The sequence below is a fragment of the Lysinibacillus sp. 10T31 genome (assembly GCF_056394365.1).
The window spans coordinates 57,672-100,070 of record NZ_JBFTHS010000012.1 but is presented as its reverse complement, the minus strand read 5'-3'; the positions used below and the strand labels follow the sequence as shown (position 1 = coordinate 100,070).

Here is a 42,399-nt window from a genome sequence, read left to right as displayed (position 1 = left end):
TTCCCAGTACTAAAGACCATACTTTTAGTGTTTCAAAAAGTTTAGAGCTACGGTCCGCATCATTTACTAGGTATATCAATATTAATAAAAATCCTGCTCCGATGATATATGCAAATAAATGCTGAAAAGACCCTTTCAAAGAATTACGAACATATGCGAAACCAGTCTTTTTTTCAGGTTTTGTTCCCTCTTTTTTTATGTAGTATAAAAACCTTTCATCAGCCCAACGAACGATACTCTTTCCAAAAGCAATCGACACACCTAAATAGATAGCAGCAATTGCGTGAGACGTAGTTGCATTTTATTGCCTTAAATAAGGCTAGTTGATCTGCTTTTCCTAATTCTCCGACTGCTTCATATACATATCGCCACATTATTGAACGCCTCCTGAAAATGCATTATATTCAACCATATTCAGTATTTTCAAGAGAGCAACAATCTATACGAAAACAGCCTTTGAAAAAGAAGAGATTGCTAGAAAAGCAGCACTAGAAAACTGGAGTGATATGGAAGAACGTCTTTATAATTATCTTGTTATTGAGGAAATTAAAGAAGGCATTCATAGTATTGCTGAAGTTGTTCAATGGTATCAATGGGATCGAGAGAATGACCACGGATGGAAAGAAATCGAAACACCTAAGACTGGATTTTGTAATCACGCGATAGGATAAATCTAATTTCAAAGTTTTTGTATGGATAATATACCTTGGGATTAATGAATGAATGTCTAAATAAATGAAAACCAGGTACTTAAATGTACCTGGTTCATCTTGTGGACAATTTTAAATTTCTTTGGGTTTGTCTAACGCATTCTCATAATATCAATCATTCTCATAATATCATCTGATATAACTAATAAAAACACTAAGACACTAGTGACGATTGCATATTTTTTTGCTTTTGTATCAGCATTATTGAAGGTAACAATAATTGTCTGCAAGCTAAAAAAAACAACTAATGACCATAAGAGTGGTTCAATGATTAAACCAAATAAACCTTCTATTGCCACTAAAATAACCTTCTTTCATTAGTTAAGATAATTAAAATGAAGAATCAACCCAGTAAGAGTCTTTGGCTACTCTTAAATATACATAATCTGTGCGTTGATTTGCTCCTTCTTTTGGTCTTATCTTCGCTTTTATTCCACCGTATGCCGAATATTCTAATGTTTCCTTGTCACGATATACACCTGGTGTACCTATATAATCCCATTCATAAGCACTTACAGAATCGCCGTAAACTCTAGTGAGTTCATCATAAGCTCCTTTATAGGTACAAAAATCCGCCTTAAATCTCAGATCTACAGAAGGTATAAGCGTTCCAGCATACACTGTAACCCCTTTTGCGCAACTATATCCTGTACCGTTACTCCAACTCCCACCAGTGGTACCTTCAGAAAAAGGTGTTATTAAATTGGTATCATCATCGATTGGTGGTTCAATTACATTGCCTTCCTCATCGTAAAAAGTAGCTTCACTGAAATCAATTCCAGTTACTGAACCATTTGAATACGTTGTGATTTGAGAATAAGGAGTTGGATGCTCTGTGCTCAAAATTCGTTTGTTAGGGTTGATCAACCCATTCTTTTCATTTTCCAACGAAACGTTTTCTTCTACAACATCTTGATTACTAAGAGAATCTACGCTTTCCGAGGCAAAAGCGGAAGAGCTCATACCAAAAAAAGATAGACCGAGGGACAAACCTGCTGCGTAAATTAGTTTTTTCATCTCCGACTCCTTTGAATGTTAAATATTACAAATCAATTGTAATATTTAACATTTTACACTCATTTTTTACATTGAGTAAAGTTATAATTTATAAATATTGGAAATACCCAAGGGGCCGAAGTTGTGGAAAGCTTATCATCGGTTATAATGATTGATGATTTCTTCAATGTTAAAAACTTTTTTGCATAATTCTTGTCCATAAATAGTAACTTAATGAGCATTGCCATTAAAGAAAAAAACTAGACTACTTTGTAGCCTAGTGAAAAATTATAGAGATGTAAAAAGTGTATGTAACATTGTATGCTGACAGCAAGCGAATTGTGTCTTATATCAACTCCGATAAAGGATCAAGGAAATGCTTGCGTAGAAATGTTGTGGTGTGCTTAACTAATTATTGGACATATATTTATTACTTCCGGGTTGTTTCTTAATTTCATTCCAGGCTTCAATCGCTTCTTCTCGCCTTTTTCCTTGATTTTTCGGGTCAGAAAAAAAGTCGCGAATGAATTGGTTATATTCGAATTGAGGTGCAATGTTTTTCTTGTACGAAGGGTCTTTCTTTCGTTCTTCTTCCTTATGCCAAGCGTCTACGGCATCGCGATAAGTTTTTCCTACGCTGTTTTTAAAATAATTTTGGATATAGGTAGAAAAATGGAACTTAGGGATAATTGTCTTAAAAAACGCCCTTACATTTTGACTGCAACGGTGGTTTTCCGTAATGACTGTATCAAGGCTTAAATTTATTTCCTGTTCTATCTTCTTCGCTATTGATCTTCTGACAAGCTTTTTAATCTCCCCTGTCTGAAGGAATGTTTCAATCCTATCAGAAATCTCTATTTTAGAACCAGAAGAACTTATTCCGTGTCCTCTACAAAAAGATTGCAGTTCTTCCTTTAACCAATAGAAACCTTTAAAATCTTCTACACTTATATCTTTCGTTAAATTAGGTCTCAAAATTATACCTCCTATTCACTTGTTTTTTTATTATAGAATATTAGTTTTTATTCAACAAAAATTATCTTAATCAAAAAACAACAAAGTTTACGAAAATAGCATAATAAATGAACCTTAGCTAGTTCCCTTAAAGGAGAAACGTACGGGAAAGTAACAAGCTTTGAGAAAACAGTCTTTATTAGTTTTGTTTTGGATAACTTTCAAATATAATATTCGTGTTTTAATCAAATGATGAAGTATCCAGCCGATGGACGAATAGCATTTTTAATATTAAAATACGAATAATCTTTATGGATTTGTGTAAAATAGTTCGTTAATTGTTTTTGGAGGATTTTTCGTAAACAATCGTCTTTAACTATATGTAACCCTTTCAATCTCCTTCTTTTTTGAAGACGTTTGATGGATGAGCCTTAAACAAATATCAGCATATGGCCCTCTTTTCAACATAAGCATTAGTTGATTTGTAGCGTCTCCGCTTCATGTGCTGCTATCACAGATTTGTAGAATGTCCCATAGTCCTTACTTTTGTCAATTCTAATTCCTCTACGGTATTTTGGACATCTTCAAGATCATTAACTAATACTTATAGAGGTTTACTACTATCAGGTGAAGAAACAACTCCTAGCTCTCGGAACATTTCAACTAATCTACCAGAGCGTACATCATCAATTCTAAGTTTTCTTTGAAACTTCGAAATAGAAGCTGTTGGTTCTTTAATAACTGGCTAAAACTTGATATAAATTCTTCTAGGATTTATACGGTTCTCTAAATGAATAATGATATAATATAAGAAATAATTTTATTAAAGAAGGTACGTATATGGAGATACGACAGCTTGAATACTTTATAGAACTGTGTAATGAGCTTCATTTTACAAAGGCTGCCGAAAAATTGAATATTTCTCAACCAACGCTTAGTCATCAAATTAAAGTATTGGAAAATGAACTGGGCATTCCACTATTCGATCGTCTAGGAAAAAAAATAGCGATTACAGATGCAGGTAAAATATTGCTTGAACAATGTACCCATATATTTCGAGCAATAGATAATACAAGCAACCAGATAATTGAACTGAAAGAATTAAAAGCAGGGAAATTAGTAATCGGTACTTTACCTGGTGAATTAACAAATTTAGTATCGGACTATTTGTTAGACTTTCATCTTGACTATCCAGATCTACAAATCTGTATCAATAGCTCGGATGATTTATTAAAACAGTTTAAAGACAATAAAATCGATTTTGCGATTTCCTATAAACAAGAGTACTTCAATTATGAGGAAGAGCAGCTTCAAATAATTCCTTTGTTTACTGAAGAACTCCTATTCGTTGCTCATAACGATCACCCGTTACTAGCATCTGAAAAAATAGCCTTGCAAGATGTTTTAGAGCTTCCGCTTATATTATTTCCTACTATTCATCAATGTAGGAAAGTAATTGATAGTGCGGCTCGCAAAGAAAAGCTTCATGTGAAACCTAAAATAGAGACAGCTAGTGTTCAAGCCATTTTTAAACTAGTTGAACAAAATGTCGGGGCTACAATTATTTCGAAAACACTGTGCCACCTGTATAAAACGAATGCTATTTGCGAGCGAACGATCTATAATCCACCGTTAACGCGAGAAATTGTACTTCTATATAGAAAAGATAAATTCATTAATTTTGCGGCGAAAGCTTTTATTCGGTTAATGGTTGAGGGACTTGAAGAAGCTGGCTTTTCAATTTCGGAAAAGAGTCGACAATTGATTCAATCATTAATCAATAATGCCTAGGCATAATTCCGTGACATCCGCCGGAGGCTTTAACTTATTTCAGCGGATGTTTGCCCGCTGGAAGAAGTTAAAATCTCAATAAACAATATGAAATCCACTAATCACAGTATTACTACAGCTGTGATTAGTGGATTCTATTTTTTTTATGACTAAGCACTATGCCTAGTCATCATTTCTCTATTTTTTCATTGTCTTAGCTTTCGCTAGATGAACATGCCAAGACAGCGCCTCTTCTAATAAATGTGGTGTGTGATGATGACCAGTCTTCTCAACCGCAGCATTATAATATGCCCACAATTGCTGACGATAATCAGGATGTGCACAATTATTAATTAATAGAGGCACCCGTTCTTTTGGTGCTAAACCACGTAAATCGGCTACCCCGAACTCTGTAACTATTACGTCCACATCATGCTCTGTATGATCCACATGAGATACCATAGGGACAATACTTGAGATATTACCACCCTTTGCATAGGATTTTGTGACGAATATTCCTAAACGTGCATTACGGGCGAAATCACCGGATCCTCCAATGCCATTCATCATTTTTGAACCAGAAACATGTGTTGAGTTTACATTTCCATAAATATCAACCTCAAGTGCTGTATTGACGGAAATTAATCCTAATCGGCGAATAATTTCAGGATGATTGGATATTTCTTGAGGTCGTAAAATTAAACAATCTCTATAGTTTTCTAGCTGACTATAAACTTGCTCACCACGTTCCTGTGATAGTGTAATGGACGTACCGGAAGCGGATTTCACTTTTCCTGCATCTATTAATTCAAATACGGCGTCCTGTAACACCTCTGAGTAAATTTCTAAATCCTCAAACTCCGATTCTAAAAACCCATTTAAAACCGCATTTGCTACCGAACCTACGCCTGATTGGATAGGTGCTAATGTTTTTGTTAAACGACCAGCCTTAACTTCATCACGTAAAAAGTTGAGTAAATGCTCGGCCATTTTAGCGGTTTCCTCATCTGGCTGTACAATTGTTGATGGAGCATCTGTTTTTTCAGATAGCACTATGCCACGTACCTTAGTAATATCTAATGGGATACCAATAGTTCCTATTCGCTCCCCTGCACTATTTAAAGGAATTGGACTTCTCTGTCCTTGTACATCAGGAATATAAACATCATGGATTCCCTCTAAAGAGTCTGGATGTGAAATATTTAATTCAATAATAATTTCATTAGCCATTTGCATAATAATTGGAGAGTTTCCTACAGATGTTGTAGGTATCAACAAGCCATCCTCCGTAATTGCAGTAGCTTCAATTATGGCAAAGTCAATCGGTCCTACAATTCCTTGACGAATTAACTCAGCATTATGCGAAACATGTGCATCCGTATACAGTACTTCTCCGTTATTTATCATTCGACGAATAGCCGGATCACCTTGATAAGGTGCTCGTTTACGAATAATACCAGCTTCAGCCATCTGTTGATCTACCTCTGGACCAAGTGAAGCTCCTGTATAAACATCAACTTGGAATTTTTCTTTTTTTGCTTTTTCTACCAGCGCTAGTGGTACTATTTTTGCATCGCCTGCCCTTGTAAAGCCACTCATTCCTAATAACATGCCATCTTTTATCCAAGAAGCCGCTTCTTGAGCTGATATAATTTTATCTTGTAAGGCAACATGACGAATTTTCTTATGTGCTAGTTTTAACATACTATATGAATCCCCTTATCTACTATCAATTTTTATTCAGACCAAGGTGAATGCAAAACGCAGTCACAAAAGTTCTTAGATTTATAATTTGGAATGAACAATGCACAAACATCAGATTTAATATTGCCAAATGTCGTTTCGGGTTTATGCTTGAATCCTTCAAAAAAAGCTGGCAAAATATTTTGTTTAAATTGATTACGTGGGAAAGCGTTTATAATTTCATTTCGCTCTTCATTCGTCAAATCATGATAACCGTCTCCCATTACATCAAGACCTACTCCGGCATATAGCAATGCGACTTCATTTTCTTTATGCTCCGCTACACCGATTGTAGTATGTAGTGCGATGGCATCCCATACAAGTTGTATTGAAGCATCATCAATATGATGGTGTGCTAAAAATTGACGTGCTGCATTTGCACCATCCACCTCAAAGCGTTTATCTAAACTACTAAATTGTTTTGTTAAACCTAAATCATGAAACAGAGCACTTACATATAGGAGTTCTTCATCATATTTTCTCTGAGCTTTTTTACCTTGTAGAGCCCCAAACAAATAAACACGATTTGAATGATTCCAAAGCAATTCAGAACCATACTCTTTTAAAATATCCTGAGCTTCTAATGCCAAACGGCTGTCAGGAATTTGAATACCAGCAATATTTGTCATCAGTATTACCTCCCTTATTTAAAATAACTATTGCTTATTAAGAATTATAAGAATCGCATTTCCATATAGCAATTCTATAATTTCTATAATAACCATAGATTTCTTCTATGATTCTCCCTTCAATTTGTAGTCACCTCCTCAGTAAGTAACACTGTGAGATAAATTAGATTGTCTTAAAATGAAAATAAAAAGATTCTTTTGATGCACACTTTCGGAGTACCGAACGCCATCAAAAGAATTCTTATAAAGAGAGAGTATCCTTTTTTATATAAGGATGCTTTCTTTTATATATTTTTTATATCACTTTAAAAATCATAATTAGATAATCTCTTTACTTCTTTTTTTCATATTGCCACGTGCAGTAAAACATTTTTTTCTTCGCCAACTGAAATAGCACTAGAAACGCTACTTGACTATCAATTCATATCTGATCAATAACTATCTGGTAAGGTTGCCGTTAACACAATCAACCGTTCTTCCCATTTAACCAAACCCACTCAGATAGTAAATTACTAAGACTTTCTGTAAGAAATAACTCACAACAAGAAACCACCTACCTTTTAAATAGTAGATGGTTACTGTTTATTGATATTAAATCTAATCGTTCTTACTTCGTTATTTTCTCACTGTTATCTTGAAAGAACTTCTTCAAATCGTCATCTGTAAATTCAGCTAATGTTTTATAGGTATACCGTGGATTTCGATCCTTATCAATGACGACAGAGCGTACACCTTCAAAGAAATCCTCATGTTTTAAAAAGTTTTTAGCCAAGATTAAATCCGTCGCAAAGCATTCTTCTAATGTTTTATGTTGCGCATCTATAAGCTGCTTTAACGTAATTTTTAACGAAGATGGAGATTTAGACAGCAGTAAATGCTTTGTTTCATGTGAAAATTTACTTGGATCATTGTCTAAAGACTCTACGATTTCTTCCACTGTATAGTTTGAGAAATGCTGATCTATTTTATTTTGAAGGCTGGCGAGTTTACTGTTTCCAAATGTTTTACTTGAATAGGTCTCTATTAATTGCTTTAAAGCTGTGTTTGTTTCCTGTGCATGCCAGTCAGTCTGCTCAACGCGTGCAAGGAATTTGTGTAGATTATCGCTCGTCATATAGCTATCCGCTCCATTGGCAAAGAGTACGTCCGCTGCTTGGATGACAGATGCGGTTAAAGCTAAGTAGTATCCTACATAGCCTGGTGCTTTGTTTAGGAAATAGGCAGCTCCAACATCTGGAAAGAAGCCAATATTCATTTCCGGCATAGCCCATTTTGTCCGTTCAGTAACGATTCGGTGACTAGCCCCATAGGTTAAACCGACTCCACCTCCCATGACAATGCCATCGAGGCAGGCAATAATCGGTTTAGGATAGTGATAGATAGCCATATCTACTTGATATTCATCTTCGAAAAAGACTTCGGCATTTTTTGAAGCTACCTGACTGGAGCGAGCCTCATAGAGTGTTTTAATATCGCCGCCAGCACAAAATCCTTTCTCACCAGCGCCTCTTAGGATGATTAGGTGGATTTGATCATTGGCTTGCCATTCCTTCAATTTATCTCCGATGGGCATTAGCATTTGAGTGGAAAGTGAGTTTAAAGCTTTTGGTCGATTCAGCGTAATGATTGCTGCTCCACCGTCACTGACTGAAAATATTACTTCGTTTTCCATAATTGGATTCCTCCCTTACGAATGTTCAAAGTTTGGCTGTCTTTTTTCAATAAATGCCTGGACGCCTTCTTTAGCATCCTCTGTTAAAAATAACTCAGCAAAACGTGTACGTTCAAGTTCCAATCCTTTTTGAAGATGATCTTTCCCGCCCTGAATTACACATTCAATTGTACGGGATACACTTGTCATACTTTTACCATCAACAAAGGATTGAGCAATAGCTTTTGCAGTTGGCAGAAGTTCCTCTGGCTCCGTCACCAGTTGGACAATGCCTAGCTGTTGTGCCTCGTCAGCACTTAATTGTTTGCTTGTTAAAATTAATTGTAGAGCCTTTGCTTGACTCGTCATTCTGCTAAGTCGTTGTGTACCGCCGAATGTTGGAAGGAGCCCAAGTTTTAATTCTGGTAAGCCAACAATGGCATTACTCGAAGCGATTCTGAAATGGCAGCCTAACGCTAGCTCTAGTCCCCCTCCAAGGGCTGGCCCATTAATGGCAGCAATAACAGGCTTTTTCATGGCCTCAATCTCATCACACAGGGCTTGTCCTGCCTCGGCCATTTGCAATGCTCTTTCCTGTTGCCCAAAGGCAGAAACAAATTCCTTAATATCTGCACCAGCGGCAAAAAATCGGCCGGAGCCTGTAACAATGATGGCGTTCGTTTCTTTGTCCTCTGCTAGCTCTTTGAAAATGAAACGAAGATTTTCAATTGATGCTGATGACAAAGTATTTGCTGGTGGATGGTCTAAATGAACAATCGTGATGGAACCTTCTTTGCTTACATTGGCAAATGTATCGACCATTATCATTTCCTCCTATTTTTAAGAATTAACTAATAGATTTTGGGTTGTTGATGATACTTTTCGCAATCTCTCTTTTCTTCATAAAGAGATTCTGATGTAGCGGGATGTTTAAGTGTTGAATATCATTCAGCCATGTTTTTCGTATTTGCTCATTTGTTTCAGCAGCAGAAATAATGTCAATTGTACTTTCTTCTATTTTACGGTAGCCCTCCTGGCACAAGATATCTGTCATTAAGTGTTTCGTTTTTCCACATGCGCTTTTTTCCGTTCTCAGCAATGAAGATTCCATGACATAAATATCCTTTGCTATATCAGCCAACAGACGCATGTATTCCTGTTCTTGTTCCAGATTAATCTGTGCATCTGCAATGACAGAAATGGCTATTTGCATTAAATACTTGGAAAGCTGGATATATTGATGATTATTTTCTGCAAGTTGATATGCTGCTGGAGCATTATAGGTAGAAGTTGTTTGCGCATACTTCTTATATAACATTTTCGCGATTGTTAAACGATTGATTTCATTCGTTCCTTCAAAAATACGGCTAATTCTCGCGTCACGATACAAACGTTCTACCTCGTAATCCTGCATATAGCCATAACCGCCATGAATTTGTACAGCTTCATCTACAATTTTTCCAAGTGCTTCTGAGCAATTGACTTTATTGAGTGCGCATTCTATAGCGAAATCGGCTATTTTTTGAACCTTTGACTCTTTACTAGCAAACTCAATAACATCATCCATTTCTCCAGCTGTTCGGTATGCAGCACTTTCTGCGCCATAAATTAAGGTCGCCATGTCAGCAAGTTTTTCCTGAATCATTGTAAAATCAACAATTGGCTTTTGAAATTGTTTCCGTTCCTTACCGTAATTCACGGCTAATTGTAGCGCCTGTTTGGACGTTCCGATGTTTGAGAAAGCTAGCTTTAGTCGCGCCATATTCAATATATTCATAGCAACCTTATGGCCATTTCCAACGTCGCCAAGAACATTATCACTTGGTACTGCAACGTCCTCCAAAATAAGGGTAGCCGTCGAAGATCCTTTAATGCCCATCTTTTCTTCTTCTTGCCCAACAGAAACCCCTGTAAAGGTACGTTCTACAATGAAAGCAGTCATTCCTTCGATTGTTTTCGCAAAAACGACAAAAATATCTGCTAGCTGAGCATTGGTAATCCATTGCTTTTCACCGTTTAATACCCATGCAGACCCATCTTCATTCAAAATCGCATTAGTTTTGGGACGTAATGCATCTGAACCAGCATCTGGCTCGGTCAAGGCATAGGCTCCAATCCAATCACCTGAAGCTAGCTTTGGTAAGTACCTCAGCTTTTGTGACTCATTCCCAAAATAGACATAGGGCAATGTGCCGACTCCAGCATGAATATTGTAAGATACGCTAAATGAGCCGCCATAGCCCATTTTTTCTGCAACTAGCCCTGATATTTTTTTATTGAGCTCTAGTCCCCCATAGGCTTCGGGTATCTCGATGGCGAGTAAACCAAGATCACCTGCTTTTTGAAATAATTGTCGAGTGATTTCATATTGATGCTGCTCTATTGATGAAATATTAGGTGAGACATCCTGTTTAATGAACAGCTCTGCCGTTTTCGCTATGAGCTCTTCCTCATCTTGAAAGTCCTCAGGTGTAAAGATCGTCATTTTGTCTTCAAGTTTATCCATGCTAGCCCTCCTTGCAAGAAAGAGGAGAAAAGTAGATTACCTTTCTCCTACTTTATTTCCTCTTTAGATAAGATGGTTTTCGCCAACTCACTATCTAATTCTTCAAATTTGTAATAGGAAATTGTTTCATATAATTCACTTCTAGTTTGCATATCCTCAATAGCTTCTTTCTGAGTCCCTGTGTTTTTTATTAAGTTAAAAACTTGTTCGTACGCTTTTGCTGCGACTCTCATGGATGTAACGGGATAAATAACCATTGAATAGCCCATTTTTTCAAACTCCTTAGCCGTATAATATGGAGTTTGTCCAAATTCAGTCATATTGGCTAATAAAGGAGCATCTAGCTCACTGGCAAATTGTCTAAACTCTTTTTCTGTTTGTAGAGCTTCTGGAAAAATAGCATCCGCCCCGGCTGCTACATAGGCTTTAGCTCTAATGATAGCCTGTTCTAAACCTTCTACAGACCTTGCATCTGTTCGGGCAACAATAACTAAAGTAGGCGCTACTTGTTTAATCATTTTTATTTTTTGTATCATTTCCTCTTGGGAAACGAGTGTTTTACCATTCAAATGACCACATTTTTTTGGAAGATTTTGATCCTCAAGCTGTACAGCAGCCACTCCTGCCTCTGCCATTTCACGAGCTGTACGTGCAACGTTTAATACACCACCAAAGCCAGTATCAATATCTACTAGCATCGGTAAATTAGTAGCTCGGATAATATCGCTAGCTCTCTGAGCAACTTCATTTGAATAAATCATACCTAAATCAGGTAAGCCTCTACTTGCCGTGTAGGCAGCTCCAGAAAGATATAATGCCTCAAAGCCTACATTTTTAGCCATTAAGCCGGCCATAGCATCATGAGCTCCTGGTATTTGTAAAATGGTTGAACGAGTTAAGAGTGCTCGAAACTGTTGTGCCATTTGTTTTTGTGAAACTACTTCGTTCACAATCCACGCCATCTATAAAAACCTCCCAATAATCAATTATGCTTGCACAAAGAACTCTTTTCTGATTCCGTGACATCCGCAGAAAGAAGTTAAACGAATAAATCTACAAATTCATGAACATAGCTATTTTCGACAAGCTCTTTATCAGCACAAATCTGATTAATTTTATTTAATTGTTTTTGAGAATAATGTGTATCAATGTTTTGCTGGAATTTATCAATGATTTGAGGGAATGCTTCCTCACGACGGAATCGGTGTCCTAAAGGATATTCACACTCAACAAGCTCTGATGATGTGCCATCTTTGTAATAAACTTGTACAGCATTGGCAATCGAGCGTTTTTCAGGGTCTAAGTAATCGATTGTATATTGTGCTTTTTCAACGACTACCATTTTATTTCTCAAGTCATCGATATGTGGATCTACGGCCACATCATCTTCATAGTGGTCTGCTGTAATGTCGCCATAGATGAGACCAATAGCTGTAATGTATTGAATACAGTGATCACGATCAGCTGGGTTATTGAGAGGTCCCTCTTTATCGATGATACGCATGGCAGATTCATGTGTAGTAATTTCAATTTTTTCAATTTCATTTAATCGATTTTTCACTTCATGATGTAAATGTACTGCACATTCAGCAGCGGTTTGTGCATGAAATTCGGCTGGATATGAAACCTTGAATAGAACATTTTCCATGACATAAGATGCAAGTGGTCTAGCAAGTTTTAATTCTTGTTTATTAAAGAGAACGTCTTGGAATCCCCAGCCAGGTGCTGATAAGGCAGTTGCATAACCCATTTCGCCCTTCACAGCCATCATGGCTAATTGCACTGCCCTGCTTGTTGCATCTCCAGCAGCCCATGATTTTCTAGAACCAGTATTAGGTGCATGTCGATATGTTCGTAGGCTTGAATTATCAATCCAAGCATTGGACAATGCATTAATAATTTCTTGATGAGAGCCACCTAATGCCTTTGTCACAACAGCTGTTGTCGCAATTTTGACAAACAGAACATGATCTAAACCTACACGATTTAAGCTGTTTTCTAGTGCTAGAATGCCTTGTATTTCATGGGCTTGTATCATCATTTCTAAAACGTCTTTCATTTTAAGAGGCTCTTTACCTTCTGCAATACGTACGCGACTCAAATAATCCGCAACAGCTAAAATGCCACCTAAATTATCTGAAGGATGTCCCCATTCAGCCGCAAGCCAAGTATCGTTATAATCCAACCAACGAATCATACAACCGATATTGAAGGCGCCTCTTACTGGATCAAGAACATAGGAAGTTCCCGGAACACGTGTACCATTAGGGACGACTGTACCTGGTACTACTGGACCAAGAAGTTTCGTACACTCAGGATATTGCAAGGCCAAAATGCCACAACCTAAAGTATCCAATAAAACATAACGTGCTGTTTCGTATGCTTCTTCACTTGTAATCGTTGTATTTAAAACGTAATCGGCTATATCAGTTAGTAATTGATCTGTCTTAGATATTTCATTTGTTTTAATCATCTATATCTTCCTCTCAGGCATAAATTTGATATACTAGTATACTGATGGACATTGTTCAGAATGCCCATCAGCTCTATGGCGAGTTGTTAAAACTTGATTATACCGATAATTCTTCAAGGTTATGACGCTCGCCAATATAATTGACACGAGGTCTAAATAATCTATTATTGTCATGCTGCTCTATCACATGAGCACATAAGCCGATAGTTCGTGAGCCGAAGAAGATTGGCGTATAAATTTCGATCGGCAAACCAAGCATGTAGTACACTGGTGCTGCATAATAATCTAAATTTGGGTACAACCCTTTTTTCTGTACCATTACTTTTTCACCAGCTTCACACATGTGATATAAGCGGTCATCCCCTTGCTCCAAACATAATTTGTACAAAGCCTCTTTCATAATTTGCGCTCTTGGGTCCATCTTTTTCATATATACACGGTGCCCAAAGCCCATAATCTTTTCTTTATTTTGTAGTTTGTTTTCCAGCAATGTTTCAAAGCCTTCAACTGTTTTGGCTTCAAGAAGCATATACATCACCGCCTCGTTTGCCCCGCCATGTAAATTACCTTTCAATGATGCGACAGCCCCAGTTAGAGCACCATACAAATCAGATTGTGTAGAAGCAATAACACGAGCCGTAAACGTAGAATTTGGCATCTCATGCTCACTATATAAAACGAGTGACTGATCAAAGATTCCTTCTTCTAACGCAGTTGGTTTTCTGCCAGTAATCATGTAATAAAAATTTGCACTATAGGAAAGCTGGCTATCAGGCTCCACGATATCTTGACCATTTAATACACGATAGCTATTTGCTACGATGTTGGGCATACCACCTAAAAGTCTATATGCTCTCGTCAAATTCATTTCAGTAGAACGATCGTTGATGTGCTGATCATAGCCTGCTAAAACAGAAATCCCAGTTCTAAGCCCATCCATAGCATGTGTCCCATTAGGCAATAACTTGAAAATTTGAAAAATCTCTTGTGGAACCTGATAATTAGATTTCAACTTGTCCTGTAAATCAGTCCGTTGCTCGATAGTTGGTATTTCTCCATGCAACAATAAGTAAACAATGTCTAAGTACGAATATCTCTGTGATATTTCAATCAAATCATAACCCCTTATTACAATTTGACTTCCTACAGTGTCTAAAAAAGATAGCTTTGTTTCAGCGGCAATGATGCCATCAAGACCTGGTGAATAATTTAACTCCATTCATTACAACCCCTTTGTTTAATTATTCTTGAAAGCGTTACCATTCAAACACGAAAGAACAACAAAAAAACAACTTCTACCCCTTTGAGAAGTTGTTAATCTACAAAAGCATGACAAAGCAAATAAACAGTGAATTTACATGAATTCACAAAGATCATGCAGTAGCTAACACCTCCCTATCCTCGTAGGTCAATTGATGCTTACCTTAGTGGCAGGTCTCCTGACTTATGATCAACGCTACGATAACACCTTCCCATTTTGACAAACAAAACAGTGGCCTTGTTATCGAACTCCTAAATACAGTTGCGGGACAGTGTTGGACTCTCACCAACTTCCCTTTTAATCAAATGGAATCAAAACCATTTGAACCACCAAAATTTAGCATATTCAATTTGTCTTTTTACCTTAACATATAGTTTTCAAAACAATCAATATAGTCGGAATTCAAAAAAACTTGATCATAATAAGCTATTTTTCATTTTTAAAGAACTATTCTATGTTTTTAAGCACTATTTCGTACAAAAAAAGATTGTTAATCAATACCAATGAAGCTATTTTTATTATTTGTGAGTAAAATAGAGGATTCATATTTTGAAAAAGCGAATATATTTTTTAATGAAAAGTATTAGGGGGCGAATATGGGGTATATTTCAGAATTAAGGAAACTTATCGGTAGTAGACCAATTATAAGCATCGGAGCGACAATTCTTGTGATAAACGATGATAAGAAAATTCTCTTTCAACATCGTTCGGATACGTTGGATTGGGGATTACCTGGGGGCTCGATGGAACTAAACGAAACTTTAGAAGAAGTTGCTAGCCGTGAGCTCTATGAAGAAACAGGACTCGTGGCCAATGAATTTGACTTGATTGGTGTTTTTTCGGGACCAGATTATTATTTCCAATATCCAAATGGGGATGAAGTCTATACAGTCATTCATCTTTATGTTGCTAAAAATGTAAGTGGTGTATTGGAGAAAAAGGATGATGAGAGTTTGAACCTTGCATATTTCGGTGAAAATGAGCTCCCAGATAATATGGAAAAGAGAACAAAAAATCTATTAGACAATCTAGAGGATAAATTGTGGGATTTAGGTAGTTCTTTTGCAAGTAAATAAACATTTGCTACGGATCCTACGCCTGATTGGAACGTTGCCGGCATTGATCAACTACATCATCAAAGGGCTTGTTGCTAAAATCCTCAGCCAGCCGTTGGTATGTTTTCTTTATATCTTTTTTTGTCATTTGCGGGAGGTAGCCAATGAGTTCATCAATGCTTATATTAAAATAGGTTGCCAATTGTGGTAGCAGGGTGATATCCGGATAGCTTTGAGCCGTCTCCCATTTGGAAACGGAAGCCTTTGATACACCGACATACTCAGCAAGTTTATCTTGTGTAATACCTTTTTCTTTTCTATTTGCTGAAATAGCTTTTGCAATACTTATTTCTCTCATCATTTTCACTCCCTATACTATTATTAAAATGCATTTTATCGTCAATTCCAATGGAGTTATATTTTATTTTAGTAGAAAAAATCAACCACAAGGCAACAAATCTAGTGATACACAAAATCCATTTCAGCATTTGTAAACACTTTTTGTATATTGCTATAGTGAATATTTTTCAAATGACATAACCAATACAATAACACTATATTCTCTTATCCTACGGTTCGAACAATACTTGAATGGAGTGTAATTTACGGTCTTACTATTTTGTACATATAAATGGTTGATGGGGGTTTTTTAACTACATCCTAAAATTGAAGAAATAATAATGTTCTAATGAATGGTCATTTCAAACAGGGTAAGCTTAACTTAGTTGTAACGACTTAATAAAACTAAAGTTTGTTAAGTTCCACAGTCATTACATATAGATTACCCAGAAAAGTAAAAATACTTGACCAGACAAACCGTCGCCCCAGTATTAAACTGGGGTTTTTTGTTTTTTTCTAATCAAGTATAAGCTTTTCGGAACCGCCATCTGTCATACAAAAAAGATTCTTTTGATTCATACCTCCGGAGTACCGAATGGCATCAAAAGAATCCTTTTATTGTATTTTGTATATACAATTTAAATTATTATAAAGTAAAAGCTAATTTTCTCTGTATTGTAAGCGAGAAAATTAGCTTAATCTTCATAATATCAATCTGTTGGTCGGTGTATTCTAATTATAGTCTAACCTTAACCTCAGTACCGTCCTTAGCTTTGACATCAACTAGCACGATCCCCTTATAATTCTTCAGTTCCTTAACGATAGGCTTTAGCGTTTTTTTGTCTATTAGCGGAAAGGCAAAGTCTACTTTTTTTCTTTCGAAGTGCTTTTTTGTCCATTTGTTTGCACATTGCTGAACAAATTTTGAAGACAAAATTGAAATAGCAATGTTTAGAAAAGCATATGGAACTGGTAGGGTAAACCGAACGTCTTTTGTTTTCACTTTCACATGCATCATAAGCAAATCACTATTCAATGATGACCGAAACGGTATCCCCGTTAGCCGATTTAATATCAACAATTTGGCCATCTAATTCGTTTTCGATTGCTTCTAGAATAAGGTTTATGTCAATATCTTTAACGTATTTTTCCGATTGAGGAATACTCGCTGCGATGCTATGTCCAGCCATTAATACAACCTTGACAAGCTTTAAAGGCAAATTGACTGTAACGTTATCATTTTCGGCAGATACAACACGAACTTTTAAAGTTTTATCTAAATATTTAGTCGGTTTCTCTAAATGGTTTTCTTCTGTTTCTGCTTTCTCTTTTAATACTTGAATCAGTTCTGATGCCTTTTCTGCATCAATCTTACCTTCTTGAACCATTGTTAACACTCTTGAGATTTCCTCTTTCATGATATATTCCTCCTTATTCGTCTTTTAAAAGTTTAATGGCTTCTTCTGCTGTGATTTCGCCATTTTCCAACATAGTGACAATTTTTTTCTCGTCTACTTCATTTTTCTTCTTCTGCACATAGCCAAGGGATGAAATGATGTCTGTTAGCTTGCCTCGAACTGTTGGATACGAAATCCCTAGTTCCTTTTCAACTTCTTTAATATTCCCTCTGCATGTTAAAAATACTTCCACAAAATGAAGCTGATCCTTCGATAAGGATGCCAGCTTAGATAATTCAAACTCATTTTCAATCGTCGTGTGACAATGAGAGCACTGCAACTTGGTAATTTTCAATGTTTTACTGCAGACAGGACAATTTGTGATTACTTTATAAGCCATAATGACATTCCTTTCTTTTAATTGATTTGATTATATAACATAGAATTAAAAATGTGAACAATAAAATTAATTTTTATAAACACTAAAATCAATAATGTTAATTTTTTATTTAATATTATTGATTATCCACATTCTTTGAATAGAAAAACTCCAACTCTTCAGTATGCGATCTGACATAAAACGTGATGCTTATAAAGCATGACAGATGAAAATGTAAGCAAGCTGCATGTCTTTTGAAGTGTTGGATATGCTTTTACAAGATCATATCAAGACTAATAGCTTCAACTAATAGCACAGGTTAGGACAAGTAGAATTGGAACATCATACCATTCTGTTCGTCTTACTATAAAGCTAATTAGATTTTTAAATTAACAAGAAAGGGATAGTGCGTAGTATAAATTTAATCGAGGAGGAAACGGAGAATGAGAATGAATAATATAAACTACGCAATAGTATGTATCGCATATATTGTTATTGCTTACTTAGTTCAAGTATTTTTTAATGATTCGAGTCTTTTGCAGCTTCTTATACTTCCTTTTGTCATTGTGCCTATTTATATGTTCTTATTACTAATAAAATTTAAAATAGAATTCCACAAATACTTACTTTCTATATATTTGGGATTCTTTTGTTCTGTTATTATATATTCCTTTATAATTTTATTCCCATCTCCCCCTAAAGAATTGCCACCGGGTGAGGTTGTTCTTGGCGCAGACGTTGTATTTCTATTTTGGATAGCAACCATACAGTTTTTCATTCTTAGCTTAATAACTGTCATTCTATATTTATTCCACAGACTTTTGAGAAAATATACAAATAATTGTAATAGCAACAATTATTGAGTAAACCCCCAAAATATATAACGGTTTGTCTATTGGATTAAACATCCAAACCAACACTTTAACTTCTTTTCATCCAATTATTCCAATAATTTTTAGTAAAATTGCCCATGATTATTGCAGAAGTTTTACAAAGTTATAAATAAGGTTTCAATTTTGCTGTTTAAGGGCAATCGGTAATATTAATGAAAAATAACTCATGCCTGTTTCATGCTATTCTTACTTTATTCAAAAACAAAAGCTTTTTGAAAGGAGTAAGGTTATTGAAGAAAAAATTATTACTACCCATTTTCGCATCGTTTATGATTTTCACAGGCATGGGTGTTCATGAAGCGAAAGCAGCAACAATAGCAGATATAACAAATACAGCAAAAGCATATATAGGTGTTCCTTATCAATATGGAGGGACAGATATTAAGACAGGTATAGATTGCTCAGCATATACACAAATCGTTTTTTCTAAGTTAGGGATTTCACTACAACGTACATCTACAGCTCAGTATCAGCAAGGTACTTCGATTGCTAAAGATCAGTTGAAGACTGGGGATCTTGTATTCTTTAATACTTCGGGAAGCGGTGTTTCTCATGTTGGCATTTACATAGGTGACAGCAATTTTATTTCAGCTACTACAAGTTCTGGGGTAAAAATCGATAAAATCAATGATCCTTATTATTGGGGATCTCGTTACGTAGGGGCAAAACGCATTGCAAACTTCACTGAAAATGATTTGGGAGAAGTAAAAGGTGATGAAATCGATTTTAGCGTTTATGCATCGCGTGGAGAGGTTGCTCTTAAACTGGCTAAACAATTACATTTAGATACTAGTAACACCAATTCAAGTTTTCCTGATATAACACCATCGTCTAAATATGCGGGTGCTGCGGAAGCACTAAAAAAAATCGGCGTCTTTAGCGGCGATGAAAATGGAAAATTCAATCCAGGTTCTCCAATGACACGTGGTCAATTATCGAAAGTTTTAGTGGAAGCATTCCATTTGAAACAACAAGGAGCAGCAGTACAATTTGATGATGTTTCAAGTACGCATTGGGCTTACAATTATGTATCAATTCTAGCTTCCAATAAAGTTACAGTTGGTAAAGGTGACAATACTTTCGGAGTGAACGACAATGTTACACTTGTACAATTAGATGCCTTCATCCAACGCTTAGCTCAATAACTTCAAGAAAAGGTGTTTCATCTATGGATGAGATGCCTTTTTTCGTTCTTTTGCTTCTAGGCAATATCATTTCACACTTCCACCTACTTCATAATCATTATACGTAAATAAGAGCCAGTACTAATTGTACTGGCTTAAAAATTATTCAGGGTTTTAAATTGTAAATCAGTGTGTGCATTGAGATGTATTTTATGTCATGTGAAAATCTCACCACTCTACTTCTTAACAAATAGAAATCCTTTAAAGTGAGCTATAACACCCAATCACAATGTACAAGTAAGAAAGCTTTTAATTTATTTAATGATCTAAAGCAAATCGACTAATCCGTCTGGAACTAATTTTAATTTATTATCTGTAAAATCGCTAATTGGCTTCCAAAGCAATTTAAAGATTGCACCATTATCTTCTTGTCCGAAAAAAGAAGGTTTTTCATAAAAGGACTTTTCAACAAATTCAGCATCATATACAAAAACTACTTCATGTCCAAGGTCGCCGTTATATGTAAATATGTTTTCAATTGTACCTAAATAGTTTAAGTTCTTTATATTTGCCCCGATTTCTTCAAGTACTTCTCTCTTTATTGCATGAGAACTTGTCTCCCCATATTCAATTCCACCGCCAATTGGCCGATAGTAATGATCTCCCTTTACCTCATCAAAGCCTTCAGAGACAAGTATTAAATTGCCTTTCCTAAATACACAAATAGCTATTGCTCGAATTTGTCCTTTCTTCATCCCATACCTCCATTATCTTCTTCGACTGTGTAAGATTTTTACCTTATTATAACAATTGGATATATAAATGTTATATAACTACCCGCTTCTTTATCGAAAAAAATTAAAATCTTTTATTTTTCATAGTTCTTTCTCGAGGATGCGATGGCAAAATAGCATTGTATAGCTCTAAAGATGCGGGATGCTTGTATGATTCATCTCTCCCAATCTCCTCAACTAGCTGACCGTGCTGCATCACCACGATACGGTCTGACATAAATCGCGTTGCTTGTAAATCATGAGAAATGAAAATATAAGCAAGCTTCATGTCTTTTTGCAGTGTTTGTAGTAACTGAATAATATGCTTCTGCAAAATCATATCAAGACTACTAATGGCTTCATCTAAAACAATCAATTTTGGATTCAAAGCAAGAGCTCTAGCGATGTTGACACGTTGCTGTTGCCCTCCGCTAAGTTGTGAAGGGTTTTTTTGAGCAATTGTACTTTCTAACTCCACGCAGTCTAGTAATTCCCTTACTTTATGTTGTCTCTCTGTTTTACTGAACCGTTCGAAATTAAGGAGAGGTTCTTCTACTATCTCAAAAATCGTCTGCTTCGGATTAAATGAATGATAGCTGTTTTGAAAGACGGCCTGTAAATCTCTACGTATCATTTTTTTTTGCTTACTTGTTGTATCGTAAAGATTCATACCTTGAAATAGAACCTCACCTTTTGTTGGTCGCTCAATTCCTAAAATAATACGCCCTAATGTACTTTTGCCAGAACCACTTTGACCGACGATTCCTAAACATTCACCCTCCTGAAGTGAAAATGTAACATTTTGTAATACAGGAGCTTCCTGTCCTCGTTTGAACAAGAACGGTCTTTGAGCATACTGCATCTCTATATTGTTCACTTCTAGTAGCGTCATATTTTTTCACCTCTAAAACATTATTCTTGATTGTAAAAGTTTTTTTGTATAGGGATGCTGAGGTTCATCAAAAAAATCATAGACATTCGCGTGCTCTATCATTTCGCCTTGATACATCACGGCCACGTCGTCAGCTAGTTCAGCAATAACACCTAGATCATGCGTCACAAGAATAATAGCAGCCTCCGTTTCCGAGCGAATACGATCAAAAAGTGTTAATACTTGTTTTTGATTGACTGTGTCTAGAGCTGTCGTCGGTTCATCTGCAATATATATAGAAGCTTGTATCGCCAATGACAAAGCAATCATCACTCGCTGCAGCATTCCGCCACTTAATTGGAAAGGATAATAGTGCAAAAGCTTCTCTGGATTGGGTAAATTGACTTTATACATAGCATCAAGGGCAATCTGTCTCATTTCTTTTTTAGTCATCACAAAGTGAGCTTTTAATGATTCTCGAAAATGGCTTTCGATTGTTTGAATACGATCAAAAGCTGTAGATGGATTTTGCATAATCATAGACAGATGCCTTCCGCGATACGTTCTCAATTTAGCGGCTGATACATTCAATAAATTTTCTTGTTGGTAGATGATCTGGCCTTGTGTAATCTGCGCCGAAGCCGGTAATGATTGCATGATGGCATGACAAAGCATGGTCTTTCCACTACCACTTTCGCCTATAATCCCTAAAACACGCCCTTTATAGGCTGTCATATTAATAGAGGTTACTATATTTTTCTCACCGATTTTTACCGTTAAGTCTTTCACTTCTAAAACTTTCTCCATAGATACCCCTTTACTGGTCAAGCTTCTTGAAACTACTTGCCAAATGATTCAATAATAGCACAACAAGGACGATGGCAAGTCCAGGATAAAGCATTAATTCAGGATGTTGGCGGATGTATTGTTTTCCTTCATTCACCATCATTCCCCATTCAGGGATGGGGGCCTGCACGCCAAGTCCAATAAAGGAAAAGCCTGCGATTTCTAAAATAACCTTCCCTATATCTAATACAACAATCGTTACGATAGGTGGCAGTAAATTGGGGATATAATGGCGTGCGATTAATTTGATTCCAGAAGTGCCACTGATTCTGGCTGCTTGAATAAAATCTTTTTCGTCCATCCCAATAAATAAACTTCTTATCAATCTTGAATAATAAATAAATTGCGTAAAAATAAGTGCGATTAACACATTTTTTAAACTAGGGCCTAATAAACCTAAAAGTCCAAATGCAAGAACAAGTGTAGGAAAAGCTAATAAAATATCACATATTCGAATAAATAGGAAATCTATCAGGCCTCGTTTTAGTGCTACAAAAGCACCTAGTAAGATAGCTAAAAGAATGGCTACTATTTGAATGACGAGCGCTGATCCTAAAGAATAGCGAATACCTAAAAGCAATCGTGAGAAAACACATCTTCCTAAATGATCTGTACCTAATGGATAGTCCCATGTTGGACCTAAAAATTTCTTTGATATATCGACTGCTAAAGGATCATGGGGCATTAAAATTGGCGCAAACAGTCCCAATAAGCCAATGACCAGCAGTATCGTTAAACTAAATAATCTTTTCATATTTGTACTTTCTTTTCGAAATAGGCTCACTTCAATCTCTCCTGTCCTTCATCATGAGATGAGGATCCAATAGACGATGCAATACATCTGTGCATAAATTTGCAAGAACATAGATGACAGCAATAATCAATACATAGCATTGTACAACTGGGTAATCCCTATTAATAATGGATTCTATTAAATATCTACCAAGTCCTGGCCAGCTAAAAACCTGTTCCACAATTACTGCACCACCTAGTAAATTACCAAGCGTCATACCTAACAAAGTAGTTAACGGTATAACAGCATTTCTCAAAACATGACGTACAAGGATAACAGAGTTTTTTAATCCTCTTAGCTGCGCGTATTGAACATAATGCTGTTGTAATTCTTCAATGATAGCTGAACGGATAAACTGAACGAACAGTCCAATTGTTGGTAAAGCTAATGCGAATGCAGGTAAAACTAAATGAGCTAAAGTGCCTTTTCCGTTTGTTGGGAAGATCCCTAATTTCAAGCTAAATACATATAGTAGTAAAAAACCTAACCAAAATGTTGGAATCGATACACTCAGGATGGTTAAAAGTCTAATTATTTTATCGATGATGGAGTGCTTATACAAAGCACTTATGATTCCTAATGGCATACTTAACCCTAAAATCAACACAAATGCAGCAACAGCTAATTCAATGGTTGCTGGTAATTTAGCAAATAGCTCCTGTGCCACGGGTAATTTACTAACAAAAGATGTACCGAAATCTAAATGCAATACGCCTTTTATCCATAGCAAATATTGAATGAGAAAAGGCTTGTCTGTTCCAAGTTCTTCACGTAATGCTTGAATGGCTTCTGCTGTTGGTGTAACTCTTGCCAATCTAAGTATGACCTCAGCAGGCTCTATTGGAACGAAACGAATAAATATAAAGGTCAAAATGGATACGCCCAATAGTACAAAAGGCAATGTCAAAATTCTTTTTAAACAAAACATCCATGTCGATTCATACATGCTGTCACTTCCTACTCAATCCTATGATAAAGAGAGAGCTGTCTTTAATAGACATACTCTCTCTTTTACAGTTATTTTTCTTTATCCATTTGTGCATATGGAATATCATATTCAGATGCACGTGGAGCAAAATCCTTCATATATGGCTGATAAATCACGTTATTTGTTTCATAAGATATAGGATAGAATAGTGCTTGGTCATGGAACTCTGTTAAAATATCCGTATAAAGTTGCACTCGCTCTTTTTCATCTGTACCTACTAATAATTGATGAATGTTATTATCGATTTCTTTGGCATTTGGTAAGCCTAATTTTGCTTCATAGACACCATTAGCGTTTGGTGTCGCTGATTCATTAGCAAAGCTATGTGGGTCTGTTGGTGGTCCATTTGTCCGCCAGAAATTAATATCAACCTGATCATCCATTAATTTTTGCAGACCTACCATCACATCTGCGCCTTCTAAATTCAACTGTACCCCTATTTTTGCAAGTTCACCTTGCATTAGTTCCGCCATTGGTTTTTGAATCGCATCTGTTGCAATGTAGATTAAATCTAATGTTAGTGGCTGTCCGTTTTTAGAGCGAATTTTATCACCCTTCTGTAGCGTCCATCCCGCTTCATCTAGCAATTGCTGCGCTTTTTTCGGATTATATAAAATTGGAGCTAAATCAATATTTGCATAAGGAACAGCATCCCAAAATAGTGTATTGGCCACTTTTTCAGTACCATGTGTAATACTGTCAACCATTTGCTCCTTATTGATTGCATATTGAATCGCTTGACGTACCTTTAATTCTGCTAACGGACCTGACTGTGTATTAAACAGTAACGCACGCGTAGACAAAGGTTCAGACGTAGCCGTTTTATATTTCCCACTATCTTTTAAAAACGTATAGTTATCTAAACTAATGATGCCACGACCATATATTAAATCTAATTCTTCGTTTTCAAAGGCCAACGAAATAGATTCTGAATCAGGGATAATTTTTACTTTTATTTGTTCTACAAGAGGTTTTTCCCCCCAGTAATTTTCGTTGCGACTAAATAAAGCGTACTCATCCTTTTTGTAATCTGTTAATACCCATGGGCCTGTCCCAATAGGCGCTTTAATTGAATCTTGCGTCGCATCACCTTTAGGGAATCCATTATCCCCTAAAAAACGGAAAGGTCTAACAAAGGCAAGTTCGTTTAACACAGGATAATAAGGTTCATCCAATTGCAAACGAATTGTAAAGTCATCCACTTTCACAACCTCTTTAATATGATTGACCATACCCATCCAAGAATGCATATCACGATCAGCTAAAACTGCATGAAAGTTACGAATCACATTGTCTGCATTAAAAGCCGTTCCGTCAGAATATTTGACATCTTTTCTCAAATGGAAAACATAAGAAGTTTTATCCTTTGAGATGTCCCAACTTTCTGCTAGTTTCGGCGTAATTGTTCCATCATCGTTATATTCAACCAATGATTCATAGACCATTGCTTGGGCTGTCATTTGATTTGGTAAATATGTATGGGGATTTAATGGACCTACATCTAATGGCCATCCAATCGTAATCATTTTTTCGTCTGTCTGTTGTTTCGATGCTGGCTCTCCCTTTTCAGTACTTGTACAGCCAGTAAGTAGACTGAACATCAAAACAAGCATGAAAGGAAGTAAATACTTTGTCAATCTCATTTTCTGTCTCCTATCTCTGTTCGTGTTACAAATGTAGATGGTGAGAAGGCATAAAAAAACCTTATTCTATAAAAGAATAAGGACAGAATAACTTACTGTTAGCAAGCACCCATCCATCTCCCTATCTTTCGTAGATCATCAATGAATCTCCTTACAAGCAGGCATTCTGGCTCATGAATCAATATTTTGCTTCACCTTCCCAAGTAATAACTCAGTGGCAATTGAAACAAAACTCCTCATTTACAGCTGCGGGACAGCATGGGATTTACACCCATTTTCCTTTTAATTGAATGAAAGCTTATTTCATTCAAACTTGTAATGATTGCTATGAAATTAGTAATAAACATAACATGCTCTAATGTTCACGTCAATTTTATTTTCTGAATATAATAAAAACCTCGAAATAATGACTAACATAAAAAGGCCAGGTAGCTTAACCCTGGCCTTGTATAACTTCTTTTTATTCGGAGAGAAGATATAGTGGATATAACAATTCTTTCGTTAACTCAGTGTTGATTGCTTTACTTCCTGGCGTAATATTTTAGTAGCTGTCACCATATTTGCTAGCGCCTTAATCGTTTCTGCTTCTTTTCTCGTTTTTAAGCCACAATCTGGATTTACCCAAAATTGATTACTTTCAAGAACCTGTAAACTGTCTCGCATAATTTCTAGCATTTCTTCCTCGTTTGGCACATGCGGACTATGAATATCATATACCCCTAAACCAATTCCTTTTTTATATGGATGAACTTGAAGTGAAGCGATAAGCTCCCCATGGCTACGAGATGTTTCAATTGAAATAACATCTGCATCAAGTGAACTAATTGGTTCTATGAAATCGTTAAATTCACAGTAACACATATGTGTATGGATTTGTGTTTCATCTTTGACACTAGATGTAGCAAGTTTGAAGGAATTGACAGCCCACTCCAAGTAAGCTCCCCATCCTTCTTTGCGAAGCGGTAAACCTTCTCGTAGTGCTGGTTCATCAACTTGAATGATGGAAATGCCTGCGCCTTCGAGGGCTTCAACCTCTTTGCGAAGTGCTAATGCAATTTGAAAAGCTACATCTTTTCGTGAAATATCGTCTCGCACAAAGGACCAATTTAAAATTGTCACTGGCCCCGTAAGCATCCCCTTCACAAAACGATTTGTTAAACTTTGAGCGTACACGGACTCCTTCACGGTTATTGGTGATGCCCATGAGACATCTCCATAAATGATAGGAGGCTTTACACAACGAGATCCATATGATACTACCCATGCTTTTTTCGTAAATGCAAAACCGGTAAGTTTTTCACCGAAATACTCTACCATATCAGTACGCTCAAATTCACCATGAACTAGTACATCGATATCTAGTTCTTCTTGAATATTAATCCAACGCTTTGTTTCATGCTCTATAAATGCTTCGTATTCTTCATTCGATAATTGTTTCTTTCTCCAAACATTACGATTCCTTTTGACCTCATCAGATTGAGGGAAACTTCCAATTGTAGTCGTTGGAAATAGTGGTAATCCTAATGCTTGCTGTTGAATCTTTTGACGTTGATAAAAATCGCTGTGTCGTTCGAAATCTTGAATTGTCACGGTTTGAACTGCTTGATGAATCCTATTGTTTTGACGGATTGGATGATTTTTCAGAGCTTCAATCGCCATCATACTTTCTGACAAATTATGATTTAAGATAACATCTTTTTCTCGTCTAAATTTAGTTATATCGACAATTTCTACGATTTTTTCATCTGCGAAAGCAAGTGCTTGCTTTAGAACAGGATCGATTTCATTTTCAAGAGAGGTTGTTATTGGTACGTGTTGTAAATTACTAGAAGGTTGAATCCATAGCTCTACGGCATTACTTAGGTTTTCGATTGCTTGAATCGTAGAGTTGAGCTCCGCAAGATTTGCACGCCAAATATCACGACCATTTACACCTCCAATTGCCAATACTTTTTCACTAGGGAAACCAAACTGACGAAGCGATTCCATATTTCCTTTATAGCCATGAACGAAATCTAAGCCAAAACCTTGAACAGGCAGTGTGATCAATGTTTCGTATGAACATAATGCTTCAAAATATGTTTGTAGCATAATTTTAGCCTCTGGTACGGCTACAGTTAACTGGGAGTATATTTCTTGCACAAGCTTAATGTCTGCTGTATCAAGTGTCGTGACAAGGGACGGTTCTTCTAATTGAATCCAATTAGCACCTGCATCCACTAACTCTTTTAATACCTGAGAATAGAGCGGTAGTAAGGATAATAAATATTCAACCTGCGTTAATTTGCTGTAACCTTTCGTTAGCTTGCAAAATGTATAAGGTCCAATCAATGTAGGCTTTGCAATAATACCGAAAGCTTCCTTAGCCTCTAAAAAATCGGCTAACACTTTATTTTCAGTTACATGCAAGGTTTGTCCCTCATACTCAGGAACAATATAATGATAATTTGTATTAAACCATTTTGTCATCTCACTCGCTACCGCTGTCTTGTTCCCTCTTGCTACACTGTAGTAGGTATGTAAATCTACCTTTCCTCCTTGCCAGTTAAAGCGTTTAGGTATTAGACCAAACATAACGGCAGTATCCAACATTCTATCGTAATAGGTGAAGTCTCCAACTGTTACCATATCTATCCCAAGTTGTAGCTGCTTTTCTATCCTAGATAAACGTATTTTCTTTAATTTTACCTGAATGTCCTCTTCAGATAGATCATTTCGCCAAAATGTTTCTAATACTTTTTTCCATTCCCGATCTTCTCCAATGTATGGATAGCCAATTATTGTACTAGTATAGTTCATGTCAATCTCCCTTTCATAAAAAAATAAAAAGCCATTCTCCTTTTTGGAAAATGGCTGCTACATGTAAAAAATTTAATGAAAAACAATACGAAAAAAGTGACTTTCGCATGAATTATTCTTCGTCGCACAGTGCCTGTAGGGTCACATTTCACCACCTATTTCCACGTAGGTATTTGGTGTGTACTAGAAATTGGCAGGTCTCCTGGCTTTTCATCAATACGCCTCACAGCCTTCCCGGTTCCCCAGTGGCATTTGTGATTTGCTCCGAATTACAGTTGCGGGACAGCATCGGATTTGCACCGACTTCCCTTTTAAGCCAAACTTTCATTTGGCACCAATTCTTACACAATATTCAATTATGGTCTTACTATAACATATATTTCAGAATAGTAGAAATTATTTTCTGACAAATATTAAACTACTTACATTCTTATTGTTAAATCTATATTATATCCGGAGCCCCATGAAAGAGGTTTGCTTCACCGCCCACTTATCCCGGAAACTTAATGTTATCCCTCGGCTTAAGTTGGGGCCAAGTTTGTACAGCAAAGTACGCATGCCGCTCAGATAGGAATTGTCAACATTAGACATTCTCACAAAGATCTTGCGGATAAAACCAGGCATCTTTTTTAATGATTCAATGCTCCTGGCTGACTTGAGATAGCTCAAATGATACGCCTGTTCATCAATACTTGCGTTAAATAGGGGATGAGTAATATCCAGGATCGGCAATTGAATTTCATTTTCGAAAACTGTATAGAGAATCCGCTGATTTTCATTAGCGCTCATGGTTTTCAACTCCACCTCACTTGAACGATGAATTTTGGTCTCACTATAAACCAAAGCTTGCGTATATATGCGCCATTTCTCAAAAATAGCTCCTGTTCTGCTGAAAATCATCTTTTTGAACAGACCTTGTAATGTGATAGTTATAAATCAACATTAATTTGAAACCATCCTGTTTCATCAGGAAAGTCCCTTCTGGATAAATTTCGGCCAGAAATCAATTGGCGATATGCAGTAATAGTACCATCGTGTGAAACTATATAAATCTTATCCTTTTTTAACAGCTTTAAATTTGCAATAAATTCTTGTGCAATGTTATTGAAATGACTATCAGGCAAAGTATTAATACCGGTAGACCACAAATCATAAGGTACATTCATATCCATTTCCAGGTTCGGGTAATCTTTTTTGATTGTTTCTAAGTTAATGATTTTATCACAAGGCAATGTTTTTCCATTTGGGCGGAAAGGGAATATTCGTGGGGATACCAATGGGCTTACTATCTTACGACAATCAACATTCAAAGTCCAAATTAATGTAGTTTCCAGCGTTCTTCTAAGAGGACTAATAAATATTATATCTTCATCCGTTAAAAGAAACTTTTTCCTTAACAACTTCGCTTGACTTATGCCTTTTGCTGTTAATGAAGGATTTTTTATATGCAAGCTATTTGGTATGGCTAATGTGTGTTCACCTTGGCCATGACGAATAAATATCAACTCCACTTTATCACCACTCTTCTTCTTAACAAATAGAAAAGCGTTATTTAGAAAATAAATCGATCAAAATAACGCTTTCTTTTTGATTACATATAATCCCAGACAGACCAAGCAGCCTCTATGTGATTACCTGATGGGTCGGTAAAGACAAAGTATTTAGCATTTTCTCCACGCATAATTATCTCGGTAACTTCTACACCATTTTTCTTTAATGATTGATGTGTATATTCAAGATCTGGACAATTCAACGTAAACGTTTGATACAGGCGACCATCGCGTAAAAAATCTACTGTTGTATGATCAATTGTTTCTACAAGGAGTAATACAACATTTCCTTCTGGCGTTGTTACTACCGCTACAAAGCCAATATCATCCTGAAACTTGGGTGTTTTCAGCTTAAATCCAAGCTTATGTTGGTACCATTCAATTGTTTCATCGATATTATTAGCCGGTAAATAGAGATAGCCAATTTTACTGAATAACGACTTTTGTTCTTGAGTAATTTCCAATTCCCTCACTCCTGAATTTTATAGGTTGGTTAATAGTATTCTTCATAATCCAATATATCCCTTTTTGTCATTGGAATAATTGCTTCACAAATGTTTTTTACTAATGACGCAGAATATTTGATTACGGTTTGGAAACAATACACCTAAAAAAGGGCTTGAGAAAATGAAAAGAATTGTTTTTGTTGTCTTACTTTTATTAGTTCCAATTGATACTATTGAGATAGTATCTGCTAGTTCTCTACAATTAACTAAAGAAACATTTGAAGCCGATGAACAGCAAGAATTATCAATAAAGCAAGCGATTGAATTAGCAAACCCCTCAGCATTGAAATGGAATGAAAATGCTCAATTAATAGATGCAATAAATATTGATTTAGATAAGCCTGGGAAGTCAATTGGAAGTAACGGCAAAAGAAAGCATTGGAATATTTTATTTGGAGTGCCAGAAACTAATAAGGCTTTTTTAGTAACCATTCATGACGGAAAAATAGATTATACAAATGATTTAACGAGGGATGGTACTTCTTCTTACCCTAAAAAAGAGTTTATACAAACGAATGATATTAAGTATGATTCACCAGAGTTGCTTCAAAAAGCATTGAAAATGGGCAATATTTATCCTGGTAAAGATTGGGCTAAAGGGTATAATTTTATGCTAATTAAAGATACAGAGAGGAATGTACCCCTTTTATTAGTAATAGGTTGGAATAGTGACCAAACAAAAATGGAAGCAGCGGGCTTTAATGCATCAACAGGAGAATACATTAAACCTAATTAAGTTTAGTTTCATTCCTTATTTTTAACTAACGCGTACTTTAGTGAAATTAGGAGGATCGACATAATCAATCATTCTTATATTATTCTCTGACTTTTTATATTTAGCTTTTTATCATCATATTTCAGGGTCACTTTTACATCAGTGATCTTTTTTATTTTTTTAAAAATTTTAATTTGATGAGTAGTTAAATATCGCAATTCCTTTTAACAACTATTCATATTATAGATTGTAGAAAGGAGGTAATTACTATGTCTGAATACTGCGGAAATGGCGGCGGCTATGGTACTGGTTCAGCATTTGCGCTAATCGTTGTTCTATTCATTCTATTGATTATTGTCGGCACTAGCTTTATCGGATTCTACTAATATCCAATACCGCCACCTATCCCATAATTATTAGGATAATATAAAGTTATCCTTTCCCTTCAAATATATACTAAGGGTCACAATCCTCCGGTGACCCTTTTAATATTTTCTTAAATCAAAGTATATAATTAAGTCGCATCTGGCTAGGTACTGAGTATCGTTTTTGAGATAGTAAAAAACAATACTAGCAACTATTGTGTTTTATTTAATTAGTGACCTGTTCAGCTGATGGTGAAATTGCCGTTCAACAACATAAATACGAATAATATAATTTATGTAAATATATTCGTTAATGACACTTATGACGAAAATACCTTATTGCTACTAAACTACATATCAAAATAAACACATTCTTTGCATACAGACAAAAAAATAACATGAGATCCCACCTCAAATAGATAGAGGATGCCCATGTTATTCTCTGTATTTAAAGTTTTTATTCCGCTATATACAACTACACTCTTCTGCACTTATCTGTATGATTTAGTTATTGATCTAGTTCTAATGGCAAAAAAGCATATTCTTCATTTCTAATAATGTCACATTTACGAACTGGAATAGGTTGTTTGAAAATTGGCCCATCTAATACTGTAGTATGGAATTCTCCACCTTCTCCGCAAGGGTCAACACCTCGAGCTTCAAGCTCCTTTATGTATTCATGGGTTAACGTCCGCCCTAGATCTTCCTCGCGCATGCCCAAAGATAAATTAACCGTTACAATGATTGTGACAAATCCTAGGTTTATGAACTCTTCAACTGCTTCACGATGATCCATTTCCCATAAAGGCATGCCTAGTTTTAATCCAGCATTCTTCGTAACCTTGTCATGCCAGCAGCCATGTTCAGGCATATCTAAGTCTCCTGTTACTAACACTTCTGCCCCTTGATTTTTAGCTTTTTCTAAAAGGCGCATAAATACTTTTTCATATTCTGTCCAGCTTGCTGCTGCAGTATAAACAGGTAAGCCAATAGATTTAGCTTGAGCACGTATGAGTTCCGGAGGCATTCCATGGGATCTGGAACGTTCCCCTTCTTCCTCCAGCATGACGATTAATCCAAGTGCTTCTCCAACCTTCATTGCTTTATATAAAGCTAAGACACTATCCTTTCCTCCGCTAAAAGAAGCTATAAATTTATGCCCTCGAGCATTATTTTTCCAATCCATTAATTGTGCCATGCATATCTTTCCCCTTTAATTTCTAATGACTTTTTTAAGCTCCTCCTCAGAATATCATAAAAACTCATTTGCAATTTTATTATTGCAAATGAGTCTATTAGAAGTAGCATTCCAATACCGCTTGATTTAATTATTTTGCTCAAGTCTTTGGTAAATTGCCATCATATCTCGTTTATTCAACTCACGAATACGGTTGAAAATTGGAATATCTGCAACAGCTTCCGAGAGTAAGCTATCATCCACAACGTCGCTTACTTTGCCAGTTAGCCATGTTTGCACGTCTACGCCTTCGACAATTTCCTTACGTCCTTCATCGTTGATGCCACTTGCAGAGCAACTAACACATGGTACGGATAATTTATAGACGCCATCATGGAGATTGTCTTCTGAAATGACTTTCTTCCCATTACAGAATGGACATTTATGACTTGCTTTAATTTTATTAATTTGTGTCACAATTTTTTTGTAGCCAAATGCTTCATAGACGTATGTTAATTTTTTGTATTTCCCATTAGTGAAATATTGATCAATAATGGTTTCTCTCGTTTCGTCAATGTTGGCAAAATCGCAAATTGTAATTAGATTTTTGCTACTTATTACTTCGATATTGTCTTTAATTTTGTCCCAGAAAGGTAAAACATTATTTAGTACTATTTCATAACCGGCAAAGCTTGCTAGATCTAATTCAAGCATTTTCAAAGATACTTGTGTTTCTCTAGGAAGTAAGGAGACATCTTCCGTAAGAGTCATATCGCCGCCTACAATAGATTTTAGTTTTTCAAGCTCTGGTAAGTTCCCTACCGTTTTTATGACCTGATCGATTGGTTGATGAATAAGCTCGCGAATATCAGTGTCTCCAAATGTTAGTTTTTTCTTATGGTTAAGCACGGCTCCTTGACAAATTGGACAGGCAATCATTTCTTTTGATTCTTTCATTTGCTCTTTAATAATTGATTTCGAAATAACGATATAACGTCCAAGGATAAAATTAAAACCTTCCCATTTTTTTGAGGACTTACTTGCTTTATCATAAAATGATTTTTCCCAATAACCATATAGGAAGGTATGTCTTTCTTCATCTGACATCTCATTGTAGCTTTTACTAATATCTTGACCCAGTTCATTCTTGATCTCATCAAAAAGGAATTGCAATTTCGGATATTGATAGTATTTTAATACTTCCATCACGTCTGGATGTAATAAGCCATCCCAGAATGGCACTGTTTTGTCTTGTATAACTATATCGAAATCAAATTTTTCAATTTGCAGGCGACCAGAACAGCTAGGGCAATGATTTTCCTGACTAAAGAAATCGAAGCTTCTTGTATCTTTATTCGTCGGATGTGCAGCCACAATATGGTTGATCAGGCCACCAATTTCATATAAAAAACTATACTGACTATACAAGTGTCTTTCTAAATCAATGGCAACGACGGGTGCGATTGTTGCGGATTCATATTCACCATAAATTAATCGAGCCATAGATGATAAGCTTTTTAAAATACCGCCTTTATAAATGTTTTCAGCATTTTTAAAAAAGCTAATATGATTTTCTTCTAAGTATTGAATGCCTTTTTTTGAATTTAGTGTTGAAGATATATGCAATGAAGCATCACTACTTGTATTGTTATGTTCGCTAAAATAATCATCATGACTGACAACATCAAGATGTCGCACAGGTTCCTGCAGTCTTTCTCCAAAATCAACGATAAAATCAGAGCTGTCTATCATATAGGCATTATGTTCAATCATTATAATAGAGACGGATTCATCTTGTAGAATGTCCCTGACACTATCAATGAATTGGTTTAAAATATTTTGCGATAAACCTTTTGATGGCTCATCAAAAATAAACAGTGTATGAGGATTTCTTGAATTCGAAAATAGCTCAGAAACTAAATGAACACATTGAAATTCACCTGTCGATAAAGATTGTGTTTTTCTTTCCAACGTTAAATAACCAAGCCCAAGTTTGATTAGTAAACTTAAGCGTTTATGAGCGATATCTTCATGTGGAAGCTCCTCAATAATGTCTTCAATAGAACGTTGGAAAATATCGTCAATGTTGTCACTGTATTTCGTCATTTTTCGTTTAATATCAAGAAACGTTGCAACAGTCGATCGGCTAGTAATCGATTGGTTGCGATCTTGTCCTACCATGACCAGTTTATCTTTTGGATATCGTTTTAAGAAATCCTTAGAGATACACTCATTGACAAGGGTCGATTTCCCGCAGCCAGACTCACCTGTAACGGTTACTAGTCTATTTTTAGGAATGTGAATGTCAGCCATTTCAATATTACGACAGTAAAGATCATGAAATTGATAAAAGTCTGTAGGTATTGCCTGATTTCGTTCCCAATGGATTGGCTCTGGACGTGGTGATTCTTCGACGATTCTGCCGCCGTATTTCCCACTACCTGGTCCGAAGAATAGTTGCTCATCAGCTGTATCGAGCACCGTATCAGAATGGTCAATAAGCCAAATTTGATTTTTATAGCCCAATTGTTTAATCTGTTCCAAAATTTTCAACAAGGTTTGGTGGTCAAGACCAACAGAAATTTCATCAATAATAATCACGGTATTTTCACTAGCGGCCATAAATTCTGCCAAGTACAGTCGAGTTAATTCTCCTCCAGACAACGTACCCATGATCCGATTTATAGTTAAGTAACCAATGTTCATATCGATAATATTTTTAAGAATATGTTGTCTCTCTTCACTAATATTTAATTCCTCTGAAAGGGAGTAAATCGCCTCAATACTTAAATTGTTAATATCCGAAATACTAAGTGGTTGATTCCATATTTCTAGTTTATACTGCTCAACTTCCGGACTATATCGCTTGCCCTCACACTTTTTGCATTCGACATTTTTAGTTGTTCCACGTCCTTTACATGCAGGACACCAGCCTAATGCATTATTAAAGGAAAAAACCTCTGGCGAAAGATCAAACTTATCTGCAAGCTTTTCACGAACCTCTTTAAAAACGCCTGTATGGGTACCAACCGTTGAACGTGGATTAGTAGAAATTGATGATTTCCCGAGAAAAAGGACTAAAGGCATCTCTTCCATCTTAATGGCACTGAAATTCGTTTCCATAATATTAGGAAACAAATACTGATATTCAGCCTTTGGCAATAAAGAAACAAGACGCTTCTTAGATTCTTCACCAATTGTTTGACAAAATGTAGTTTTACCAGAGCCAGACAATCCAGCAATGCCTATAGATTGATCTTCCGGCAAGCCGACATCTAAACGATTTATATTGTTAGCAATTAATTGATTTATTTTCATCGGATATTCTCTCCATTTCATCTAGTAATGTCATGTTAGCATAACTACAACTGGATTTGTTATGTTTATGACATGCCATTAATTATGCCTCGGCATAATTGTAGCTGACGCTTTGCTTTCGCTACAGAAAACATTTGCCGCTGTCGCTACGCTTTCGCGCAGATAAACAATGCGTCCGGAATCGGCCAGAGGCTTTAACTTCTTTCAGCCTTTGCTGAAAGAAGTTAAAGAATGACGCTTTCCGTGTTTCGGAAGCGTCCAATTGTTGATGAACAGTTTATTTTATTCATTTCCTATTTGATACCTGCTTTTGATCTTGAAAAGCAGGTATCATGATGAAGAAATCATTTTTTTACAGTTCTGCTAACACTTTTTCGAGCTGATTACCATTGTTAATCCATGCGTATTTAGCTCCTTCGATTGCTCCTTGGCGAGCTTTCGTTGTTTCACTGAATCCACTTTGATCAAAATGTAAATGTGTAGTTCCATCAGAACCTTCTGTCAACGTCCATGTCACAGTAGTAGTTTCTCCGGCACTTGCCCAAGTGTAAGATAATGTATGAGGTTCTTCCACTTTAAGTACCTCGCAATTGACAATTCCATCCCACCATTCATTTGGCTCAGCTCGGAATTGGAATTTATGTCCTACGATCGGTTTAAAGTCATTTTTCCATATCCATTTTGCAAGAGTGTCTGAATCCGTTAATGCGTTCCAAACTTTCTCAATTGAACTTGTAAATTGATAATCTAAAGATACATCTGCTGTCATTTTTCTTCCTCCAATAAAAGATTTAATATAGCCATTCTTTCTTTCCAGAATCCTTCGTAATACGATATCCAATCTTGAATTTCCTTCAACGGACCGGCATTCAACCGATACCTCGTTTCTCTACCAACCCTTCGAGCAATTACGAGATCGGCATCTTTTAGGATAGCCAAATGCTTAGAAACTGCTGTGCGACCCATTTGAAATTGAGACGTTAATTCGTGAAGAGGTAATTCTTCCGCATCTGCCAACAAGCGTATTAATTGGCGCCTTGTTGGATCAGCAATAGCAGCATAAACATCACGCTCTTGAGTCTTGTCGCTCAAAATCCCCCTCCCCCTTATGAATTGGACACTAAATGGTGTCCCAATTATATGACACCATCTAGTTTCCAATCAATTTTTTATTTTGAGATATTTGCATTCGTTTTATTCTTCTATCATTAATACGAATAAAATTTGCTGAGCTTGTCCTCCACCGCGTACTTGTATTCAGGATGCTTTTTAAGTAAATCTAATGTATTAAATTCAAATCTTAAAAATAAGCTTGGACATATCAGTACTTCTTTGGATTGCTTGCTTTTGTTTTATACCCCTGTCCAAACTACCTCTACTTGAAAAAGAAGTATCCACTTTGACGTCCGCGTTTATGGACATGAAAGTAGATACTTCTTTTCCTTTATTATAGCCTTTATTCAGTTTGGTATTGTTTCCCTTTTCCACTTCTAGTATGCCTGCTGCATTTCCGCAAGAATGCTACAAGAAGTATATTATATCTCTTCTTTCACTCTTTTATAGATGGTACAACTTTATTTCAAATCTACATCATTTCTTTTTTAATATTCTCTGTTTTAGATTTCTTCTTTTCAAATTAAGATCTAGCTTTCATGAGAAATATTAAATACCTCAAAATTTTCGTCAAAGTATACAACCAAAAGCTCGTCACTATAATTTTCATCCAGAGAAAAATCAAAAACACAGTCGAGCTGATGCTGTTGATTCGCACTAATCCGAATACATCTCGGTTGCAACACATCAATCAATGCTTCGTTTGTTATTTCCTCAACAGCTACCATACTGAGAGTCTCTAACATATATTTTTGATAATCTTCATCTTCATCAATTACTTCCGTCACATATTGAATAAAATAAGTAATCACTGTATCGGTATGACAATTTGCTAAAAGTGTAGACTTTGCTTTTTGATACAGTTCAGGAATATGCTCAAGAAATTTCTGTACAATTGCTTGATTGTCATCATTTAAAAAGCCCTCAAAAATATCAAGGCTTGTTTCAATCTCATTACCAACCAGTGTAATTGTAAAATCTTCAAGAAGCCCTTTATCAACAGGCACGTCTAATTCTCCAAATAATGTAGTGTGAAATTGATAATTTTTCAATGGAATCATCTTCTCTCCCTATAAAATAGAAAAATTTGCAGCCATCCATTGCGAATCGAACAGCTCGTCATCTCGTTACTCTAAATACTGGTCAATCGTGCTATAATCCGTCTATTTCTTGTTGACTTCAATTTAAAACGCAAGTAAATCATCATACATTGTCTGCTGTGTTTCCGTTAATTGTCCATCAGAATTCATGATAGCAAAACGCTTCAATGCTAAAAGTGCATTCTTCTTCAAGGCTGAATCTAGTTTCCCAGTAATTTTAATTTGACCAAAGGCCGTTGCATAGGTAATCATGTCACTTTGCATCATATCCATTTCATGCTCTTTTGCCATATCACGCACAGCTTTTTCATCCAATGTGTCAACTGATATATAGTGCATTCCCCATATATTCTCTATTAAATGCTTCGGGAAAGTAGCAAAGTCAATGATGCGCTTCTTTCTTATGACTTCTTCCATTTCATAAAGTGTATCAGACCCTTCATCACTACCGAAAGGTGCTTCTTCATCACCACAATCATAATAAAACTCTTCTGTGAAATGAGCGACAAAAAGTGGGTGTGACGTTTTCGGATGTGGGCCATATTCCCCTATATCACAGTAAAGACAATTATCAAAATCAAATGTAGGATTTTCTTGATACCCTTTCTTCATTTTACTGACAATTAACTTTTGGGCTTCTTTTTCACACATTTCTTGTGACTCAAATTCTTTCATTTCATACTTCCCGATTGTTCCATTTTTTCCGTAATGCACACATATTGTCATCCCAAAATAATCAATTGTCCAAAATTTATTTGATTTTTCGTCTTGATATGTAAAAGCTTTTTTCATCTAACTGTACCTCCTTTCCTGTGTTGTCTTTATTTCAAACTTTCGTAATACTGTTACACACTCTTTTGTGGAAGAAAGGCTGTTTTTAATCCATTCACCTACATGCTTCTTACTATCGTATAATCATTAAAATCACACTATATCAATTGATACTTTGAGAAATATTCCTGTATTGATGAAAGCACGCAATTTGTAGATGACATATTCAAAGGCATTAAGTGATAAAGAAAGAGTCATCTCGTATTTCTGGTTGGCAATTAACTCATTATTCTCAAGTATAAATGTTATTTTATGAATAGAAGAGTATTTTTCTTGAGAATTTGGATCAACGCCACTGTTGAGACTGTATTGAAACAAAAATAGAGTTCATTTCTTCTTGGCATTTCAATTTTCAATATATCCATTACTGCTTAAGTAGCGCCGACCAAATTTGTATATTTACACTACACGAAGGACAGTTTACCTCACCAGCTAAATACGGCAAATCATGTACAAGTTCGTGTTCACCAATCAATGCCGCTTGTTCCGCTAATAATATTTGCTCCATATCTGAAAAATTTGAGGCAGGTACAACTTTGTGAGCCTCTTGTTCCTTGACGAAAACAGGGTCTTGTACAAATGCCTGTGTAGCTCCCTCCCACAAAAATACATCTTCCTTGCAATGTGGACATATAGCAATATACTCATCCCCTGTCACAAACGTCAATAGCATATCCGCCAGTCTGTACGCTCCTCGATAAGTTGCATCTGCTGCTAGAACATAACGCTTTTCCACATGATCATCCAAAGTAGTTGCGTAGGTACGCACATCTTTTCCTAATAACGCCATCTCACGTATTGCCTCAATATAGCTATTGTAAATATCTGCTCCGATATGTTCATCAAGTATCTTTAAAACTGTCGGAAAGCCACTATCACCGCGACTCGCCTCAATAATTCCGCAGATAATAAACAAATGATGTTGCACTTCGGGACAGTTCGTTGAACAAGCTATCTGCATCAAATAAGGAACAGCCGCATAGGTAACTGTATAAATGGTATTTTGATGAAACAAATAGTCTTCAAAAAGCGCATCAACTGTTTCTTGGTCGTATGCTTGCTTCAATCGCTGTAACAACGCTGGCACATTCTCTCCAGAGCCAAATGGTCCTGTCAGATTTATCCATACGGTACTCGTCAATTCAAGCAAAACGAACACCTCCCTCTAATTACCACTCACGCCAATCATCTGTTAACTCATAACGTCCAAGATTCTGACTTTTAGTAAGGTCATCAATATCAATTCCACATTGAATCAGCACTTGGTCAAAATAGTCACAAAGCTCCTCTCGTTCACCAGTTTCAATCAATCCGCCTCCACCTTCCTCATTAATCTTATTTAGGGCAAGCACCACCGTTTCAATCGATTTCATAATGGCTGGATAGCTATCTGGCTGATTTGGCAGTTTCGCAATGGATGCTGCATACTGCTCTAGCACCATTTCTGTCTGATGAATAAAACTATCTGGAAACAATTCTGCGTAAATACAGTCATCTTTCTCAATCAATCCAGCAGTAAATTCTTCCTCTTCTTTTCTTTTCGCATTGCGCCAGCGTGACGTTGGTCGGATATCTTGCATAGGACATTCTCCTTTATCTTGAGTTTCTAATTAATAATAAACCTCTTTGAAAGCCTTTATAAAATAGTGTATTGGCTAGCACCGTAACTTTTATTTTAAACATAACATACTACCATTCACGTTCTCTTAATGCGTCTTCAATATCAAGCTTCACGTTGTATACATCCAATATATCCATAACAGTTATTGCGATACTATCTCGTGCAATCGTTTCAATTTCACTGTCATGTTCTAAAAACTCGTCTTCTAAATCATTAATCGCACGTGTGATTTCATCAAATTTTACTTGTATTTCTTCTAATGAATGGGGACCTTGCTCTAAATAGCGGACAATTTGCTCCAATAAATCTTTAATTTTATCAACTAAAAATTTAGGATAATAACTATCATGATACATTTCCTTTAAAAAATTGATTTCTTTCATCTTATATTCCCCCAATAAATCTATTATTCTTCGATGATATTCAAATAAAACCAGTTACTTTTCCTCTTTATTAATCCAATATCGCCCTAGAAAATAAATCATGTATCAGTTCATCATTTTCACATGCTTGTTTAAATCCAACAGCGAATCGCAACAATGCGTCCTTTTCGCCGGCATACGCACAGAACATATCTGCTTCTGGGTCAAAACGTACAATGCCTTCTAGCTCTGGTAACTTCTCTTGCAAATACACATCCGCAAGCGAGCACCAATCGTAGCCGTTACCTTGAAATCCTTCGTCTGCCCGTGTTTTAAACAATTCCTGTTTATAAATGCCTACTTCTAACAGGAACGAAATATTTCCACTATCATGTTCAAGCCAACTAAAAGGTTTTAGTTCTTCATTCACCATTTGAGCATGTAGACTAGCTAGCTTTTCCGCTGTAAAACTTAATTTCCCCTCTTGACTTACAATTTCCCCCTGCTCTATACGTTCATTTAACCAACTTGAAACAAAATCTGGGGCATATCCTCCTGTACTGAAACCTTGTGCAAGTGCAATGATATTCTTGTAATCCGCTAAATATTGAGCTTGCGTCACCTTCGAATTAGCACCAGTGTACAACCAAAACTGGATATCATACATCAGCATGGATAGCTCGTCTGCATGTAAAGCAAAATAGCCTTTATCCTCTACAATTTGCGTACAAATACCTCGAATAGCTGCTTCTATCCGATTTTCCTCTCCAGTTTTCTCACATAACGACTGTAACAAAGGAGAGAAGGGTACATGTTTCACCATTTCCAAATCGTCAAGTTTATCTTGTTCTGATGTATCGTATATTTCCTCATTCACCAATCCGACAATAAAAGTCGCAAAGTTCGGCGCAAGGAAAGTAATATAGTAATCTGCCTCTTGGTCTACATGTACAACAGCAGGTTCACCATCTGCACCACATGCACGATAATCAAGCATAATGACATCATGACCTGCTGACGGGCAATCGGCTATGACAACACCAATATTTGGGTAGCCCCATTCTTCCAACATAAAACTGCTTCCCAAGCTGCCACACAAGCTATAAGCCTTTTCGCGACCAATGCCCATAATGCCTGTAATCGCAACA

42 protein-coding genes, 2 pseudogenes and 3 riboswitches (1 of these 47 cut by a window edge) are annotated in these 42,399 nt (G+C 36.2%); of the genes and pseudogenes, 6 read left to right on the top strand and 38 right to left on the bottom strand.

The features are described from left to right. Positions 1-259: pseudogene (locus AC1DCY_RS09310) on the bottom strand (hypothetical protein); the annotation flags it as partial. Positions 260-506: 247 nt separating this feature from the next. On the opposite strand from AC1DCY_RS09310, the gene AC1DCY_RS09305 reads away from it, so the two are divergent. Beyond that, positions 507-671: a hypothetical protein gene (locus AC1DCY_RS09305; protein ID WP_477349453.1), complete on the top strand. Its 165-nt coding sequence runs from the start codon at positions 507-509 to the stop codon at positions 669-671. A gap of 131 nt (positions 672-802) precedes the next feature. On the opposite strand, the gene AC1DCY_RS09300 is transcribed toward AC1DCY_RS09305, so the two are convergent. From AC1DCY_RS09300 to AC1DCY_RS09285, 4 genes are all read right to left on the bottom strand, one after another. Beyond that, positions 803-1,009, bottom strand: a complete 207-nt coding sequence (locus AC1DCY_RS09300) for a hypothetical protein (RefSeq protein ID WP_477349451.1) — start codon at positions 1,007-1,009, stop codon at positions 803-805. A 31-nt stretch (positions 1,010-1,040) separates the two neighbouring features. Then, the gene (locus tag AC1DCY_RS09295) at positions 1,041-1,727 is read right to left on the bottom strand and encodes a hypothetical protein (protein WP_477349449.1); all 687 of its coding nucleotides are present in this window, start codon (positions 1,725-1,727) and stop codon (positions 1,041-1,043) included. A 387-nt stretch (positions 1,728-2,114) separates the two neighbouring features. Further along, complete coding sequence (locus AC1DCY_RS09290; RefSeq protein WP_477349447.1) at positions 2,115-2,681, bottom strand: DUF6434 domain-containing protein; 567 nt, start codon at positions 2,679-2,681, stop codon at positions 2,115-2,117. Positions 2,682-3,264: 583 nt separating this feature from the next. Further along, a complete protein-coding gene (locus AC1DCY_RS09285; protein WP_477349459.1) occupies positions 3,265-3,399 on the bottom strand; it encodes a DNA translocase FtsK in 135 nt (44 codons plus the stop codon). Between the two features lie 101 nt (positions 3,400-3,500). Here AC1DCY_RS09285 and AC1DCY_RS09280 point away from each other — a divergent pair, with 101 nt between their 5' ends. Next, entirely contained in the window at positions 3,501-4,451 is a 951-nt protein-coding gene (locus AC1DCY_RS09280) for a LysR family transcriptional regulator (protein ID WP_477349445.1), read from the top strand. Positions 4,452-4,628: 177 nt separating this feature from the next. On the opposite strand, the gene AC1DCY_RS09275 is transcribed toward AC1DCY_RS09280, so the two are convergent. From AC1DCY_RS09275 to mmgD, 8 genes are all read right to left on the bottom strand, one after another. After that, positions 4,629-6,134, bottom strand: coding sequence for a succinate CoA transferase (locus AC1DCY_RS09275; RefSeq protein WP_477349443.1), 1,506 nt, complete (start codon positions 6,132-6,134; stop codon positions 4,629-4,631). A 32-nt stretch (positions 6,135-6,166) separates the two neighbouring features. Beyond that, positions 6,167-6,802 carry an HD domain-containing protein gene (locus AC1DCY_RS09270; protein ID WP_477349441.1) on the bottom strand — a complete coding sequence of 212 codons (636 nt, stop codon included), beginning with the start codon at positions 6,800-6,802 and terminating at the stop codon, positions 6,167-6,169. A gap of 607 nt (positions 6,803-7,409) precedes the next feature. Continuing rightward, positions 7,410-8,474, bottom strand: coding sequence for an enoyl-CoA hydratase/isomerase family protein (locus AC1DCY_RS09265; RefSeq protein ID WP_477349439.1), 1,065 nt, complete (start codon positions 8,472-8,474; stop codon positions 7,410-7,412). A 15-nt stretch (positions 8,475-8,489) separates the two neighbouring features. Next, positions 8,490-9,275, bottom strand: coding sequence for an enoyl-CoA hydratase-related protein (locus AC1DCY_RS09260; protein ID WP_477349437.1), 786 nt, complete (start codon positions 9,273-9,275; stop codon positions 8,490-8,492). Positions 9,276-9,300: 25 nt separating this feature from the next. Continuing rightward, positions 9,301-10,959, bottom strand: a complete 1,659-nt coding sequence (locus AC1DCY_RS09255; RefSeq protein WP_477349435.1) for an acyl-CoA dehydrogenase family protein — start codon at positions 10,957-10,959, stop codon at positions 9,301-9,303. Between the two features lie 47 nt (positions 10,960-11,006). Beyond that, positions 11,007-11,921 (bottom strand): methylisocitrate lyase, encoded by a 915-nt coding sequence (gene prpB / locus AC1DCY_RS09250; RefSeq protein ID WP_477349434.1) that lies wholly within the window; start codon positions 11,919-11,921, stop codon positions 11,007-11,009. A gap of 77 nt (positions 11,922-11,998) precedes the next feature. After that, complete coding sequence (locus AC1DCY_RS09245) at positions 11,999-13,432, bottom strand: bifunctional 2-methylcitrate dehydratase/aconitate hydratase (protein ID WP_477349432.1); 1,434 nt, start codon at positions 13,430-13,432, stop codon at positions 11,999-12,001. 97 nt (positions 13,433-13,529) lie between these two features. Then, entirely contained in the window at positions 13,530-14,651 is a 1,122-nt protein-coding gene (mmgD, locus tag AC1DCY_RS09240; protein WP_477349431.1) for a citrate synthase, read from the bottom strand. Positions 14,652-14,844: 193 nt separating this feature from the next. Beyond that, positions 14,845-15,039: riboswitch (cobalamin riboswitch) on the bottom strand. Positions 15,040-15,289: 250 nt separating this feature from the next. Here mmgD and AC1DCY_RS09235 point away from each other — a divergent pair. Beyond that, positions 15,290-15,769: an NUDIX hydrolase gene (locus tag AC1DCY_RS09235; protein ID WP_477349429.1), complete on the top strand. Its 480-nt coding sequence runs from the start codon at positions 15,290-15,292 to the stop codon at positions 15,767-15,769. 37 nt (positions 15,770-15,806) lie between these two features. Here the strand turns inward: AC1DCY_RS09235 and AC1DCY_RS09230 are convergent. The 5 genes and pseudogenes from AC1DCY_RS09230 to AC1DCY_RS09210 form a co-directional block, all read right to left on the bottom strand. Beyond that, positions 15,807-16,106 (bottom strand): annotated as a pseudogene (locus AC1DCY_RS09230) (helix-turn-helix domain-containing protein); the annotation flags it as partial. Between the two features lie 717 nt (positions 16,107-16,823). Beyond that, positions 16,824-17,105, bottom strand: a complete 282-nt coding sequence (locus AC1DCY_RS09225; protein WP_477349427.1) for a hypothetical protein — start codon at positions 17,103-17,105, stop codon at positions 16,824-16,826. 10 nt (positions 17,106-17,115) lie between these two features. Then, positions 17,116-17,505: an SHOCT-like domain-containing protein gene (locus tag AC1DCY_RS09220; protein ID WP_477349425.1), complete on the bottom strand. Its 390-nt coding sequence runs from the start codon at positions 17,503-17,505 to the stop codon at positions 17,116-17,118. A gap of 13 nt (positions 17,506-17,518) precedes the next feature. Continuing rightward, a complete protein-coding gene (locus AC1DCY_RS09215; protein ID WP_477349424.1) occupies positions 17,519-17,884 on the bottom strand; it encodes a DUF2089 family protein in 366 nt (121 codons plus the stop codon). 553 nt (positions 17,885-18,437) lie between these two features. After that, positions 18,438-18,662, bottom strand: a complete 225-nt coding sequence (locus tag AC1DCY_RS09210; RefSeq protein ID WP_477349422.1) for a hypothetical protein — start codon at positions 18,660-18,662, stop codon at positions 18,438-18,440. A 324-nt stretch (positions 18,663-18,986) separates the two neighbouring features. Here AC1DCY_RS09210 and AC1DCY_RS09205 point away from each other — a divergent pair, with 324 nt between their 5' ends. Further along, positions 18,987-19,901: a C40 family peptidase gene (locus AC1DCY_RS09205; RefSeq protein WP_477349420.1), complete on the top strand. Its 915-nt coding sequence runs from the start codon at positions 18,987-18,989 to the stop codon at positions 19,899-19,901. Between the two features lie 305 nt (positions 19,902-20,206). On the opposite strand, the gene AC1DCY_RS09200 is transcribed toward AC1DCY_RS09205, so the two are convergent. The 10 genes from AC1DCY_RS09200 to AC1DCY_RS09155 all read right to left on the bottom strand — a co-directional run bounded on the left by AC1DCY_RS09200 (position 20,207) and on the right by AC1DCY_RS09155 (position 30,607). Then, on the bottom strand, positions 20,207-20,635 hold the full coding sequence (locus AC1DCY_RS09200) for an NUDIX hydrolase (protein ID WP_477349418.1): 429 nt from the start codon (positions 20,633-20,635) through the stop codon (positions 20,207-20,209). A 103-nt stretch (positions 20,636-20,738) separates the two neighbouring features. Then, positions 20,739-21,545, bottom strand: a complete 807-nt coding sequence (locus AC1DCY_RS09195; RefSeq protein WP_477349416.1) for an ABC transporter ATP-binding protein — start codon at positions 21,543-21,545, stop codon at positions 20,739-20,741. 12 nt (positions 21,546-21,557) lie between these two features. Continuing rightward, complete coding sequence (locus AC1DCY_RS09190) at positions 21,558-22,331, bottom strand: ABC transporter ATP-binding protein (protein WP_477349414.1); 774 nt, start codon at positions 22,329-22,331, stop codon at positions 21,558-21,560. Between the two features lie 10 nt (positions 22,332-22,341). After that, complete coding sequence (locus AC1DCY_RS09185; protein ID WP_477349412.1) at positions 22,342-23,154, bottom strand: ABC transporter permease subunit; 813 nt, start codon at positions 23,152-23,154, stop codon at positions 22,342-22,344. 1 nt (position 23,155) lies between these two features. Next, a complete protein-coding gene (nikB, locus tag AC1DCY_RS09180; protein WP_477349410.1) occupies positions 23,156-24,109 on the bottom strand; it encodes a nickel ABC transporter permease in 954 nt (317 codons plus the stop codon). Positions 24,110-24,180: 71 nt separating this feature from the next. Beyond that, positions 24,181-25,794, bottom strand: a complete 1,614-nt coding sequence (nikA, locus tag AC1DCY_RS09175) for a nickel ABC transporter substrate-binding protein (protein ID WP_477349409.1) — start codon at positions 25,792-25,794, stop codon at positions 24,181-24,183. A gap of 139 nt (positions 25,795-25,933) precedes the next feature. Further along, a riboswitch (cobalamin riboswitch) is annotated at positions 25,934-26,126 on the bottom strand. Between the two features lie 169 nt (positions 26,127-26,295). Then, complete coding sequence (gene metE, locus AC1DCY_RS09170; protein ID WP_477349407.1) at positions 26,296-28,593, bottom strand: 5-methyltetrahydropteroyltriglutamate--homocysteine S-methyltransferase; 2,298 nt, start codon at positions 28,591-28,593, stop codon at positions 26,296-26,298. Between the two features lie 175 nt (positions 28,594-28,768). Beyond that, a riboswitch (cobalamin riboswitch) is annotated at positions 28,769-28,947 on the bottom strand. A 93-nt stretch (positions 28,948-29,040) separates the two neighbouring features. Further along, entirely contained in the window at positions 29,041-29,493 is a 453-nt protein-coding gene (locus AC1DCY_RS09165; RefSeq protein ID WP_477349405.1) for a hypothetical protein, read from the bottom strand. Between the two features lie 29 nt (positions 29,494-29,522). Beyond that, on the bottom strand, positions 29,523-30,104 hold the full coding sequence (locus tag AC1DCY_RS09160) for a histidine phosphatase family protein (RefSeq protein ID WP_477349403.1): 582 nt from the start codon (positions 30,102-30,104) through the stop codon (positions 29,523-29,525). Between the two features lie 80 nt (positions 30,105-30,184). Next, positions 30,185-30,607, bottom strand: coding sequence for a VOC family protein (locus tag AC1DCY_RS09155; RefSeq protein ID WP_477349401.1), 423 nt, complete (start codon positions 30,605-30,607; stop codon positions 30,185-30,187). 163 nt (positions 30,608-30,770) lie between these two features. Here AC1DCY_RS09155 and AC1DCY_RS09150 point away from each other — a divergent pair, with 163 nt between their 5' ends. Further along, a complete protein-coding gene (locus AC1DCY_RS09150) occupies positions 30,771-31,385 on the top strand; it encodes a hypothetical protein (protein WP_477349399.1) in 615 nt (204 codons plus the stop codon). A 248-nt stretch (positions 31,386-31,633) separates the two neighbouring features. Continuing rightward, positions 31,634-31,750 carry a YjcZ family sporulation protein gene (locus AC1DCY_RS09145; protein ID WP_370076291.1) on the top strand — a complete coding sequence of 39 codons (117 nt, stop codon included), beginning with the start codon at positions 31,634-31,636 and terminating at the stop codon, positions 31,748-31,750. A gap of 487 nt (positions 31,751-32,237) precedes the next feature. Here AC1DCY_RS09145 and AC1DCY_RS09140 read toward each other — a convergent pair whose 3' ends face one another. The 10 genes from AC1DCY_RS09140 to AC1DCY_RS09095 form a co-directional block, all read right to left on the bottom strand. Beyond that, positions 32,238-32,927, bottom strand: coding sequence for a Dph6-related ATP pyrophosphatase (locus AC1DCY_RS09140; protein WP_477349397.1), 690 nt, complete (start codon positions 32,925-32,927; stop codon positions 32,238-32,240). A gap of 126 nt (positions 32,928-33,053) precedes the next feature. Next, positions 33,054-36,224: an ATP-binding cassette domain-containing protein gene (locus tag AC1DCY_RS09135; protein WP_477349395.1), complete on the bottom strand. Its 3,171-nt coding sequence runs from the start codon at positions 36,222-36,224 to the stop codon at positions 33,054-33,056. Between the two features lie 352 nt (positions 36,225-36,576). Next, entirely contained in the window at positions 36,577-36,993 is a 417-nt protein-coding gene (locus tag AC1DCY_RS09130) for an SRPBCC family protein (protein WP_477349393.1), read from the bottom strand. Further along, positions 36,990-37,316 (bottom strand): ArsR/SmtB family transcription factor, encoded by a 327-nt coding sequence (locus AC1DCY_RS09125; protein ID WP_477349391.1) that lies wholly within the window; start codon positions 37,314-37,316, stop codon positions 36,990-36,992. Before AC1DCY_RS09125 ends, AC1DCY_RS09130 begins: the two co-directional genes overlap by 4 nt. A gap of 551 nt (positions 37,317-37,867) precedes the next feature. After that, a complete protein-coding gene (locus AC1DCY_RS09120; RefSeq protein WP_477349390.1) occupies positions 37,868-38,389 on the bottom strand; it encodes a hypothetical protein in 522 nt (173 codons plus the stop codon). Between the two features lie 132 nt (positions 38,390-38,521). Then, entirely contained in the window at positions 38,522-39,229 is a 708-nt protein-coding gene (locus tag AC1DCY_RS09115; RefSeq protein ID WP_477349388.1) for a WGR domain-containing protein, read from the bottom strand. 403 nt (positions 39,230-39,632) lie between these two features. Beyond that, entirely contained in the window at positions 39,633-40,418 is a 786-nt protein-coding gene (locus tag AC1DCY_RS09110) for a hypothetical protein (protein ID WP_477349386.1), read from the bottom strand. Positions 40,419-40,437: 19 nt separating this feature from the next. After that, a complete protein-coding gene (locus AC1DCY_RS09105) occupies positions 40,438-40,848 on the bottom strand; it encodes a hypothetical protein (protein ID WP_477349384.1) in 411 nt (136 codons plus the stop codon). A gap of 109 nt (positions 40,849-40,957) precedes the next feature. Beyond that, positions 40,958-41,272 carry a DUF5713 family protein gene (locus AC1DCY_RS09100; protein WP_477349382.1) on the bottom strand — a complete coding sequence of 105 codons (315 nt, stop codon included), beginning with the start codon at positions 41,270-41,272 and terminating at the stop codon, positions 40,958-40,960. Between the two features lie 70 nt (positions 41,273-41,342). Then, positions 41,343-42,399 carry the 3' portion of an Imm51 family immunity protein gene (locus AC1DCY_RS09095; protein WP_477349380.1) on the bottom strand. The gene runs 608 nt beyond the window's last position, so the window shows 1,057 of its 1,665 coding nt (coding positions 609-1,665); the start codon falls outside the window, past its right edge; its stop codon occupies positions 41,343-41,345.

Coding starts and splice junctions, on each gene's coding strand:
- AC1DCY_RS09200 (WP_477349418.1), bottom strand. CDS start 20,635: ATGAAGAAAGGACAAATTCGAGCAATAGCTATTTGTGTATTTAGGAAA.
- AC1DCY_RS09225 (WP_477349427.1), bottom strand. CDS start 17,105: ATGATGCATGTGAAAGTGAAAACAAAAGACGTTCGGTTTACCCTACCA.
- metE (WP_477349407.1), bottom strand. CDS start 28,593: ATGAACTATACTAGTACAATAATTGGCTATCCATACATTGGAGAAGAT.
- AC1DCY_RS09280 (WP_477349445.1), top strand. CDS start 3,501: ATGGAGATACGACAGCTTGAATACTTTATAGAACTGTGTAATGAGCTT.
- nikB (WP_477349410.1), bottom strand. CDS start 24,109: ATGTATGAATCGACATGGATGTTTTGTTTAAAAAGAATTTTGACATTG.
- AC1DCY_RS09130 (WP_477349393.1), bottom strand. CDS start 36,993: ATGACAGCAGATGTATCTTTAGATTATCAATTTACAAGTTCAATTGAG.
- AC1DCY_RS09190 (WP_477349414.1), bottom strand. CDS start 22,331: ATGGAGAAAGTTTTAGAAGTGAAAGACTTAACGGTAAAAATCGGTGAG.
- AC1DCY_RS09145 (WP_370076291.1), top strand. CDS start 31,634: ATGTCTGAATACTGCGGAAATGGCGGCGGCTATGGTACTGGTTCAGCA.
- AC1DCY_RS09210 (WP_477349422.1), bottom strand. CDS start 18,662: ATGACAGTTATTAAGCTAAGAATGAAAAACTGTATGGTTGCTATCCAA.
- AC1DCY_RS09305 (WP_477349453.1), top strand. CDS start 507: ATGGAAGAACGTCTTTATAATTATCTTGTTATTGAGGAAATTAAAGAA.
- AC1DCY_RS09245 (WP_477349432.1), bottom strand. CDS start 13,432: ATGATTAAAACAAATGAAATATCTAAGACAGATCAATTACTAACTGAT.
- AC1DCY_RS09260 (WP_477349437.1), bottom strand. CDS start 9,275: ATGGTCGATACATTTGCCAATGTAAGCAAAGAAGGTTCCATCACGATT.
- AC1DCY_RS09275 (WP_477349443.1), bottom strand. CDS start 6,134: ATGTTAAAACTAGCACATAAGAAAATTCGTCATGTTGCCTTACAAGAT.
- AC1DCY_RS09255 (WP_477349435.1), bottom strand. CDS start 10,959: ATGGATAAACTTGAAGACAAAATGACGATCTTTACACCTGAGGACTTT.
- AC1DCY_RS09270 (WP_477349441.1), bottom strand. CDS start 6,802: ATGACAAATATTGCTGGTATTCAAATTCCTGACAGCCGTTTGGCATTA.
- nikA (WP_477349409.1), bottom strand. CDS start 25,794: ATGAGATTGACAAAGTATTTACTTCCTTTCATGCTTGTTTTGATGTTC.
- AC1DCY_RS09105 (WP_477349384.1), bottom strand. CDS start 40,848: ATGCAAGATATCCGACCAACGTCACGCTGGCGCAATGCGAAAAGAAAA.
- AC1DCY_RS09140 (WP_477349397.1), bottom strand. CDS start 32,927: ATGGCACAATTAATGGATTGGAAAAATAATGCTCGAGGGCATAAATTT.
- AC1DCY_RS09265 (WP_477349439.1), bottom strand. CDS start 8,474: ATGGAAAACGAAGTAATATTTTCAGTCAGTGACGGTGGAGCAGCAATC.
- AC1DCY_RS09135 (WP_477349395.1), bottom strand. CDS start 36,224: ATGAAAATAAATCAATTAATTGCTAACAATATAAATCGTTTAGATGTC.
- AC1DCY_RS09220 (WP_477349425.1), bottom strand. CDS start 17,505: ATGAAAGAGGAAATCTCAAGAGTGTTAACAATGGTTCAAGAAGGTAAG.
- AC1DCY_RS09235 (WP_477349429.1), top strand. CDS start 15,290: ATGGGGTATATTTCAGAATTAAGGAAACTTATCGGTAGTAGACCAATT.
- AC1DCY_RS09295 (WP_477349449.1), bottom strand. CDS start 1,727: ATGAAAAAACTAATTTACGCAGCAGGTTTGTCCCTCGGTCTATCTTTT.
- AC1DCY_RS09150 (WP_477349399.1), top strand. CDS start 30,771: ATGAAAAGAATTGTTTTTGTTGTCTTACTTTTATTAGTTCCAATTGAT.
- prpB (WP_477349434.1), bottom strand. CDS start 11,921: ATGGCGTGGATTGTGAACGAAGTAGTTTCACAAAAACAAATGGCACAA.
- mmgD (WP_477349431.1), bottom strand. CDS start 14,651: ATGGAGTTAAATTATTCACCAGGTCTTGATGGCATCATTGCCGCTGAA.
- AC1DCY_RS09215 (WP_477349424.1), bottom strand. CDS start 17,884: ATGGCTTATAAAGTAATCACAAATTGTCCTGTCTGCAGTAAAACATTG.
- AC1DCY_RS09195 (WP_477349416.1), bottom strand. CDS start 21,545: ATGACGCTACTAGAAGTGAACAATATAGAGATGCAGTATGCTCAAAGA.
- AC1DCY_RS09165 (WP_477349405.1), bottom strand. CDS start 29,493: ATGATTTTCAGCAGAACAGGAGCTATTTTTGAGAAATGGCGCATATAT.
- AC1DCY_RS09115 (WP_477349388.1), bottom strand. CDS start 39,229: ATGAAAAAAGCTTTTACATATCAAGACGAAAAATCAAATAAATTTTGG.
- AC1DCY_RS09100 (WP_477349382.1), bottom strand. CDS start 41,272: ATGAAAGAAATCAATTTTTTAAAGGAAATGTATCATGATAGTTATTAT.